Source organism: Photobacterium sp. 270122K (assembly GCF_059941365.1).
This window is the reverse complement of the sequence record NZ_JBPOEN010000003.1, coordinates 461372-519042: the sequence shown is the minus strand read 5'-3', so window position 1 is coordinate 519042 and position 57671 is coordinate 461372. Positions and strand designations below refer to the sequence as shown.

The 57671-nt window shown below is 48.9% G+C and carries 55 protein-coding genes (2 of these 55 running past the window's edge); 27 read left to right on the top strand and 28 right to left on the bottom strand.

All coding sequences use genetic code 11. The features are described 5' to 3' along the window. Positions 1-548: the 5' portion of a sulfurtransferase gene (locus tag ACSF8W_RS08470; protein WP_500846662.1), read on the bottom strand. Its footprint begins 301 nt before the window's first position; only the first 548 of its 849 coding nucleotides appear in the window; the start codon lies at positions 546-548; its stop codon lies off the left edge, out of view. A gap of 266 nt (positions 549-814) precedes the next feature. On the opposite strand from ACSF8W_RS08470, the gene ACSF8W_RS08465 reads away from it, so the two are divergent. Beyond that, complete coding sequence (locus tag ACSF8W_RS08465) at positions 815-1807, top strand: lipid A deacylase LpxR family protein (protein ID WP_500846660.1); 993 nt, start codon at positions 815-817, stop codon at positions 1805-1807. A 99-nt stretch (positions 1808-1906) separates the two neighbouring features. Here the strand turns inward: ACSF8W_RS08465 and ACSF8W_RS08460 are convergent, their stop codons facing one another. Continuing rightward, positions 1907-2731 carry a DUF5718 family protein gene (locus ACSF8W_RS08460; protein ID WP_500846658.1) on the bottom strand — a complete coding sequence of 275 codons (825 nt, stop codon included), beginning with the start codon at positions 2729-2731 and terminating at the stop codon, positions 1907-1909. Positions 2732-2968: 237 nt separating this feature from the next. On the opposite strand from ACSF8W_RS08460, the gene ACSF8W_RS08455 reads away from it, so the two are divergent. Then, complete coding sequence (locus ACSF8W_RS08455) at positions 2969-4216, top strand: serine protease (protein ID WP_500846727.1); 1248 nt, start codon at positions 2969-2971, stop codon at positions 4214-4216. Positions 4217-4376: 160 nt separating this feature from the next. On the opposite strand, the gene ACSF8W_RS08450 is transcribed toward ACSF8W_RS08455, so the two are convergent. Both ACSF8W_RS08450 and ACSF8W_RS08445 read right to left on the bottom strand, forming a co-directional pair. Next, entirely contained in the window at positions 4377-7529 is a 3153-nt protein-coding gene (locus ACSF8W_RS08450; RefSeq protein WP_500846656.1) for an efflux RND transporter permease subunit, read from the bottom strand. A 2-nt stretch (positions 7530-7531) separates the two neighbouring features. Continuing rightward, the gene (locus ACSF8W_RS08445) at positions 7532-8653 is read right to left on the bottom strand and encodes an efflux RND transporter periplasmic adaptor subunit (protein ID WP_500846654.1); all 1122 of its coding nucleotides are present in this window, start codon (positions 8651-8653) and stop codon (positions 7532-7534) included. Positions 8654-8961: 308 nt separating this feature from the next. Here ACSF8W_RS08445 and ACSF8W_RS08440 point away from each other — a divergent pair, with 308 nt between their 5' ends. Both ACSF8W_RS08440 and ACSF8W_RS08435 read left to right on the top strand, forming a co-directional pair. Continuing rightward, entirely contained in the window at positions 8962-9900 is a 939-nt protein-coding gene (locus tag ACSF8W_RS08440) for a precorrin-2 dehydrogenase/sirohydrochlorin ferrochelatase family protein (protein ID WP_500846653.1), read from the top strand. A 220-nt stretch (positions 9901-10120) separates the two neighbouring features. Then, a complete protein-coding gene (locus ACSF8W_RS08435) occupies positions 10121-10810 on the top strand; it encodes a MarC family protein (RefSeq protein WP_500846651.1) in 690 nt (229 codons plus the stop codon). A 125-nt stretch (positions 10811-10935) separates the two neighbouring features. Here ACSF8W_RS08435 and ACSF8W_RS08430 read toward each other — a convergent pair whose 3' ends face one another. Further along, a complete protein-coding gene (locus tag ACSF8W_RS08430) occupies positions 10936-12162 on the bottom strand; it encodes a TerD family protein (RefSeq protein ID WP_500846649.1) in 1227 nt (408 codons plus the stop codon). A 413-nt stretch (positions 12163-12575) separates the two neighbouring features. Between ACSF8W_RS08430 and ACSF8W_RS08425 the strand changes: the two genes are divergently transcribed. Continuing rightward, a complete protein-coding gene (locus ACSF8W_RS08425) occupies positions 12576-13331 on the top strand; it encodes a PEP-CTERM sorting domain-containing protein (RefSeq protein ID WP_500846648.1) in 756 nt (251 codons plus the stop codon). A gap of 91 nt (positions 13332-13422) precedes the next feature. Here ACSF8W_RS08425 and cobA read toward each other — a convergent pair whose 3' ends face one another. From cobA to nirB, 4 genes are all read right to left on the bottom strand, one after another. After that, a complete protein-coding gene (gene cobA / locus ACSF8W_RS08420) occupies positions 13423-14187 on the bottom strand; it encodes a uroporphyrinogen-III C-methyltransferase (protein ID WP_500846646.1) in 765 nt (254 codons plus the stop codon). Between the two features lie 154 nt (positions 14188-14341). Further along, positions 14342-15190, bottom strand: coding sequence for a formate/nitrite transporter family protein (locus tag ACSF8W_RS08415; RefSeq protein WP_500846725.1), 849 nt, complete (start codon positions 15188-15190; stop codon positions 14342-14344). 138 nt (positions 15191-15328) lie between these two features. Continuing rightward, a complete protein-coding gene (nirD, locus tag ACSF8W_RS08410) occupies positions 15329-15652 on the bottom strand; it encodes a nitrite reductase small subunit NirD (RefSeq protein ID WP_500846644.1) in 324 nt (107 codons plus the stop codon). A gap of 13 nt (positions 15653-15665) precedes the next feature. After that, positions 15666-18245: a nitrite reductase large subunit NirB gene (gene nirB, locus ACSF8W_RS08405; protein ID WP_500846642.1), complete on the bottom strand. Its 2580-nt coding sequence runs from the start codon at positions 18243-18245 to the stop codon at positions 15666-15668. Positions 18246-18644: 399 nt separating this feature from the next. Between nirB and ACSF8W_RS08400 the strand changes: the two genes are divergently transcribed. Both ACSF8W_RS08400 and ACSF8W_RS08395 read left to right on the top strand, forming a co-directional pair. Further along, a complete protein-coding gene (locus ACSF8W_RS08400) occupies positions 18645-19265 on the top strand; it encodes a 3'-5' exonuclease (protein ID WP_500846641.1) in 621 nt (206 codons plus the stop codon). A 96-nt stretch (positions 19266-19361) separates the two neighbouring features. Further along, the gene (locus ACSF8W_RS08395) at positions 19362-19739 is read left to right on the top strand and encodes a PH domain-containing protein (RefSeq protein WP_500846639.1); all 378 of its coding nucleotides are present in this window, start codon (positions 19362-19364) and stop codon (positions 19737-19739) included. Positions 19740-19828: 89 nt separating this feature from the next. Here ACSF8W_RS08395 and ACSF8W_RS08390 read toward each other — a convergent pair whose 3' ends face one another. Both ACSF8W_RS08390 and ACSF8W_RS08385 read right to left on the bottom strand, forming a co-directional pair. Continuing rightward, positions 19829-20491: an alpha/beta hydrolase gene (locus ACSF8W_RS08390; RefSeq protein WP_500846638.1), complete on the bottom strand. Its 663-nt coding sequence runs from the start codon at positions 20489-20491 to the stop codon at positions 19829-19831. 109 nt (positions 20492-20600) lie between these two features. Further along, positions 20601-21071 carry a glycine zipper 2TM domain-containing protein gene (locus tag ACSF8W_RS08385; RefSeq protein WP_428477451.1) on the bottom strand — a complete coding sequence of 157 codons (471 nt, stop codon included), beginning with the start codon at positions 21069-21071 and terminating at the stop codon, positions 20601-20603. 304 nt (positions 21072-21375) lie between these two features. Between ACSF8W_RS08385 and ACSF8W_RS08380 the strand changes: the two genes are divergently transcribed. From ACSF8W_RS08380 to ACSF8W_RS08360, 5 genes are all read left to right on the top strand, one after another. Then, positions 21376-21864 (top strand): hypothetical protein, encoded by a 489-nt coding sequence (locus ACSF8W_RS08380; protein ID WP_500846637.1) that lies wholly within the window; start codon positions 21376-21378, stop codon positions 21862-21864. 109 nt (positions 21865-21973) lie between these two features. Beyond that, entirely contained in the window at positions 21974-23056 is a 1083-nt protein-coding gene (gene rodA, locus ACSF8W_RS08375; protein ID WP_428477426.1) for a rod shape-determining protein RodA, read from the top strand. A 231-nt stretch (positions 23057-23287) separates the two neighbouring features. Beyond that, positions 23288-24556, top strand: coding sequence for an O-acetylhomoserine aminocarboxypropyltransferase/cysteine synthase family protein (locus tag ACSF8W_RS08370; protein WP_428477427.1), 1269 nt, complete (start codon positions 23288-23290; stop codon positions 24554-24556). A gap of 170 nt (positions 24557-24726) precedes the next feature. Further along, positions 24727-25314: a hypothetical protein gene (locus tag ACSF8W_RS08365; RefSeq protein ID WP_500846635.1), complete on the top strand. Its 588-nt coding sequence runs from the start codon at positions 24727-24729 to the stop codon at positions 25312-25314. Positions 25315-25460: 146 nt separating this feature from the next. Next, positions 25461-26132, top strand: coding sequence for a DJ-1/PfpI family protein (locus ACSF8W_RS08360; protein ID WP_500846633.1), 672 nt, complete (start codon positions 25461-25463; stop codon positions 26130-26132). A gap of 12 nt (positions 26133-26144) precedes the next feature. Here the strand turns inward: ACSF8W_RS08360 and ACSF8W_RS08355 are convergent, their stop codons facing one another. The 3 genes from ACSF8W_RS08355 to ACSF8W_RS08345 all read right to left on the bottom strand — a co-directional run bounded on the left by ACSF8W_RS08355 (position 26145) and on the right by ACSF8W_RS08345 (position 27751). Further along, positions 26145-26492 carry a DUF1840 domain-containing protein gene (locus ACSF8W_RS08355; RefSeq protein ID WP_500846631.1) on the bottom strand — a complete coding sequence of 116 codons (348 nt, stop codon included), beginning with the start codon at positions 26490-26492 and terminating at the stop codon, positions 26145-26147. A 20-nt stretch (positions 26493-26512) separates the two neighbouring features. Beyond that, positions 26513-27085 carry a rhomboid family intramembrane serine protease gene (locus tag ACSF8W_RS08350; protein WP_500846630.1) on the bottom strand — a complete coding sequence of 191 codons (573 nt, stop codon included), beginning with the start codon at positions 27083-27085 and terminating at the stop codon, positions 26513-26515. Positions 27086-27211: 126 nt separating this feature from the next. Beyond that, on the bottom strand, positions 27212-27751 hold the full coding sequence (locus tag ACSF8W_RS08345) for a hypothetical protein (RefSeq protein WP_500846628.1): 540 nt from the start codon (positions 27749-27751) through the stop codon (positions 27212-27214). A gap of 155 nt (positions 27752-27906) precedes the next feature. Between ACSF8W_RS08345 and ACSF8W_RS08340 the strand changes: the two genes are divergently transcribed. Both ACSF8W_RS08340 and ACSF8W_RS08335 read left to right on the top strand, forming a co-directional pair. Then, a complete protein-coding gene (locus ACSF8W_RS08340; RefSeq protein WP_500846626.1) occupies positions 27907-28110 on the top strand; it encodes a hypothetical protein in 204 nt (67 codons plus the stop codon). Between the two features lie 29 nt (positions 28111-28139). Next, on the top strand, positions 28140-28694 hold the full coding sequence (locus ACSF8W_RS08335) for a DUF4136 domain-containing protein (RefSeq protein WP_500846624.1): 555 nt from the start codon (positions 28140-28142) through the stop codon (positions 28692-28694). An 85-nt stretch (positions 28695-28779) separates the two neighbouring features. On the opposite strand, the gene aroG is transcribed toward ACSF8W_RS08335, so the two are convergent. Then, entirely contained in the window at positions 28780-29835 is a 1056-nt protein-coding gene (gene aroG, locus ACSF8W_RS08330) for a 3-deoxy-7-phosphoheptulonate synthase AroG (RefSeq protein WP_500846622.1), read from the bottom strand. 287 nt (positions 29836-30122) lie between these two features. Here aroG and ACSF8W_RS08325 point away from each other — a divergent pair, with 287 nt between their 5' ends. The 4 genes from ACSF8W_RS08325 to ACSF8W_RS08310 all read left to right on the top strand — a co-directional run bounded on the left by ACSF8W_RS08325 (position 30123) and on the right by ACSF8W_RS08310 (position 33548). Further along, on the top strand, positions 30123-30860 hold the full coding sequence (locus tag ACSF8W_RS08325; protein ID WP_500846621.1) for an amino acid ABC transporter ATP-binding protein: 738 nt from the start codon (positions 30123-30125) through the stop codon (positions 30858-30860). An 11-nt stretch (positions 30861-30871) separates the two neighbouring features. Beyond that, a complete protein-coding gene (locus tag ACSF8W_RS08320; RefSeq protein WP_500846619.1) occupies positions 30872-31699 on the top strand; it encodes an amino acid ABC transporter permease in 828 nt (275 codons plus the stop codon). Positions 31700-31832: 133 nt separating this feature from the next. Then, positions 31833-32612, top strand: coding sequence for a transporter substrate-binding domain-containing protein (locus tag ACSF8W_RS08315; protein ID WP_500846723.1), 780 nt, complete (start codon positions 31833-31835; stop codon positions 32610-32612). A gap of 45 nt (positions 32613-32657) precedes the next feature. Then, entirely contained in the window at positions 32658-33548 is an 891-nt protein-coding gene (locus ACSF8W_RS08310; protein ID WP_500846721.1) for an amino acid ABC transporter permease, read from the top strand. 55 nt (positions 33549-33603) lie between these two features. Here the strand turns inward: ACSF8W_RS08310 and ACSF8W_RS08305 are convergent, their stop codons facing one another. From ACSF8W_RS08305 to cobU, 4 genes are all read right to left on the bottom strand, one after another. Further along, positions 33604-34140 carry a GNAT family N-acetyltransferase gene (locus tag ACSF8W_RS08305; RefSeq protein WP_500846617.1) on the bottom strand — a complete coding sequence of 179 codons (537 nt, stop codon included), beginning with the start codon at positions 34138-34140 and terminating at the stop codon, positions 33604-33606. Positions 34141-34272: 132 nt separating this feature from the next. Next, a complete protein-coding gene (locus ACSF8W_RS08300) occupies positions 34273-35751 on the bottom strand; it encodes a cobyric acid synthase (RefSeq protein WP_500846615.1) in 1479 nt (492 codons plus the stop codon). 11 nt (positions 35752-35762) lie between these two features. Then, a complete protein-coding gene (locus tag ACSF8W_RS08295; protein ID WP_500846613.1) occupies positions 35763-36386 on the bottom strand; it encodes a histidine phosphatase family protein in 624 nt (207 codons plus the stop codon). 9 nt (positions 36387-36395) lie between these two features. Beyond that, complete coding sequence (gene cobU, locus ACSF8W_RS08290) at positions 36396-36923, bottom strand: bifunctional adenosylcobinamide kinase/adenosylcobinamide-phosphate guanylyltransferase (protein WP_500846612.1); 528 nt, start codon at positions 36921-36923, stop codon at positions 36396-36398. A 226-nt stretch (positions 36924-37149) separates the two neighbouring features. On the opposite strand from cobU, the gene ACSF8W_RS08285 reads away from it, so the two are divergent. Together ACSF8W_RS08285 and ACSF8W_RS08280 are read left to right on the top strand one after the other, a co-directional pair. Next, positions 37150-37572 carry a YgiW/YdeI family stress tolerance OB fold protein gene (locus tag ACSF8W_RS08285; protein ID WP_428477453.1) on the top strand — a complete coding sequence of 141 codons (423 nt, stop codon included), beginning with the start codon at positions 37150-37152 and terminating at the stop codon, positions 37570-37572. A 299-nt stretch (positions 37573-37871) separates the two neighbouring features. Then, a complete protein-coding gene (locus ACSF8W_RS08280; RefSeq protein WP_428477443.1) occupies positions 37872-38678 on the top strand; it encodes an alpha/beta fold hydrolase in 807 nt (268 codons plus the stop codon). A 102-nt stretch (positions 38679-38780) separates the two neighbouring features. Here the strand turns inward: ACSF8W_RS08280 and ACSF8W_RS08275 are convergent, their stop codons facing one another. The 4 genes from ACSF8W_RS08275 to ACSF8W_RS08260 form a co-directional block, all read right to left on the bottom strand. Further along, positions 38781-39563: an alpha/beta fold hydrolase gene (locus ACSF8W_RS08275; RefSeq protein ID WP_428477454.1), complete on the bottom strand. Its 783-nt coding sequence runs from the start codon at positions 39561-39563 to the stop codon at positions 38781-38783. 104 nt (positions 39564-39667) lie between these two features. Further along, a complete protein-coding gene (locus ACSF8W_RS08270; protein WP_500846610.1) occupies positions 39668-40987 on the bottom strand; it encodes an MATE family efflux transporter in 1320 nt (439 codons plus the stop codon). A 94-nt stretch (positions 40988-41081) separates the two neighbouring features. Beyond that, positions 41082-41660 carry a nucleoside triphosphate pyrophosphohydrolase family protein gene (locus ACSF8W_RS08265; RefSeq protein WP_428477445.1) on the bottom strand — a complete coding sequence of 193 codons (579 nt, stop codon included), beginning with the start codon at positions 41658-41660 and terminating at the stop codon, positions 41082-41084. A 173-nt stretch (positions 41661-41833) separates the two neighbouring features. Continuing rightward, positions 41834-42190: a YibL family ribosome-associated protein gene (locus tag ACSF8W_RS08260; RefSeq protein ID WP_500846607.1), complete on the bottom strand. Its 357-nt coding sequence runs from the start codon at positions 42188-42190 to the stop codon at positions 41834-41836. Between the two features lie 512 nt (positions 42191-42702). On the opposite strand from ACSF8W_RS08260, the gene ACSF8W_RS08255 reads away from it, so the two are divergent. Together ACSF8W_RS08255 and ACSF8W_RS08250 are read left to right on the top strand one after the other, a co-directional pair. Next, a complete protein-coding gene (locus ACSF8W_RS08255) occupies positions 42703-43419 on the top strand; it encodes a glycerophosphodiester phosphodiesterase family protein (protein ID WP_500846718.1) in 717 nt (238 codons plus the stop codon). A 241-nt stretch (positions 43420-43660) separates the two neighbouring features. Further along, positions 43661-44956 carry a DEAD/DEAH box helicase gene (locus ACSF8W_RS08250; RefSeq protein ID WP_500846605.1) on the top strand — a complete coding sequence of 432 codons (1296 nt, stop codon included), beginning with the start codon at positions 43661-43663 and terminating at the stop codon, positions 44954-44956. A gap of 151 nt (positions 44957-45107) precedes the next feature. Here the strand turns inward: ACSF8W_RS08250 and ACSF8W_RS08245 are convergent, their stop codons facing one another. Together ACSF8W_RS08245 and ACSF8W_RS08240 are read right to left on the bottom strand one after the other, a co-directional pair. Continuing rightward, entirely contained in the window at positions 45108-46043 is a 936-nt protein-coding gene (locus ACSF8W_RS08245; protein ID WP_500846603.1) for a PfkB family carbohydrate kinase, read from the bottom strand. 121 nt (positions 46044-46164) lie between these two features. Next, the gene (locus ACSF8W_RS08240) at positions 46165-48012 is read right to left on the bottom strand and encodes a beta-ketoacyl synthase (RefSeq protein ID WP_500846602.1); all 1848 of its coding nucleotides are present in this window, start codon (positions 48010-48012) and stop codon (positions 46165-46167) included. A 115-nt stretch (positions 48013-48127) separates the two neighbouring features. On the opposite strand from ACSF8W_RS08240, the gene ACSF8W_RS08235 reads away from it, so the two are divergent. The 3 genes from ACSF8W_RS08235 to ACSF8W_RS08225 all read left to right on the top strand — a co-directional run bounded on the left by ACSF8W_RS08235 (position 48128) and on the right by ACSF8W_RS08225 (position 51879). After that, the gene (locus tag ACSF8W_RS08235; protein ID WP_500846600.1) at positions 48128-49105 is read left to right on the top strand and encodes a GlxA family transcriptional regulator; all 978 of its coding nucleotides are present in this window, start codon (positions 48128-48130) and stop codon (positions 49103-49105) included. A 133-nt stretch (positions 49106-49238) separates the two neighbouring features. Beyond that, a complete protein-coding gene (locus ACSF8W_RS08230) occupies positions 49239-49793 on the top strand; it encodes a hypothetical protein (RefSeq protein ID WP_500846598.1) in 555 nt (184 codons plus the stop codon). A 220-nt stretch (positions 49794-50013) separates the two neighbouring features. Further along, positions 50014-51879, top strand: a complete 1866-nt coding sequence (locus tag ACSF8W_RS08225; protein WP_500846596.1) for a methyl-accepting chemotaxis protein — start codon at positions 50014-50016, stop codon at positions 51877-51879. A gap of 83 nt (positions 51880-51962) precedes the next feature. Here ACSF8W_RS08225 and ACSF8W_RS08220 read toward each other — a convergent pair whose 3' ends face one another. Beyond that, on the bottom strand, positions 51963-52244 hold the full coding sequence (locus tag ACSF8W_RS08220) for a hypothetical protein (RefSeq protein ID WP_500846594.1): 282 nt from the start codon (positions 52242-52244) through the stop codon (positions 51963-51965). Between the two features lie 117 nt (positions 52245-52361). Next, complete coding sequence (locus tag ACSF8W_RS08215) at positions 52362-53576, bottom strand: autotransporter domain-containing protein (protein WP_500846592.1); 1215 nt, start codon at positions 53574-53576, stop codon at positions 52362-52364. 386 nt (positions 53577-53962) lie between these two features. On the opposite strand from ACSF8W_RS08215, the gene ACSF8W_RS08210 reads away from it, so the two are divergent. Continuing rightward, positions 53963-54355: a hypothetical protein gene (locus tag ACSF8W_RS08210; protein ID WP_500846590.1), complete on the top strand. Its 393-nt coding sequence runs from the start codon at positions 53963-53965 to the stop codon at positions 54353-54355. Between the two features lie 598 nt (positions 54356-54953). On the opposite strand, the gene ACSF8W_RS08205 is transcribed toward ACSF8W_RS08210, so the two are convergent. Further along, positions 54954-55448 (bottom strand): peptidylprolyl isomerase, encoded by a 495-nt coding sequence (locus ACSF8W_RS08205; protein WP_500846588.1) that lies wholly within the window; start codon positions 55446-55448, stop codon positions 54954-54956. A gap of 411 nt (positions 55449-55859) precedes the next feature. Here ACSF8W_RS08205 and ACSF8W_RS08200 point away from each other — a divergent pair, with 411 nt between their 5' ends. After that, a protein-coding gene (locus ACSF8W_RS08200; protein WP_500846586.1) for a glycosyl hydrolase family 18 protein crosses the window boundary here: on the top strand, positions 55860-57671 show its 5' portion. The gene runs 708 nt beyond the window's last position; 1812 of the gene's 2520 nt are visible here — the first part of the coding sequence; the start codon lies at positions 55860-55862; the stop codon falls past the right edge of the window.

Genomic DNA, 57671 nt, shown 5'->3' with positions numbered 1-57671 from the left:
TCAGCCGGTCTGGCGTCAAAAATCTGGTTTTGCGGATCGCTCAATTTTTGGTGTAGCGTATCACCGTCAATCACCCATGTTGGATCATAGTGCGGGACAAAATCGGCTTTTGGCACCGGCTCCGGTGTCTGTGTTTCCAGCGCATATCCGGCTTGTCGCCATGCAGGCAAACCACCGTCAAGCACCGCAACCTGTGTATGTCCCATCACCCTAAACATCCACCAAACACGCGGCGCGGAAAAGATCCCTTGGCTATCGTACACCACCACTACACTGTCGTTACTGACACCCAATACACCCACTTCTTGCGCAAACACATCGGGGGTTGGCAGCATATGCGGCAATACCGCATTCACATCTGCAATTTTCTTATCAAAATCGAAATATTGCGCACGAGGAATACGTTGTTGTTGCCATTCGGCGTAGCCATCACGTGCCACAGCAGGCATAAACCAACTGGCATCCAGCACAACTAACTGCGGATGATCGATATTTTCAGCTAGCCACTTGGCGGATACCCGCGATGAGGGAAGAATTAACGCTGACATTGCTTATTCCTTAGCATAAAGAGAACCATCATCACAAAGCTTGCCCTACAAAAGGCGAATATGTAGCGATGAAACAGTACAATTAGATATGATAAACCCAATAAAGGTGGTGTTAGTAATATACCGTATGAAAATACCCGTTTCGATGCACAAAGCTTCGAGGAATGAAGCTTCGAGGCGCGAGGCGTCGATGTATTCAACGTTACGGCATTCACGTTAACCACCCCACCGTGAAGACACCTTCATGTTGTATCAAAGGATTGTCAATGACACAATTTTCTCGCGCAATGTTTGCTTGCTGTGTACTCATGGCTCCCCCGGTCTCTGCGTTTAGTGCTAGCAGCGTCTCATTTTCGATGGATAACGACGGAATCGTCGGTACAGACCAAAACTATACCAACGGCGTTTTTTTTGAATTCAATGCCGCGCCTACACCTTCGTTAACCACGCACGCGCCGACACCAATTCGCCAAGTGGCCGGCCTGTTACCCCTCAGTGATACTGCACAACAAGGCTGGAGTGTGCGTCTAGGGCAACAAATGTGGACGCCGGAAGACATTGAAGCCACAGAGCCCGTCGCCAATGATCGTCCTTACGCCGGTGTCCTGTTTCTGGAAAGCGGTATTTATCAGTACACCTCCACCTATGCGGATAAGTTTGATGTCATGCTGGGGATCATTGGTCCCAATGCGTACGCAGAGCAAAGTCAGAAGTTTATTCATGAAATTATCGGCTCTGATGACCCTATGGGATGGGATCACCAAATTGAACAGGAGATCCTACTTAATCTCGGTTATCAAGGTCACCGCCTGCTCACCCGTCAACCCGCACATGGGTTGGAAAGCTATGAACTCAGCGCAGTGGGTCGCGTGAATGCCGGTAATTATCAAAGTGAAGCAGCGATTGGCGGTGTACTTCGTTGGGGGAATCATTTAGCCGATAACTTTGCTACGACAGGGTTCAGCCCGGGTAAATGGGTTGATGTCGGTATGTTATCGTCCAGCGCATCGGGGTATTTCTTCTTTGCAGGTATCGAGGGCCGATACCGTTTCAATGACATCACCATTGAAGGCGACAGGCCGGACAATGTGCCTGATACCCATATCGAGCACTGGCAAGCGACAGCGGTATTGGGTGGCGTGTATTACCAGCCAAGATGGGGCGCGAGTTTGAGCTTTGCGACAAATTCGTCTGAGTTCAAAGAAGATGAAAGAAACTCTACGTCGATGGGATCGCTGGAAGTTTTTTGGCGATTTTAAGCCGCCGTTTTGCTGTCATCCATAAAAGAGAATTGTCGCTTTTATTCCATTTAAATCAAATTATACCCTGTGCCGCACAGGGTGTAATTCAAGCCTTCTTTACGCCACTGACTGCACCAGTGCAGAGATCCCCGCGGCATCCAGTGTTCCGGTTGCAGCACGCTCAGCAATCTCTTCAGGGGTAAACAGCGTGCCGTCATACACCACGACAATACTGGTATCCCCCGACTTCAAAAACGTGGTTTCACCGTACTCTGTATAGCGGGTCGCGCCAATACTGATGATCGCTTGCGTCGGGTAACCCGCATTGGCCAAATGCATCGCAATGTGTTCGGTTGGCCCCACATCCTGTTGGTTGTTCATTCTGTCGATGATCCAATCCAGCAACTTTTCATGGAAGTAGCTGTAGCCCAATACTGGACTGTCTTCGCCATAACGATGCAATTCGCCATCACGCAGGTGGAAACTGGCGATACGGTAGGCATCCAATTCGCCCCCTTCAGACAAGGATGACACTGGGATCAACTTCTCAGATAACCCTTTGGTATTCGCACCCCAGTTTTTCTTTTCGCTGATTTTTTTCGCATCCGGCTTTCGAATGGAGCAATCGTTATACGCCGCGAAATGCGTAGGCGTCAGGCCGACAACACGCTCACCGTCGTAAAGAATGTCACACAATAGCGCCACTTCTGGCTCAATTTGCAGATTGTCCGCATCGTTCGGCGGCACAATGGTGTTATGTGACAACGGGTACGTTGATAAGAAACCGGCTTTTTCCGATGGCACATAAAACGGAAAGATGGCTTTCGGCTGAATCGCTTCTTTCACTTCGACCGCAAGGAAGTCTTTGGCTTCACCCGCTTGCTCTAGATGGCCCGCAAAGTTGCCCGCCACCCCAAAACCAATCACATGTTGATATGACATCCATTTATTCTCATGTTCTGCAAAATAGACGCTATTTTAGCGACCAACTGCGTAGTAGCACGAGAAATAGCTCACAACCCTGACGATTACTTACCCTGCATTGTCATGCGAACACAAAGTTGTAAGCAATAATTAACCGTCATTTAACATGCGTTTATTTTTCTGTATGCTTTTCATACAACGAAACAGGATGTTTCGGCAAAAAAAAGACAAGACAAGACAAGGAGTCACAACGTGATGCAAAACCGCAATACTTCGTTCCGCCCTCATTTACTGGCACTGTCAATCGCACTACCCACTGTTGCCCTGTCGACATTTGCAACCGCGGACACCCTAAGTACAAATGCAACAGTTAGCCCTGAGCCGTTCAGCTCTGCTTTGCTCAACTCGCCATTACAAACCAAAGTTATGAACGGGGAAGTGGCGAAAGATATCGCCAACGATTTACTGCCTTGGCAAGCCGCTATTCAAACCAATGTATGGCATGGCAGCTATTATTCAGGCTGTGGTGCTGTCATCATCAGTGATTACTGGGCAGTCACCGCTGCGCATTGTCTTGAGGCAGCTGCTGAATTAAGCGACACCCTTATTGCTGGCACCACCTACATTCCCAATTCACGTGGCGAAGCAGATACCGTTGAGGCCCAATACCAATTCAACATCGTAGAAAAAATCCTGCACCCGGGTTACAACGGTGTCTATGACCTCGACTTCGACCTCGACCACGACATCGGTTTAATCAAAGTTGACCGTCCACTCACCAGCGTGGCAAAACCCATCAAGGTCGCCTCACCTCAAGAACAGCTTGAAGCCAATCAAGCTTTCAGTAATAGCTGGAATCCCACGGCCTATTCAACCGGTAATTTGATCGCCTCTGGCTGGGGTAACACTGAACCTGCATTCCTGCAGCCCGATGAGCTGATGGTGGTCACGCTGGCGGGTATCCCGATGGAACAATGTGATGCGGGACTCCCCCTAACGGCATCCTCTCACTTTGTTTGTGCTGACAGTAATACCCCTGAGATCAAAAAAGACGTCTGTGCGGGTGATTCCGGTGGCCCGTTAGTTTGGCAGAACCCAAACCATGCCAGTGATGCCGATTTCGGCTTGCGCGTGGTCGGCGTGACTAGCTTTGGCCCTTACTGTGAAGAAAAATACAATGGCAACCCGTTTGCCCAAACAAACGGGTTGTACACGGAATTAGCGGCTTACTATGACTGGATCATGAGTGAAACAGGGCTTGATTTGAATGGTCAGTCCCCATCCACATTCAGCCTTAACCCGTTTGAACATGTCCGTAATGACGTCCCAACCACTGATGGCGGCGATACTGGTAGCGGAGAAACGGGTGGAGAAACCGGTGGTGGCACGGATGAAGGTAAAGAAACAGAAACCAGTACCTCAACATCATCCGGTGGTGGCAGCATGCCAGCCACTTTCCTCGCTACGCTGTTAGCGCTGGCATACTGGCGTCGTAAAAACTGATTGAGTACCCATGTTGTGGCACCTCCCCCTTGCCGTAATATGGGTATCTCAAGCTAACAAAAAAGCGCCCGAAGGCGCTTTTTTTATGTCTATCAAAAACGTATAGCTCTAGATGTATGGATTTGCATAGACATCTGTCTACATACGCTTCTGATAGGTATTACTCATCATCCAATTCAACCAGTTTGGTTGAACCACCGTGGAACTTCTCACGCTGACGCTGTACCAAGGCAAAGAAGCCCGGGATCAGGAAGGTACCGGCCAGCAATACGCACAGCAAGCCCCCTGTCAGAGAAATACCCAAGGAGTTCTGGCTGATGTGGCCCGCGCCAGAGGCGAAAACCAAAGGCAGAATACCCAAGATGAACGACCAAGACGTCATGTTCACCGCACGGAAACGCAAGCGACCACCACGTACAGCGGCTTGCTCGATTTCCAACTCTTTCTCTTCACGTTCAATTTTGGCAAATTCAACAATCAAGATGGCATTTTTCGCCGCCATGGCAATCAGCAGGACTAAACCAATCTGTGCGTACAGGTTCAATGGTGTGCCAGTAAGGTTCAAGGCAAGGAAAGAACCTAATGTCGCGACAGGGACCACCAAAATGATTGCCAGCGGAATACTCCAGCTTTCATACTGCGCCACCATGAACAAGTAGATAAAGATCAGTGCCAACGCAAAGGCATAAATCGCTTGGTTACCCGCTTGGACTTCTTGGTAAGCCATGCCTGTCCACTCGTACTGGTAACCCTGCGGCAGCACTTCCGCCGCCACGCGTTCCATCGCAGCAATGGCATCACCACTGGAGTAACCCGGCGCTGGCGAACCTTGGATCACCACAGAACGGTACATGTTGTAACGCCATGCCACATCCGGCTCAAACACTTGCTCCACGGTCGTCAGCGTGCTCAATGGGATCATGGTGCCATTGGCAGAACGCACATGGAAACGCTCAAGGGCATCCAGATTGTCACGGAAATCACTGTCCGCTTGCAGCGTCACACGGTAGTTTTTACCGTACATGGTGAAATCATTGACGTACATGGAACCCAAGTTACCCTGTAGCGTCTGGAAGATATCAGTCAGTGGAATGCCCAACTGCTTGGCTTTTACACGGTCAATGTCCACGTAGTAATGCGGCACATTGGCACGGAAGGTACTAAAGGTATATTGGATTTCAGGTTGCGCGTTCGCCTTCTTGATCACCTCACCCATCACATTCGCCAAGTCAGTACGACTACGGCCTAATGTATCTTCCAGTACAAATTCAAAGCCAGATGCCGGCCCCATTCCCGGCACCGCAGGGGCACCCATGGCGAATACCACCGCTTCCGGTAAATTCATCGCAGCACGGGCGTTAATTCGACCCGCGATAGCAAACGAAGAATGATCCCCTTCCATCGCATTTCGCTCATCCCACTCTTTGAGTTTGATGAACAACGACGCACCATTAGATGCCGCCGCACCGGTTAAGAACGCAAAACCGTTCGCGACCGTGATCCCTTCAATGCCCGGCTCTGTCGCCAGCATATCTTGCAACTTCAACGTGGTCGCTTCAGTACGCGACAGTGAGGCGGAATCAGGCAACTGGACATTGACCAGCAAGATCCCTTTATCTTCCGTCGGTACAAACGCCGTCGAGGTCGTTTTCGACAAGTACGTTACCGCCCCCACCGCAAGGGCAAAGAACGTCATCAATAACGCTACTTTGCGCACCAAGAAGCCGGCGACAGAACCGTATTTCACGGTCACTTTATCTAAACCACGGTTGAAGATTTCAAACCAACGAGACGTATTGCCGCCACCTTGCTTCAGTACCAACGCACACAAAGCCGGTGACAAGGTCAATGCATTGATCGACGAAATCAATACCGAGATACAAATCGTCAATGCGAACTGGCGGTACATGATACCGGTGATCCCTGGCAACATGGCCACAGGCAGGAACACCGCCAACAATACCAAGGTAGAGGTGATGATTGGCCCCGTTACCTCTTTCATTGCCAGCAAGGTCGCTTTACGCGGCGTCAGGCTTGGGTCACGTGCCATGTTGGTATCAACGTTTTCGATAACCAAAATGGCATCATCCACCACGATACCGATCGCCAAGATCAATCCGAACAAGGTCACGGTATTAATGGTAAAGCCCGCAGCCAGCATGACGGCAAATGTACCGATCAACGATACAGGAATGGCCACGACCGGGATCAAGGTTGAACGCATGCTGCCCAAGAACAGATACGTCACGGCAATCACCAACAAAATCGCTTCAATCAGGGTTTTGACCACCCCTTTGATCGACTCAGACACGAACAACGTGGTGTCATAACTGGTTTCATACGCCAAGCCATCCGGGAAGTTTTTGCTCAAACGATCCAGCATCGTCATCACAGCTTCACCACTTTCCAACGCATTCGCGTCAGATTGCAGGTTCAACGTCACAATCGATGCAGGCTTATTACGGAACTTACCGTTACCATCGTAAAACTTCTTACCCAGTTCAACGCGTGCGACATCTTTCAGGTACACCATCGAACCATCGTTATTGGCTCGCAGTACCACATTCTCAAATTCGTCAACGGTCTCAAGTCGACCTTTGGTCACGAGGTTAAACTGCACTTCCTGCGCCGCACTGTAAGGGGCTGCACCCACTTTACCGGCCGCAACCTGTACGTTCTGCTCAGACAGTGATTTATGTACATCCGACGTGGTGAGTCCCAAGTTCGCCATTTTCTCAGGATCTAACCAGACACGCATGGCGTACTCGCCACCACCGATCACGTTCACTTCACTGATCCCTTTCACGCGCGCCAACTGGTCTTTCACGTTCAGGTTAATGTAGTTGACCAGAAATTTATCGTCGTACAGATCATCCGGAGAGTAAAAGTTCAGCACCATCAGCAAGTCAGGGGAACGCTTTTTCACCGTCACGCCGACCATACGCACTTCTGCCGGTAGCTTAGATTCAATCTGCGCCACACGGTTTTGCACGTTCACCTGCGCCATGTCAGGATCGGTACCGATATCAAATGTCACGTTCAGGCTATAAGAACCGTCATTGGCGCTTTTTGAAGACATGTAGATCATGTTTTCAACACCATTGATCGATGCCTCGATCGGATCGGCGATGGCCTCTTCTACTACCTCTGCACTCGCACCTGAATAGAATGCCTTCACACCAACAGAAGGCGGGCTAATTTTCGGGTATTCCGCCACAGGCAGGTTCATTGCCGCAATGGCACCCGCCAAGGTCAGAATGATAGAGATCACCAGCGCAAACTTTGGGCGCTGGATAAAAAAGCGACTTAACATGATTACCCTTTCGCCTCTTCATTTTCGAGTCGCACTGTCACACCGTTACGCACACGCTGCAGCCCTTTGGTCAGCACCTTGTCGTCGGCGTTCATGCCCGATGCAATGATGATCCCGTGTTCTGTCTGTGGTCCTAACGTCACATTGCGGCGTTCTGCCACATTACCGTCAACCAATACCATAACAAAATCCCCTTCAAGATCGCTTTGCACCGCACGACGCGGGATCACAATGCGCTCAACCGGTGTTTTCTCTCGCAGGAAAATCTGAACATGCTGACCTGGCAACAATGCCTGAGCGGTGTTATCAAAACTGGCGCGCATCGCAATCGTACCGGTATTCAAATCAATACGGTTGCCGATGTAGTCCACCGTGCCGACTTGGTCATATTGTTCGCCGTTTGAAAGTGTCAATACGACTTCCACATCGTTTGAGCCTTTGCCGGCACCGTCTAACGAGTCAATACCTAAATCAAGGCGCTGACGCTCACTGACTTTGAAGGATGCCTGGATCGGATCAAGGCTCACTAACGTGGTTAACACGCCTGCGCTCGGCGACACTAAATCACCAATACTCACTTTACTGTCGCTGATGCGACCCGTGAACGGCGCCACTATGCGGGTATAAGAAAGATCCACCTCTGCTGATTTCACTTGGGCTTTGGCGGCTTTTAACTGCGCTTCGGCATTCAGTTTTTCGGCAGTAAGGCGGTCATACTCAGATTGGCTGATGCTGCCTTTCGGTAGGAGATTTTCACCACGCTGCCAGTCAAGGTTGGCACGTTTGAGCATAGCTTCTGCCTGAGACACAGACGCTTGCGCGCTGGCAAGACGCGCTTCATACGCGGCAGGTTCAATCACATACAGCAACTGACCTTTTTCGACCTGCTCACCTTCTTTAAACAAACGCGACTTCAGGTAACCCGATACCTGAGCGGTAATGGCGACATCTTCCATCGCTTCCGTACGCCCTACAAACTGTTTGCCTTGTTGGTAGTCAATCACGGTGACAGGTTGTGCCGCCACCAGCGGCATCATCGCGGCAGGTTGTCCTGTCGCCTTCTCTCCACATCCCACAAGCAGACTGGTACTTATGAGTGTTGCGAGCATCAGTTTTTTATTCATATTGCCGACCATCTTAAAATTTGTAATAAAAGCGCAAGAGGTTTGTTAACCTGTCATCATTAGCATTATGGAGAAACATGCCTCGCCACGCGTAAATGTGTAATATGTTGATGTATTTTGCTGAAAAATAGCATTAAGGCTTTAATAGAAGCTGAACAAACGCGGGGATAAGAGAAGTTTTTTGCTTCAAATGTATCAAAGTGTTTCATGTTGTATATTTTTATGCATTAGAGCTGAACACCCTGCATTTACTGCTTATAACTCATTGCGTTATCATCGCACCAATATATACCTAGGATGCATATTAAATGGATTACCTACCGATATTTTTGTCATTAAAGGATCGAAAAGTCATCGTTATTGGCGGTGGGGAAGTCGCATGCCGAAAAATCGACTTATTAAGGAAAGCAGAGGCGAAGATCACGGTTGTTTCCCCTGCTCTGCACCCCTATCTGTCAGGACTGGCAGAGAAAGATGAAATAACATGGATTAACAAATTCTATACATCAGATGATTTGGAGGGGGCCTATCAAGTCTGGGCGACCACCAACCAGCGAGCACTGAATCATCAGGTTTACAATGATGCGCAAGCACATGGATTATGGACCAATGTGGTCGACGATAAGGACTTTTGTGATTTCATTACCCCCTCATTGATCGATCGCACGCCAATCCAAGTCGCGATTTCCAGTGGCGGCGCTTCTCCGGTTTTGGTTCGCTTCTTGCGTGAAAAACTCGAAACGCAATTGCCGCAAAATCTGAGCCTGCTAGCAGCGTACGCCGGCCAGCAACGTGACCGTATAAAGCAATACTTCAATACCGTGGATGAACGCCGCAAGTTTTGGGAGCTCTTTTTTCGTCATCCCGGTGTAGAACACGCTGACAACATGGACACCTTAGAGGCGCATTTTCAGCAACTACTCAGCGACAATGCAGAGTCACTGGCAGGGCTCTATTTGATAGAAACCGGTAACGATCCTGAAATGCTGAGCTTGAAGGCCTTACGCCTGATGCAGCAGTCAGAGTTTGTGCTGTTCCCTAAAGGGGACGAAGATGGGATCTTTGTTGATTTGTGCCGTCGCGATGCCGATCGTGCGCCTTACACGGCAGACACGTTGGCCGATCAGGTACAACAAGCCCTCAACGAAGGGTTACGGGTTTGCGTGTTAGCAGACAAGGCACAGGCGGCAATATTGTTTGCACCGTTATTACATCATCGCTACGCGCAATACATTCCCACCGTGTAGCCCTGCCTCCGACTTAAATAGGTATGTGTCACGGCACATACCTATTCATCATTGCTTATCTACACAGCTCTCTTTATACGTGATACAAAAAATACACGGCATCACCCAGTGTTCATAAATATTAACACAGAAAAATTCAAGTGAGCACACAAAAAAAGTCATAAAATGCTAAAATTGCCTAAAAGGTATTTCTTCTTTTATCAAAACAGGCAACATCGAAATGCATGATATCACTACTCTTATCGTCACCGTATTCATGGGCTTTTTTGCCATGATGAACCCCATTGCCAATACCGCCGTTTTTGTCGGGATGACAGGCAACCAAACACCACAACAGCGCAGAAATACCGCAATAAAAGCCTTAACGACCGCCTTTTTTATCATTGCGGCATTTTGCTTGCTCGGAAAAGGGATCTTTGATGTGTTTGGCATCACCCTACCCGCACTGCGACTGGCCGGGGGGATTTTAGTGTTTCTGGTGGGTTACCATATGTTACAAGGTAACGCATCGAAGATGCATTCGACAGCCGCATCAGCACCGTCCGCCGGTAATGGCACAGCCAGTGAAGAGAGCAATAATAAACAAGATGATGAAGACGATGGCAAAGATATCGCCATCTCCCCGCTTGCTCTCCCTATTCTGGCGGGCCCTGGAACCATTGCAACGGCGATGAACTACTCGGCATCCGGTGATATGCTGCACATTGTCATCACCATCGCGGCATTTGCCACATTGTGCTTAATCACCTTTGTCTGTTTCTTGTTTGGCCCTAAGCTGGTGGATAAGATCGGCGAAAGCGGAATCAGCATTACGACCCGCTTGATGGGACTGATTTTAACCGTGATTGGCATGCAAATGCTTATTCAAGGCGTGCACGATGCCTATGCGTTATTCCAAACCACAGGCTAAAACGCAACGTCCTTAGCCTCACCTTTTGGGTATTAGCCAAGAGAAATCAAAACACAGAAGAGGCAAAGGATATAAGGGAAAGCCTGCATTGACAGGCTTCCTTCTCACGCTACCTTCCACACTGCTTATTTGTAATCGTTCATTGGCCCCGCATCCATCAGTACATCCACCTCCCCGCGTGCATTACGGACAAGTTTCGGCCGATTTTCTGAACCAGAACGGCTGTAATATTCGAGCGCTTTAATGATCACCCCCTCAGGCGTATTAATGATCATACCCGGCACACACGTAAAAATAGAATCATCCCGATTGGCATTGTCGGCTGGAATAACGATCTCTGTGCCCTGATGATTATCTATCATCATAGACACTTTGTAGCGATGAAATGAACCTGACCCGTTCGACTGGGCGGAATAAGCCACTGGCACGACGGCCTGAATGTTGTCATTAAGGCGAATGCGTATTTCTTCTTTGCTGGTACTGGGTTTCGACTGGAAAAAGCCGCCTTTTGCCTGCTTTACGTCCCCACTGTGGCGAACGGCCCCATTGCCAAAATCTTTTAATGGCATGACACCCTGTGCACCAAACATCGCCACATCAACTTGTGTACCATCGGTTAAAAACACCAATGCATACACGTCATAGTCGGTACCGCTATTCCATGAAATGGAGGCGGTAATTTCAGGGGTTTTCTCTATCAACACAGCCTTTCGCCCTTTCGATAGATCGACCCTTCCGCTCACTTTTTCCAAATTGATCGATGACACCGGTTTGCCCGCTGAGACAGGAGGGGCAACCGGAGGAGAGACAGGTGCTAACGTCACTTCAGGCTCTGGTGCAGCATCCACCTCAACACCATACAACGCGCATAGCCCTGCTAGGCCACTGGAAAAGCCCTGCCACACGGAACGCAATTTACATTGGCCATTACGCAGGTAAACCTCTGCCACGGTAATGCCTTTCTCGCTACTAAACGCTTCTGGTTTTAGGGTGATAACCGTACCATTGCAATGCACTTCTGCAATCAGGTCTAACCCCGCAAAACCGATACCGTTATCTTCCGTTAGTGTAATTGCCACTTTGGCAATATGGCTGGCAGCATCATGCAAAGCAAAATCGATTTGATGGACTGTCATCGTTGACTGCACAACGGGCGGTACAAAAGTCGCCAATTTATCAGGATCTGACGGTTGATTAAAAAACACCATACCTTCGTCACCGCGTACTTTTCCTGTTGTATCCAACAAGAACGCCGTTAAGTTCACATCAACCTGTGACGACGTTACGTGCTTAATATAGAGCGTCCCGTGCGAAGCGGATAACGCACAATTACCGCCTTTTTGTAATTCCATGTTTGTCCCTTTTCTACTGCCGTGAGTGACTCATTCCCTTTACCTCAGTGCCAACAAACGCAGATTGCTATGCACCTGACAGTACTGTGCGGCACAATGTAATGCATGGCATTATTCACTTGAAGACTCAGCATTCACAACAGACATAACAGGGCCATCCTGAAAATCATGACCGACCAAGCAGTTTACGGTTTCTACCTGTGAATACCGACCAATTAAAACGCTCTTCCCTCACATTATTCACCCGAACAACACCCCGTATTCGTTCAAAAAAGTGTCAGTTATTTTTACACCCCTAGCACGCACGCAAAATAAACCATTGATTATAAAGAATGTAAATATTGGCACTAAAACTGCTTTTATATAAACACAGTGCACACGCACTCAGTTTTAATATCAAAGGGAGAATGGTAATGAAAAAATTAACCTTAGTTGCGTTGTGCATGAGTGCTCTTTCCTTTTCTGGCTATTCAAATGCTGCCGTCATGTATGACGTTGTCAGTGCGACCTCAAAAAATTGTTCGGGTGGTCCTCATGGTGTCTGGACCAATAAAAACACGTTTTCAGGCGGTAAATGCGGACAATATTTTGATATTCAAGAAGGTAAATTCACGTTTTACAACGACCACAGCGATGAAAATATGTGGACAGCATCCTTAACGATGACCGCCAAAAACCCATTCAATGACATTGCGGAAGTTAACATGGACTTCCACACCTTCAGTCATAAAGAAGCCTATAAAGGGGGTGGCGGCGGTAAAGACAATACCGGTACGGATCTAAATACGACCCCAACACCGGGTAATGGTGATATTGATTTCTTTACAGGGATTGGGGCTGACAGTTACATCAAGATCACGAAAAATGATTCTACCGAACACATGTATGACTACCTGCGCCTGTTTGGCTCAAAAAAAGGGATGCCGCTTGTTTTTCAATTCGGTGATGGAGCCAGTGATAAGCGGGATGACAAAAGCTTACCGCTTATTTTCGGGGGAGCGGCGTGGCTACTACCGTATGCCGGTGCAAAAGGCAGTCACCATTGGGATCTGAATTTACACTTTGTCGACCCAACCGTTTTTTCTGTCCCTGCGCCATCATCACTCGGTGTCTTTGGGGCCGGTGCACTCGCCCTCGCCTTCTGGCGTCGTCGTCAAACGCGATCATAGCCAAGATCAATAATACGCGTGCATTCTCCTTAAACAAAAACGGCGGTATTGGTTACGCACCAATACCGCCGCTTCTCTGTTTTCTACAACATTATGACTCGCGATTAAACCAATCCAATTTCTCATGCAACGCCGTGACACTTCCCACCACAATCAAGGCTGGACTTTTCGCCTGCTTTGCTACGTGAGGCAGTGCCTTCAAATCGCAACGAAACACGCGTTGTTCGCGGCGTGTGCCGTTTTCAATAATGGCGCATGGCATGTCGTTGGCTAAGCCATGAGTTAACAGTTTATCCGCAATGTACCCGCTTTGCTTCAGACCCATATAAAACACGAGGGTCGCATTTGACTGTGCCACGGCCTGCCAGTCGATCTCTTTTCCGTCTTTTTGCACATGGCCGGTAATAAACTGCACTGCTTGTGCGTGATCACGGTGCGTGAGCGGAATCCCCGCATACGCGGTCGCTCCCGCCGCGGCCGTGATACCCGGCACGACTTCAAATCGAATATTATTTTCGGCCAAGGTTTCAAGCTCTTCACCGCCGCGCCCAAAAATGAAGGAATCGCCGCCTTTCAGACGCACCACACGCTTTCCTTCTGAGGCTTTATCCACCAGCAGTTGGTTGATCTGATCTTGCGGCACACAGTGATAGTCCAATTGCTTGCCCACATAAATCATTTCCGCCTGGTCATTGGCCAAGGCCAGAATATCTGCCGACACCAAACGGTCATACACCACCACATCCGCCTGTTGAATCACGCGGTACCCCTTTACGGTTAACAGATCCGGATCGCCCGGCCCCGCGCCAACTAAAGACACCAAACCACTGTGTAAAGACGTCATACGTGTAGTCATCACAACACCTATCTATGCAAATTTGAGAATAAAAAGAGGCACTGTGGTGCCAATGCCGCTTGTTATTATCACTTTCTATCAATCTGTTATCGCGTATCGCCTCATACCTACGCAGCATAAGGCGATACACATTTTATCTCACAGTATCTCGTGATTATTTGGTGGCCAACACGCCTGCAGCCTGTGTTTCTGTTTCCGTGCTGATTGCTGGCGCCGTTTTAGCGTGCGTCAGGTAAAGCGGAAGACACGTGAACAGCAACCCACCCACAATGTTGCCCAGAATGGTCGGGATCAAGTTGAAGTTCAACCATGTTGCAACACCGAAGTCAGCACCCAGCATCATCCCCAGTGGGAACAAGAACATGTTCACAACGGCGTGCTCAAACACAAGGGCAAAGAAGATGAAAATCGGTAGCCACATCGCGGCAATTTTGCCAGCTACCGTGCGTGCCGTCATGTTACCAATCACGCCTAAACACACCATCAAGTTACACAGAATGCCGCGTACAAAACAGGTGATCCAACCGTCCATGCCAAGATTCTCAAAACCAACGGTACGGGCAGTGGCAATAGCAATGAACTTCTGGCCGACGGCGTTCGGTTCCATACTGAAGTTCATTGTCAGAGACAGCGCAATCAACCCCGCGACGAGCAATGATCCCATCAGGTTACCTAAGCCTACCCAGCCCCAGCAACGCAGTACTCGCCCCCATGTGATACCCGGACGGTTTTCAAATTTAGCCAACGGCGCTAAACCAAATACCCCCGTGACCAAGTCATACCCCATTAAACTCAAGATACAAAAACCAACCGGGAACACGAGTGCCCCGACAATCCCGATTCCAGTCTGTGTGATGGTGGTAATCGCGACGACCACCGCCAGTGACAAGATGATCCCCGCCATCATGCCACGCAAAATCAGGTCCCGCGTGCCTGTGCGTACTTTTGCTTCGCCCGTGTCAATCATTGTCTGGACGAACTCTACCGGTTTTAAGTAAGACATCATGTCTCTCCAATAAGTTGAAATTAAAATAAAATTGAATAGTGAAAGGCTGTCTGTTTCTGTTTTATCCCTGTTGAATAAACAGGAACAAGCAGCCTTTGAGCTATTGAATCTTCACCGCACTGTCGTGTTTACACGCTATGCGGCAATTTCAACGCTCCCTTTGGTCACACGGGCTTTATACGCTTTCACGCTAAAGCGCGCGTCTTCCATACACACCCCGGTTGAGAGGTTAAAACGCTGTTTTTTCAGTGGGCTCGCCACCCATAATTCACCTTGGTGTTCACAGATCAAACCGCGAGACAACACGTTAGATTGAAAGAACGGGTCGGTATTACTGATGGCCAATACCGCTTCCGCGTCCGTCGGACGGAACACCGCGACTTGCTGGCCATTCACTAATGCACAGACTCCCGTCCCCGGAACGATATCGCTGATAGCGCAGATTTTTTCAAATGACATAATCAACCTCGCCTTATGCTTCAGTCAGAGACGGTTCAGTCAGCGCCACATGTAAAATGTCGCCTTTCGCGTCAGGGTGTTTTTCAGTAAATGTCGCAGGACGGTGCTGTTCACGCTCAGGGGTAAATACCACATTGTCATCACGCTTATCGGCATTAATGAAATGCGCAAAACGGGTCAGTTGTGATGGGTCATTGATAGTCGCCGTCCACTCACACTCGTACGCATCCACCAGCTTGGCGACATCTGCCTCAAGCTGCGCATTGATCCCCAGCTTGTCGTTAACGATCACTTCACGTAGGTAATCCACACCGCCTTCCATGTTTTCCATCCACACCGAGGTACGCTGCAGTGGCGCGGCGGTGCGAATGTAAAACATCATGAAGCGGTCGATGTATTGAATTAGGGTCGCTTGGTCGAGATCACTGGCCAGTAAGTCCGCATGACGCGGTTTCATGCCACCGTTGCCGCACACGTACATATTCCAGCCCGCATCCGTCGCGATAATGCCCAAATCTTTCCCCTGTGCTTCCGCACATTCACGGGTACAGCCTGACACCCCAAACTTCATCTTGTGTGGCGTACGAATGCCTTTGTAGCGGTTCTCAATAAACGACCCAAGACCAACAGAATCTTGCACGCCGTAACGGCACCATGTTGAACCAACACAGGTTTTCGCCATACGCAAGGCTTTGGCATACGCTTGACCGGTTTCAAAACCCGCATCAATCAACTTGCCCCAAATCGCAGGAAGATCATCTTTTTGTGCACCAAATAAACCAATACGCTGCGCACCGGTCACTTTGGTATAAAGCTGGTATTCTTCAGCCACTTTCGCCAATGCCCCCAAGGCTTGTGGCGTCACTTCGCCCCCCGCCATACGTGGGATCACCGAATACGTGCCGTCTTTTTGAATATTGCCGAGGAAGTTGTCGTTGGTGTCATGCAGCTTCACCAACTGCGGCTTGAGAATATGTTCACCCCAGCATGACGCCAGAATAGAGCCTGCCAGCGGTTTACACACTTCACAGCCATAGCCTTGGCCGTATTTCGCCAGCAATTCCTCGAAGGTTTTGATTTCGTCAATACGGATCAGATGGAACAGTTCTTGGCGAGAATACGCAAAGTGCTCACACACATCGTTCTTCACTTCGATGCCTGATTTCGCCAATTCCGCATTCAATACTGACGTTACCAGAGGAATACAGCCCCCACAGCCCGTGCCCGCCCCAGTTACCGCTTTAATGTCGCCAATCGTGTGATGGCCTTGTGCCACCGCTTGGGCAATTTTGCCTTTAGTGACATCAAAGCAAGAACAGATCACGGCCGATTCAGGCAGTGAATCCGCCCCTAATGTCGGCTTCTCTGCACCCGCGTGAGCCGGTAAAATCAGGGCATCCGGATGTTCTGGCAGATCAATCTCATTGAGCATCAATTGCAGGAGATCGCCATAATCAGCGGTATCCCCGACCATCACCGCACCAAGCAGCTTTTTATTGTCTTCCGACACAATCAAGCGCTTGTACACTTCTTGTTCTTCGTTTTGGTAAACGTAGCTCTTACAACCTGGCGTGCGACCATTGGCATCCCCAATGGAGCCCACTTTCACACCCAATAGTTTCAATTTGGCCGACATGTCAGCGCCTTCAAAGGTGCTGTCAGTGTTACCCAATAAATGGTCAACCGCCACCGTTGCCATTTTGTAACCCGGAGCGACTAAGCCGTAAAACGTGCCATTCCATGAAGCACATTCACCAATGGCGTAGATATTCTCGTCAGAAGTTTGGCAATGGTCGTTAATAGCAATGCCACCACGCGGGGCGATATCCAGTTCCATTTGACGCGCCAGTTTGTCTTGCGGACGAATACCGGCCGAGAACACAATGAAGTCGGTTTCGAGTTCAGTGCCGTCCACAAAACGCATCACGTTACGTGCAGTCTTACCTTCGGGGGCGATTTCCGCGGTATTTTTGCTGGTATGGACGTTAACGCCCATGCGCTCGATTTTTTGACGAAGCTGATTACCGCCAGCCAAATCCAACTGCTCTGCCATGAGCTTAGGGGCAAACTCGACCACGTGGGTGTCCATGCCCAGCGCCTTTAAGGCACCTGCCGCTTCAAGTCCAAGCAAGCCGCCACCAATCACCACGCCGCTTTTGCTGTTTTTGGCACAGGCTTCGATTTGCTTGAGATCTTCAATGGTGCGGTAAACGAAGCAATCTTTGCTTTCATTGCCTTTAATCGGCGGAACAAACGGGAAAGAGCCCGTAGCAAGAATGAGTTTGTCGTACTGAATTTCACGACCGGTTGATGAGTAAACAATGCGGTTTTGGCGATGAATGTTGATCGCGCGTTCGCCGATCAATACTTGAATGCCGTGTTTTTCGTAGAAACCCTCTTTTACTAAAGACAGCTCTTGTGCAGTGTGATGGGAAAAATAAGAAGAAAGGTGAACACGGTCGTAAGCGACACGGGGTTCTTCACAGAAAACAGTGATCTCAAGGTTTGAGACATCCGTTTTCTCAACCAGATCTTCGAGATAGCGATGGCCCACCATGCCATTGCCGACGACCACCAGTTTGAGCTTGCTCATAATCAGTTCCAGCCATTATCTGTAATACTGACCCGATTGTGAGTTATGAATAAAAATGAACATATGATGTAAATCAATTACCATTTCAAACTACCCTAAAGGGGTAGGCGCAACAAACGCGGTGAAACTATCAACAAGATACCGCCAATTAATGTAGTAAATTTTCATTATCTGTCATTTAAAAGCCACTAAAATAGGCAGCTTCAGTCACACACTGCGGGGTATATCTCACAGAAAAAAAACGCACTGCCCAGATTATTAGACAGCACGGTGGCGCACTTCATTATAGAGATGACTTGCTATCGCTCAGAGATCTGCAATTTCATCGCGCACAACCTCATGTATACTGGCAAGCAGTACGCTTAATGCCACAAACCGCAAAAACATAAAGGTATAGATGTGAAAAAACAGTCGGCAAACACCGTCATCGTATTGGACTTTGAAACCACCGGCCTCTCACCGAATATGGGTGATCGCGCCATTGAAATTGGTGCGGTAAAAATCCAAGACGGCCAAGTCATCGATCAATTTCAACAACTGATGAACCCCGGTTTTCGTGTCAGCCGCTTTATTGAAAATTATACCGGTATCAGCAACCCCATGCTGACCGATGCCATGCCGTGTGAGACGGTAATGGATGACTTTGCTGATTTCATTCAGGGCTACAATTTGATTGCCCATAACGCGTCTTTCGACCAACGCTTTTTAGATGCCGAATTACAGCGCATTGGCCGTACCTATCCCGGTGACTTCGCTTGTTCCATGTTGATTGCACGCCGACTGTACCCACATTCATCCGACCATAAACTGGGCACGTTGGTGCACACATTAGATATCGACAACGATGGTACGTTTCACCGTGCGTTAGCCGATGCCGAAATGACGGCCAGACTGTGGCTACGTATGCTGGATGATATTCAGCACCAATACCGCATTCCCACACTGACGTTTGAAGCGATGCACAAGCTCAGTAAAACCAGTAAAACAGCCGTACCGACGTATTTACGCAAGCTGGCTTAAATTAGCCGCATTCAACAGAGACAGCCAGTATTTACACAATGACCGCCACGCGATCGTGTTCGCTTGGCGGATAATCAATGATGAGGAGCAACATGCATGGGATTATTCAGTGCTTTGATCGGCAACGCCGGTGAGATGGAACACGATGAGGCGTATGAAGAACTATCGACGATTTTAGGTGACGGCGAAACCATTGAACTGGCGTACAAACTGGTTCGCGACATGATTGTGCTCACCAATCGCCGCTTGATTTTGATCGACAAGCAAGGGCTAACAGGGAAGAAGATTGAATACCGTTCAGTGCCCTACAAGTCGGTGACAATGTTTACGGTAGAAACCACCGGACATTTCGATTTAGATGCTGAATTGAAAATTTGGGTGTCGAGCCAATCTGAGCCCCTCAATTTTGAGTTCAGTGGCAAAACCAACATTTACACCCTGCAAGCCCTGCTCGCAGAAAAAGTGGCGGGATAACACCGCCACTCTCGTTCCTGCGCGCAATGACTAACGTCAGTGGCTCACGCACCGCTACGGATGCAAAGCCACTACGCACAGCCGCGTTGCTACACAGATAAGGTATGTCGGATCCACGCCGACATATCTCTAATTTGCGGGTAACACACTTGGTGCTCCATGTCGTATTCACGCCAGTTGGGTGACAACCCTAACTGTTGCAATGCCGTGTAGGCCGATTTAGCTAACGGTAAATACACCACAGGATCAAAACGCCCATGCATGATCTCGATAGGCAACGCCTGGTTTGCAGCGTTAACCGTCAGGCTATCCGCTGTCGGGAAATAAGTCGATAATGCCAGCAAGCCCGCTAAGGGATGCGGATAGGTTAAAGCAGTGTGATAAGCCACAGCGCCCCCCTGCGAAAAGCCCACTAGCAAGATGCGTTCGCTGGCGATCCCTTTCTCTCTTTCTTGATCAATCAACGCTGCAACGTGATCCGCCGAGGCCAGCAATTGTGCTTCATTAATCGTGCGCCCCGCCCCCATGGATAAAATATCGTACCACGCAGGCATGACCATACCGCCATTGATGGTCACCGGAATGGACGGGGAATGCGGGAAGATAAAACGGATCGGCGCGTCTTCCGGTAATCCAAGTTCTGGCAACAACGCTTCAAAGTCATGTCCGTTCGACCCTAATCCGTGCAACCAAATCACAGAGGCTGTCGGCGTCACGTTAGGCTCAACCACCACTGCTGATAATTGCTTCATCGTGTTTCTCTTTATCAAAATTGAATAAGACCATCTTTATCACGTTGGCGAGAGACAAACAATAATGCCGCTACACATGCAGCGGCATTATAGGTTAACAGCATAACGTTTACTCGGGCATCACGCGTGCTGTTCGGCCATCTACATTCACCCGGACTCGCTGACCCACTGTAAACATCATATTCGGGTTGGCTTCTTGCACAATCGCAATGGTTTCACCGGTATCATCCATTTTAATGGTCAGGTTAACCCCGTTACGGCGCGTCACCCCTTCCGCCGCTTTAGTACCCGCATAACCGCCAAGTAAACCGCCCCCAATGGCAGCAATGTCAGACCCTGAGCCGCCACCGACTTTCGACCCTAAAATCCCCCCTACGGCAGCCCCTGCCAGTGCGCCTATCGCTTGCCCTTCCCCCTCAATATTGACGGGTTCGGTTTTCACAATGGTGCCATACCGCACTTGCTGTATGCTCCGCGTATCGGCCACACCATAAGAATCCCCATAAGGATTACTTGAGCACCCTACCAGTCCTAAACCGGACCCCAACAATAAGCAGCACGCCATTAACATGGCATACATTCGCTTCAGAAAAAGCGGTTTCTTCATTCTGGATGGCATTGCATTCGTCATTAAATAAGAGCGCTTCACATCACACCTGCCTGCATACGGTTATTTATCTTCATCAAGTATAGCAAGGGCTGTTTTATCGCCATCAGTTAATAACTTGAACAATAAGCGAGCAAGCGCACAAAAAATGCGCGCTGAAGCGAACGAAAATATTGCATTTTTTCACTCAACAGTTACTTTACTTTGCCCCCGCTCAATAATGATAAGCAGGTGGCCTTGAGCGGTCGTAACCATCCCCTTTGATGCAGAACAGGCAATGAAAAAACACCTCACATTACAGCCTATGCTTTTCATGCTGTTTGGCTTATCGCTTGTTGCGCTGATCGCCAGTTGTCGTCATTTTTTATTGCCCGGCACCGCCTCTGGTCAACCGCTCACTTGGATCAACGAGCTGATTGAAACCCGTCGTCAAGACGATGATCTCGATGATCGCGCCACGGCGCTCGCCCAATCAACACAAACTGCACGTCCAGAGCATACGCACAGCGCTTCGGTATACGGTACCCATTTCACCCACACCTCACACCACTCTTTGGCAGTGCATCGCACCTTGCCAGCGGAAAGCCGCCGCCTAAAAATTCAGCGCTGGGTTCGCACGGCCATGGTTGTCGCCATTGTGCCCACGCCTTCTTACCATTTAACCCATGATCTTCACCGCCTCGGCGGCTGGAAAGACGCCAATCGGCAATACCGTGCCATGGCTGAACGCCCCTTTCTCTCTGCTTTCTCGCTATTGCCCGCTTAATACGGCCACCTGAATGAGGGTGCTTAAAGCGCAGCGTATTAGGATCTCCTCTGTTCATGCTTACTCGCAATATGAACATGTATTTTCGTTATTTTGTTGAAACACTGTGATGTTGAATTTCAGACCCAGAATTGATTACCCGTTATTATTTGCCATTATCTTGCTGATCTTACTTGGATCGTTAACTGTGTGGAGTGCCAGTGGCTTCAGTGAGCCGATGCTAGAACGCCACCTTGTTCGTGCCTTGATCGCCATTAGCTGTATCTTGTTCATGTCGGCGATTTCGCCACTGAAATACCAACTGGCGGCACCCTACCTCTACGGGTTAGCGGTCGTGCTGCTATTGGGCGTTATTGTGATGGGTGACAGTACCAACGGCTCTCAACGTTGGTTAGCTTTGGGACCTATCCGCTTTCAGCCTTCTGAGTTGGTAAAAGTCGCCGTCCCCTTAATGGTCGCTTGGCTACTGGTGGTAGACGCCGGACGGCCTGATCTGAAAAAGATCGCCGTATGCTTATTGGTCACAGGCGTGCCAGCAGGGTTGATTTTCATTCAGCCTGATTTGGATGGTGCCATCTTTACGGTGATCTATGCGTTATTCGTGCTGTTCTTTGCCGGCATGAGCTGGAAGATCATCGGCTCCTTCTTAGGCGGGATCGCAACGGCGGTGCCGCTGCTGTGGTTCTTTGTCATGGAAGCCTACCAGAAAAAACGTGTCACCCAGTTTCTGGATCCGGAATCTGACCCACTCGGTGCGGGCTATCAAATCATTCAATCATTGATTGCGATTGGTTCCGGCGGTTTGCGCGGTAAAGGCTGGATGAACGCGACCCAAGGCCATCTGGGTTTCATTCCAGAAAGCCACACCGACTTCATCTTCTCTACCTACGCTGAAGAATGGGGCTTTTTCGGCAGCGCGCTGCTATTAGGTTTATACCTGTTCATTGCTGCTCGCGTGATCTGGCTGGCTTGTCAGTGTGAAAATCCATTCAACCGGTTGGTAAGCGGTACGTTCGCCCTGAGTTTCTTCCTGTATGCCTTTATCAACATGGGCATGGTCAGCGGCGTACTGCCAGTAATGGGTAGCCCACTGCCGTTCTTCAGTTACGGCGGTACGGCGATGATTACCCAAGGTGTGTGTTTCGGTATTGTGATGTCGCTGTGTTTATACAAGCCTTATAAGCCCAAGTAATCACACCACTTTCATTCCATTTCTCAGTTATCAAGCGCGGCACTTATGTCGCGCTTTTTCATTGTTGGCATTTTGATGCTGCTTTTCATCGAATGCGACTTTCCGTTAGTGCTTGAAATCGAATAGTGCGCAAGATCAAATTCTTTTGCTGATTTATCAGTAAAGTGATGGTTGCTTTGCTATACACCCAAGTAACCCTTTTCTGTCTATGTCTCGATTCAAGGATGACGAATGAAAGACGAAACGCTCTCGATCCACTTTGGTTATGAAACCGACCCGACGACCAAATCAGTTGCTACCCCTATTTATCAAACGGTTGCGTATGAATTTGATAATGCGCAACACGGGGCGGATTTATTCAATCTAGAAGTCCCAGGTAATATTTACACCCGCATCATGAACCCGACTAACGATGTACTGGAAAAGCGGATGGCCGCGTTGGAAGGCGGTATTGCAGGGCTTGTTGTCAGTGCAGGCAGCGCCGCTATTAACTATGCCATTTTGACCCTCGCCCAAGCGGGTGACAACATTGTGTCTACCCCACAACTGTATGGCGGCACGTATACCCTGTTTGCCCACATGCTACCAAGACAAGGCATTGAAGTGCGCTTTGCCGCCGATGACAAACCGGAAAGCCTTGCCGCTTTGATCGATGAAAACACCAAAGCGGTGTACTGTGAAAGTATCGGTAATCCCGCCGGTAACATCGTGGACATCGAGCGCATTGCCACCCTCGCCCACGCACAAGGTGTGCCCGTGGTGGTCGATAACACGGTAGCGACACCGGTGTTGTGCAAGCCTATCGAATTTGGCGCCGACATTGTGGTGCATTCTTTAACCAAGTATGTCGGTGGCCACGGCACTACCTTGGGGGGCGTCATCGTCGATGGCGGCAAATTCCCATGGGCGGATCACAAAGATCGCTTCCCGAACATGAATGAACCCGAGCCGTCTTACCACGGCGTGGTGTATACCGAAGCCTTTGGCGATGCTGCCTTCATTGGTCGTGCCCGTACCGTACCGTTACGAAATACCGGCGCTGCACTCTCACCGATGAATGCCTTTATGCTGCTGCAAGGGCTAGAAACCTTGTCACTGCGCATGGAAAGACACACTGAAAATGCATTGAAAGTCGCGGAATACCTGCAAGCACATGACAAAGTCAGCTGGGTCAGTTATGCCGGATTACCGACATCGCCGTTCTTCCCGTTGGCCGAAAAATACATGGGTGGCAAACCGTCTGCCATTTTGTCGTTTGGCTTGAAAGACGGCTATGACGCCGGTGTGCGTTTCTATGACGCGCTGAAAATCTTCAAACGTTTGGTGAACATTGGGGATGCGAAATCCTTAGCCTGTCATCCGGCGTCTACCACGCATCGCCAATTAAATGAACAAGAGCAAAAGCAAGCCGGTGTCAGCCCCGAGATGATCCGCTTGTCGGTAGGGATAGAACACATTGATGATATTTTGGCGGACTTGGAACAAGCGCTAAACGCGTAATGCCAGCCCCACCTAAGACACAGGCCTGATAATGATTCAGGCCTTTTTTTTTGTTACACTTAAACCATCGATACATTACTGATAAATCAATTAGTAATGAGATAATTCGCCGACTTTTTGGCATAATCACCCACACTCTTTATTAGCCACCGATACCTCACCCATACATCATGACAAAACTCAGCCCACCGTCTGTACTGCGCACCCAAAAACTCACGCATGCATTGCAAAATACGCTTATCGCTACATCTTTGTTAGCCTCCTCTTTTTTGGCGAGCAGCACGGTCAATGCCAGCAACTTTAGCTACAACTACGTCGAAGCGCGCGTGCCGATGAATCCCGGTGGTATTGGTGCGGCGGCCAGCCTTCAGCTCCACCCCAATGCCTACGCCATTGTTGAAGTCGAAAGTAACTTTGATGATGTTTGGCAACTCAAAGGCGGCTTAGGGTTCAATGCGCCGATCAGTCCTTATGCAGACATTACCGGTCAAATTAAACTGCTGTCAGTCAAAAATGAGGACTACGACAAGTCACTCGGTCGCAGTGGCTCGGAACTCAATATTGGTTTGTCAGGCTGGGTACTGCCACAAATACAAGCGGGCGGCACCGTCGGGGTCATTGATTTAAACAAAAACGTCACCCTTGTGAGTTTGTTTACACGTTTTCACGCCAGCAATGCGTTCTCGTTTGGTGCCGAATGGCGAATTAAAGACATTGATGACCACGGTGTGATGTTGTCAGCACGCTACCCTTTTTAATTCCCCTTTTAACGTGACAACCCACCTCCGTATCAGGGTTAGCCAATACGCCGATTGACTAACCCGTTAGTGACTCCCGCCGATAGCGGGCTCATCTTAACGCCATGGAATAATTCACACCTTGGCAGGAATACGACTATTCTTGAATGACGTTTCACCATCATGCTTTAGGTGCCATGTCTGAAATCCCCCAACCCGCCGAAAAACCTCAGTATGTTATTGCCCTTTTATTGTATGAAGGGGTCGATCTGCTCACCACCAGCACGGTGATCACCGCCTTTAAACAATATCCTGATGTGTTTGACGTGCAGTTATTATCCGAACAAGGTCTCGCGGTATGCAGTCAACAAGGGGTATCTATCGCAACAGACAAAGACTGCTTGAACGCAACCTCGTATGACATATTGATTGTACCGGGCGGGCAAGGCGTACAAGCGGCACTCGACAGCGCTGTTTTGATGGCGTGGTTACGTCAGCAAACCTATCCCTTACGCTATGTCTGCGGATTGGGGACTGGTGCGGCATTATTGGCACAAGCAGGGCTATTAACCGACTATGCGGCGACGACCGATAAACGGCATTTTCATTGGGTGACGGGGTTTGGAGAAGGCGTAAACTGGTGCCCAGTGGCACGTTGGGTTGAAGATGACCGCCGTTTTACCGCATCGGGGGGCATGGCAACACTAGACATGTGCTTGGCGTTAATTGCCCTTTTCATCAATGAAGATACAGCGCGCAAAACCGCCATTGCATTGGAGTATATCTGGATCAATGACCCCGATGATGACCCGTTTGCGCCACTGCATATTGTCAGTTAGACAACATCCTCGTTATTCCCAGAGGATGAAACACTCGGCCTCGTGTGCGGACTTCAACATCGCAATTAACGGAATCGCACGGGTATGCAAGCTCACAACGGGCTCCACATCCATCGCGTTCACCTGTTCATCATCCAACACATTGCCGTCTAGCCCTTGTTGAGCGAGTTCGGCATGTTGTTCATCGTAATGCAATTTTTCTGTCGCCAAAGCGAGCTTGGCTAACGCCATTGGGATATCTTCTGGTTCCATAGCGCCGGGTACATGGTCAGAATGGCCCATCATGCGCAACATTTGCTGCGCTACATCACCGAACATCACAATATCGGCACACGTTTTACATTTAAAGGTAACGAGCATATTCTCACCTGTTGATTTGTTTACTGTTTAAGCGCCTGTTGACGCTTATCATGTCGAGCGTAAATGTAACCAAAAAGCCCACCCGACAGCGCCCCAAACAAATGACTCTCAAAACTGATCCACTCATTCAGCGGCAATACGCCCCACACCATGGAGCCGTAAAAGAACATCACGACCACGGCAATCACAATGGATTTAACACTGCGATACATGAATGCGTAGACCAATAAGTAAGCCCATAAGCCGTATATCACACCACTTAAACCAATGTGATAATTCATACGACCAAAGAGCCAAACACCGATGCCGCTGCCTAGCCAGCAAATCAGAAAGACCGCGATCAAACGCGCGGCACCTGAACGTGAAACTAAAAACGCCAGCACAGAAAACGACAGCATATTGCTGATCAAGTGACCCCACGATCCGTGTAAAAACGGGTAAGACACTATACTGGGCAAATTTGCAATGTGGCGGGGTAAAATCCCATACCCCGATAACCCACCGCCAGTGACAACATTAACGACATGCACCACCACACAAATGCCCACGACAACGGCAATCATACTGATAGCATCGCTCGTTTTCTTTTCCACACCTCACCTCCTTGTGATGTTATTGTCTGTCATCTCACGCTCTTTGCCCTGTCACGTTACGCCCAATACAGAGAAGGATCAATGCCTTCGCCAAATACACGGCGAAACCAGACCGAGCCCGCTACGTTACTCCAGTATATTTTTCGCTCCGTTCTTTATCGGTTTTTCACTTTTCTTGTCCGCATTTTTGTCAAAACCCAGCGCTTCCGCGCTTAACATCCATTCACTGGTACTGGGTGACGAGATAGGTTCCAGCGTATAAATAACGGTCGTCGGATCCCCCCCTGTACACGTTGTACCGGTTTGCTCAATCGCTGCGCTGAACAATGGCCGTTGATGATTGATCGACATGCACCATTCCCCCCGCATTTCACCACTGCGTAAGCGGCAAACCCGCTCAATTAACGCCTGAAACTCTTCGACCGAGCCTTTCTCTGTGTCTAAACACCACAGGCGTTCATAGTGAATGTACCCATCATTGGGGTGATACACTTTGGCGGGGATCACCGCGGTGAAATCCAACAAACCACCACGGGTGGCTTTGACGTACTCTTCCGAGATCGTTGAAATATCTTTCCCCAACGCGGGATCCGGTTTGGAATAAAAGCTGCTGATACAGGCCACCAGCAATGTGCATATCATCACTATCACCCAATGTCGGCTCATGACTACCTACCGTGCCGTTGCTATCTTAATCTCTGATCTTAAGCATAGTGGGTTCACTTATTGCAGATGTCTTAATCCGTATATTTCACATAGGCAAATCCCTGCGCGATCAACTACCTTTTAGTAAGCAGCGTCTTTTACTCATACGGTAGATTATGTCTTTCCCCCCAAACGAACGTGTACTTATTGCCGATACTGCCCCCATTCTCGTGGCTTTTCTCGATAACGGGTTGCACCTCGATTTTGCAATTTACTGCCAGTTCCCAGGGTGTGAAGCGCTACTGCAAAAGGCCGAACAAGCCCACCCCCTGTCGATAGAGTTTAACGATGGCGCCATTGTTGCCTATCCGCAAACTTAACGGCACGTGGTGTGACAAGGACACTTCCCATGCGCATACCTGTTTCTCTGATCGCCGTAAGTAGCGTATTGATGGCATGCACCTCCGATGTCGCTACCGATTACAACCAAGCTGCCAATTACAGTTTGTTCAAAACTTATCAATTCGCACCGCTTAAAAGTGACAATGTCACTACATTGGATGGGGGTCGCGTACAAGATGCGATTGCCAGCGAGTTGTATCAAAAAGGGCTAACCAAAGTGCCGTCCGGTGCTGATTTAACGGTACGTCACGCCATTATTGAGCAAAGCGATTATAAATCGTATGGCACGTCGTATGGTTTTGGTTATGGTTTCAGCAACTGGGGATTGGCGTACAGTGCTCCGACCGATTTTAAGGAATACCGCTACGGAAAACTGGTGGTTGAACTGATCGATAATGCCAATAAGCAGATTGTATGGCGGGCAATATCCAATAAAAAACTCACTGAATCCATGACGCCCAATGCACGTCGACAGTTCATTGATGGACAGGTGCATGAAATGTTTAAAGACTACCCGCCCGGTCAAGTCAGCACGAAGACCAGCAACAACAGCGGTTATTAAGGATCAAAAAGCCTGACAGTGTCAGGCTTTTGTTTTTACATCATGCTTCACGCATAAACGCGAGGAACAAATCTCACCAAGGCAACTACGCGTTTTCGCGGCGCTTTTTCACATCATTCGCTAACTGACGCAGCACGGTTTCGGTATCCGACCAACCAATACACGCATCGGTAATGCTCTGGCCATAGGTCGGCGTTTGCCCTTCCACAATGTCCTGACGTCCTTCCACTAAATGACTTTCAATCATCACGCCGAAAATGGCTTTATTGCCTGACGCAATCTGCTGACCCACATCTTCCGATACCAACAACTGACGTTGATACTGTTTCAGGCTATTCGCATGACTGAAGTCGACCATCACTTTCTGGCGTAAGCCTGCGCTTGCGAGTTGATCGGTAATCGCCGTCACATGCGCTTGGCTGTAGTTCGGTTCTTTCCCGCCACGCAGAATGATATGGCAATCTTCATTGCCTGCTGTAGAGACAATCGCTGAGTGGCCATATTTGGTCACAGAAAGGAAATGGTGAGGCGCACTGGCCGAGCCAATCGCATCGGTGGCAATTTTGATGTTGCCATCGGTGCCGTTCTTGAAGCCCACCGGACACGACAGGCCAGAGGCCAATTCGCGGTGTACTTGTGATTCCGTGGTACGCGCACCAATCGCGCCCCAACTGATCAAATCACCCATGTACTGTGGCGTGATCATATCAAGGAATTCACCGGCTGTAGGTACGCCTGCATCCGTAATATCGAGCAATAGCTTACGACCAATACGCAGGCCATCGTTCAGTTGAAAGCTGTTGTCCATGTACGGGTCGTTAATTAACCCTTTCCAGCCAACGGTCGTACGTGGTTTTTCAAAGTAAACACGCATCACCACTTCCAACTCGCCGCTCAGTTCATCACGCAACGTTTTCAGCTTTTTGCCGTATTCCAACGCCGCTTGAGGATCGTGAATCGAACACGGACCGACAATCACAAGCAGACGATCATCTTCGTCATTCAAGATCCGGTGAATAGCTTGACGGGATTGATATACCGTTTCAGAGGCAACTTCTGTTGCAGGGAAACGCTCGAGCACTGCTACGGGTGGGAGGAGTTCTTTAATTTCGCGAATACGAACATCATCGGTCTTATACATGTTTACTTCCTGAATCAACGCTGCCAAGTGTAACGCAATATTTACGCCGTTGGTTGACAATAAATTTCACATCTCATTGACTTTAACTTATCTTCATTCTACTGGCAGTGCAAACATTAATTCGTCGAATGTCACAAATTTTCATTTCGCATACAAAATAGCCGATTTAATCATTAACTGTCGACTCAATCATGCCATACACTGATATTTGGAACATTACTTTGAAATCTTTCTTTCAAAGCAATAACATAAGTTCAATAATTTCTAGTGATACCAAGGTTAATCACATGGCTGAAGATGCGGTTATTGCATTTCGCAATATTGATAAATGGTATGGAAATTTCCATGCGTTAAAAAATATTAACCTCACAATCACACGTGGTGAAAAGTTGGTGGTTTGCGGGCCTTCGGGTTCCGGTAAGTCTACCTTGATTCGCTGTATCAACGGATTAGAACAATTCGACCAAGGCACACTCACGGTGGCTGGTCACCCTTTAGATCAGCGTCATTTACACCGCATTCGCGGTAACGTTGGCATGGTATTTCAACACTTTCATCTTTTCCCGCATATGACGGTATTGGAAAACCTTACCCTCGCCCCACGCCGTACACTCAAACTCAGCAAAAAAAACGCCGATGCGCTGGCGATGGAATACCTTGAGCGCGTGCACATTGCGCATCAGGCCGATAAATACCCCGCACAACTGTCGGGCGGTCAGCAGCAACGGGTCGCAATTGCACGCTCGCTGTGCATGAAACCCGATATTTTGCTGTTTGATGAACCCACGTCGGCGCTGGATCCAGAAATGATCCGTGAAGTGTTAGATGTCATGAAAAACTTGGCCCACGAGGGCATGACCATGGTCTGTGTCACGCACGAAATGGGGTTTGCACGCCAAGTGGCTGATCGGGTTGTGTTTATGGATGAAGGGGAAATCATTGAAGTCGCACCGCCTGCGACGTTGTTTGATGCGCCGTCACACCCGCGCACACAACAATTTTTGCAACAAATCCTCAGCTACTAGTGGGAAAAACGATGCCGAATCCCCACACGCCCAAATCATCCTATTTCCACACCGCATGGCGTATTGTGCAACCGGTACTGTCTGGCTTATTGCAAATCGGTTTCGTGCTTGGTGCACTGTATTGGCTGCTGCAAAGCGGCGCAGAAGCCATGAACTACCGCTGGCAATGGTATCGCATGCCGCAATACCTCTGGTTTGTGGAAGACGGCGAATGGTTCCCAGCCGAACTCTTGGAAGGCTTGCGCGTCACCCTTGAAATTTCAGCCGTCAGCCTTGTTTTTACGTTGCTTATTGGTCTTGTCACCGCCATGTTGCGGCTGTCTGATTCCATTGTCGGACGCACATTAGCACGCGGGTATATTGAACTGATCCGCAACACCCCACTGCTGGTGCAAATATACCTGCTGTATTTTGTCTTTGGCCCCATGCTGGGCTTGGAACGTTTTACCACTGCCGTACTGGCACTCTCCTTGTTCCAAGGTGCCTATACCGCTGAAATTTTCCGTTCTGGCTTAACCAATATCGATCGGGGGCAATTTGAAGCCTGTGACAGCCTTGGACTCAACACGTTCGACAAATACCGCTTTGTGATCTTGCCGCAGGTCATTCGACGTATTTTACCGCCATTGACCAATGAAGCGGTGTCACTGGTGAAAAACTCATCCATCGTCAGCATCATGGCAATTTTTGATCTGACAACCGAAGGCCGCAATATCGTTGCCGATACCGCAATGCCCTTTGAAGTGTGGTTTACCGTAGCGGGTATTTACCTGTGCGTCACACTGGCACTGTCAGCGTTTGCCGCGTGGTTAGCCCATCGGTTTAACGCACAGCACTGATACAAAACGACAGATACAAACTCGAACTACGCACTACCTATCTTTTTTGGCCACCACCGCGATAACCGCCAGTGGCCCCTATTCACTACAGGAGAATGGAAGCATGAAACGTCTCTTTTCTGCATTTTTAGCCATGGCTATCCTCGCCACCGCCTCAATCGCACAAGCGGCTGAAAAATCCGCCCTGACCGAGATTAAAGAACGCGGCACACTGCGTGTCGGTTTATCCACCTTTGTACCTTGGGCCATGCGTGATAAGCAAGGCGAACTCGTCGGTTTTGAAGTGGATGTTGCCCGCCGTTTAGCCAGTGATGCTGGTTTAAACGTGGAATTCATCCCTACCGCATGGGATGGCATCATTCCCGCTCTGCTCGCGGGTAAATTTGATGTGATCATCGGTGGCTTATCCATCACACCCGAGCGTAACCTGAGTGTCTTGTTTACCGCGCCTTATGCCCATTCTGGGGTACAGCTCGCGGCGAATAAGGCCATGGCCGGTGATAAAGCCACCATCGCCGATTACAACAAACGCAGTGTGACACTGGCCGTACGCCGCGGTGCATTCACGGTACAGACAGCGAAAAAATACTTTCCAAAAGCCAAGCTACGCCAGTTTGATGATGAAGCCCAAGCGTTCCAAGAAGTACTGAATGGCAATGCTCATGCCGTGTTAGCGTCGTCACCCAAACCTGAGCAAATGACCATTACCTACCAAGATAAACTGTATCTGCCTTTCTCTGAGCGTCTTAGCCGTGGTTCAGAAGCCTTTGCGATCCGCCAAGGTGAGTTTGATTTGCTGAACTTTTTCAACAACTGGATCCTACTCCGTACGGAAGACAGCTGGTTGAAAGAGCGTCATGATTATTGGTTCACGACACTCGATTGGCAAAACCAAGTGGCAGAAGGACAGTAAACCTTGTCGCAAGCACATGTAAATCGTCATGACCACGCACAGCCCATGCCGATAAAGCGCAAACCCGTTTGGTTACGCCTAAACGCACTCGATGGGGCCTTACTGGCCTTTATCGTTGCTTTTTGCGCCTGGCTGTATTACCGCTCGGCCATTGGTATTCATTACCGTTGGGATTGGGCAAAAGCCTTTGATCTGATCTTCAGCCAAGGGGCCAACGGCGAGTTGCCCTACTTCTTCCAAGGCCTGATCGCCACCGTGCGACTAAGTTTATGGGGCATGGTGTTTGCGGGATTGCTGGGCTTATGCTTGGCACTCGCACGCCGCTCGCCTTGGCAATTACTGCGACTGCCAGCACAAGCCTACATTCAGTTGGTGCGTAATATTCCGCCGCTGGTATTTGTGTTTATCTTTTACTTTTTCATCTCTAGCCAGTTGATCCCTGCGCTCGGACTAGAAAACGTACTGCGTAATCACAGCGAAAGTATCAACCCGGTTCAGGCATGGTTATTTGGCCCGGCGAAACTGTGGGAGAACCTTTTCTCAGGCGTGCTCTGTGTCGGGCTGATTGCGGCGGCTTATATTGCTGAAGTGATCCGTGCGGGGATTGACGCCATCCCCAAAGGGCAATGGGAAGCGGCAGATTCGCTGGGGTTATCACGTTGGGATCGCTTTCGCGATGTCATTTTCCCGCAAGCATTGAGCGGCATTGTGCCGCCCTTAGCGGGTCAGTTCATTTCGCTGGTGAAAGACTCATCCATTATTTCACTGATTTCCATCCAAGAATTAACCTTTGTCGGTAGCGAAATCGCAAACTCTTCCGGCTTAATCTTTGAAATATGGTTACTCGTCGGCGCCGGTTATCTGGTGCTGTGTTTGGTGCTGTCTTTGCTGTTCAATCGATTGGAAAAACGCAGCCAGCGCCATACGGCACGGTAATCGTTAATCGCCAATTAACAGAACGAAAAATTAACAGAACGAAAAACGGGAGCGACTATCGCTCCCGTTTTATTTGAAAGACACACAGCTTACGGTTGTGCTGCTCACGGTCACCAATGTGTTCCATGCCGATTTTCTTCATGACCTGCCGGGCAGACATGTTACGGTTAGCGGTGAATCCGATAATACTCAGAAACCCCCCTTCTCGAAAACCGTATTCGACAATCGCTCTGCCGATTTCCGTTGCATAACCTTGGTGCCAATGTTCCTCGCAGATTGTCCATTCAATTTCAGCCGTCGCGTCATCATCACCATAAGGGTTTAACCCGACGCGGCCAATCAGGGTGTTGCACCCAGTCAAAATCAATGGACAGTTAAAGTAGCCGGCTTTCCACTTCCAACCACTTTTGTTGGAATGAAACCAATCCAGCACTGCACGGGCTTTGTCTTCCGTCCACGGCGCTTCTTCGGTGTAAGTATGCACCGATTGATTGGACATAATCTTATGTAAGCTAGGTAAATCACCTTCATGCCATGGTCGGACATAAAGACGAGGCGTACGAATACTTGGCGAAATATCTAGATCCATCATCATCCCTCTTTCAGCGAAACCTTGCGTGATGGCGTGATGTCTTATCGCGCAAGGTTCAGTGTATTCACGACCGTGTGATACGATGCCAAGATGAGCGTATCAATTTACCCAATGCTTAGCGTTACCCAATGCTTAGCGGGTGAATTTATCCGCCCATTCTGGCCACAGTTTGGCTAAGTCCATGTGTGCTTCCAGCACATCCGCGACTTGATCAATGCCTCGCTCTCTTATCGCATCAAAGTCTGGCGTTTGTGTTGCAGCCAATCCCGCCCATTGCAAGATGGCATCACACGCCGCTTGCTGTTCAAAAATACCGTGCAGGTACGTACCAAAAACTTGACCGTCTACCCCCAGTTGACCGTCTGGGCCATCTGGCAGTGACACGGGGGCATCGGCCAACACCCCGTCTGTTACACCGGCATGAATTTCATACCCACGTACGGCCACGGTTGGCTGCGCTGGCAATGTCAGTGACCCGTTCACCCGTTTAAGCTGCTTATGCGGCGCCAATACGGTCGACGTCTGCAAGTAGCCCAACCCCGCACTGGTGCCTGGCTCACCTTCAATCCCATCCGGATCGGCAATCGACTCACCCAGCATTTGATAACCACCACAAATGCCCATCACCTTGCCACCTAAGCGCAAATGACGAGCGATTTGTTGATCCCAACCTTGCTCTTTCAAGTAGGCGAGATCACTGCGAACACTCTTAGTGCCTGGAATAATAATAAGATCAGATGGCGGAATTTGCTTACCTTTCCCGACAAATTCTAGGTTAACTTGCGGGTGCATACGCAACGGATCGAAGTCCGTGTGGTTGCTGACACGGGTAAGCACCGGCACGGATACACGTAACTGTTCACCTTCCGCATCCACTTGTTGCGCGTCGATCGCATCTTCAGCTTCCAGCATTAAACCGTGAATATACGGCAGCACGCCGAGTACCGGTTTGCCGGTTTTTTCTTCCAGCCAGTCTAGGCCAGACTCCAGTAACTTAATGTCGCCACGAAAACGGTTGATCACAAACCCTTTTACGCGATCCTGTTCAGATTCAGACAACAAAGCCAAGGTGCCATACAAATGAGCGAAAACCCCACCGCGATCGATATCCGCCACGATAATCACCGGCACATCGGCGTTTTCTGCAAAGCCCATGTTGGCCACATCATTTTCACGCAGGTTAATTTCGGCGGGACTGCCTGCGCCTTCGATAAGCACGGTCTCAAATTCTTGCTGAAGCAGGCCGAATGATTCCATAATCGGCGTCATTACCACTTTTTTGTAGTTGTGATAACCCACCGCATCCATATCTGCCAATGCTTTACCTTGCACAATCACTTGTGCACCGACATCCGTATTGGGCTTGAGCAGTACTGGATTCATATGCACGGTAGGTTCAACACGACAGGCTTGCGCTTGCACCGCTTGCGCACGGCCAATTTCGCCGCCGTCTTGCGTCACAGCACTGTTTAACGCCATATTTTGCGATTTAAACGGGGCGACCTTGATGCCACGTCGGGCTAATACTCGGCACAGTCCCGCCGTTAGCACACTTTTCCCTGCGTCCGATGTGGTGCCCTGTACCATCAGAGCCTTAATTGTAGGTTGCATTTATCACTCGCTTAAAATTGTTGTTCTACGGGCCACTGAATTTGCGGCCAGTGGGTACCATCTTGATCGGTAAATACGGTGACGCGGTAACGGGCAGCGTACGGCAAATCAATACGCTGCAAATACGCCGCATTTTCTGGCATGTCTAACACAATCCGCATCAGTTGTTTCATGACACCGGCATGGGTCACCAGCAGTACCTTCTTTCCGTGATAGGCGCGCAGCAAATCTTGCCATGCCTGTTGAATACGTGCATCAAACGCAGGCAAAGTTTCCCCCTTGTGTGGCGTATTAACCCAAGGGTTTTGCCAATATTGCGTCAATACATCCCCTTGTGTTTGCCAGAGCACATCATGGCGCTGGCCGTCCCACTCGCCGAAATCCATTTCCATCCAGTCAGCAACCGCGTGGTATGGTAAGGCATGGCGGGCAGCGTACTGCTCAGCAAAGACACGACAGCGCTGCAAGGGCGAGCTGACCACACGTTCGATATCGTCAATATCCGCAACAGCCCGGGCCATTTGGGTTAATCCCTGTGGGGTAATGGCAAAATCGGTGTGTCCACGTAAACAACCATGCCCTTCCGGTAAGCCATGACGAAGAATATCGATGCGCGTTACCACTCCGTTATCCATAATGCCTCTTTATTGTTGATTGTCTTTCAATACTTGAGGAAGACCGGCAGTGACAAACGTCACGCGATCAACCTGTCGAGCAATATCTTGATGCAACCATCCACTTTCATCGACAAACAGGCGTGACATTTCGCCCATTGGTACAATGCCTTGGCCCACTTCATTACTGACAAGCACCACGCGACCTTGTACGTGCTGAAGAGCGGCTAGCAGTGCGGATTTTTCCGCGGGCCAATCCGCATTCACATCACGATCAAACAAACAGTTGGTAAGCCACAAGGTTAAACAATCCACCAATAGGCAATGGTCCGGATGATCATGCGCACAAATGGCTTCCGCCAAGGCTATCGGTGTTTCCACCAACTGCCAATCAGCAGGACGATCTTGCTGATGACGCAAAATACGCGATGCCATTTCGTCATCACCCGCCGTGGCCGTGGCAATATAAATGACGCGTTTGCCCGATTGGATCGCTTGTTGCTCGGCAAAACGGCTTTTTCCCGAACGGGCACCGCCCAGAATGAGTTCTGTATTCACTATCAATCCTGCACTTGAAAGGGCTTAGGGTTATTCCCTTTCATTCTAAAAAACTTTTCACTAACAACAACTGATTTATAACGATATTGATTGATTACGCAATGAATCACCCACACCGACCCCGCATTCACGGTGTAAACATGAACGCCAGCTGAATAACGCACTCAGAATAAATTCAGGTGAGACAGTGTTTAATAGCAACATCAAAACAAGGAGAGACACCATGATTAAGAAACTCGTTATCGCTATTGCCACTGCTGCTGTCCTGATCCCAACCGCGAGCTTTGCGGGTGAACGCCACAATGACAACGACAATGGCCGTACGGGCATTCAATACACAGGACCGGTTGAAACCGTGACTGTCGCACAACTGTTAGAAGACACGAGCATGTTTACCGAGAAGCAAGCCATTGTGGAAGGCCATCTGGTCAAACAACTCAATCACGATACCTTCATTTTCAGCGACGGCACTAAAGAGATTCAAGTTGAACTCGACGATGACATTCAGTGGCCAACGGCATCTGTGACACCGGCTGCAACAGGCACGGCAGCAGCCAACATCGATGCCACCACCAAGGTGCGCTTATTCGGTGAATATGAAGGCGGCAACACACCAGAGATCGAAGTCGACCGTATTCAAGTGCTATAAGATGGCGTGACATCATCACCATAATCACGGCATACCTATATCATCAATAGCCAGTCTGGCGAAAAGTTGTACACCAACAACGCAGACAGACTGGCTAGCTCCCTGTCTTTCTTTCTCATTTCAACATCAATGTTAGATTTTCATCACACTCTGACAATCAATCCGACAAGTAATACCATCTTTCCTCACGGTTATCTGATATCAATAGCATTCGCCATTAACACGCACTCATACACCTGCACTGAGTATGTGTTTTCGTCATGCTACACTTCGTCTAGCGATTCCTATTGAGTACCTTCATGTCTGATGCATTGCTGTACCACAAAACGTTTCCACACCCAACCAGTCAAGAATGGGTGGTTTTCGTCCACGGTGCGGGTGGAAGTTCGTCCATTTGGTTTAAACAAATCAAAGCCTATAAGCAGCACTTCAATTTATTACTGTTAGATCTGCGGGGCCATGGCCGTTCCAATAACATGTTTCAGGACATGATCAAAAATCCCTACACGTTTAAAACAGTCACCACCGATATTGTGCAGGTGTTGAACCACTTGAAAATCCAGTCAGCCCACTTTGTCGGCATTTCTCTGGGAACCATCATTATTCGTAGTCTTGCCGAGTTGGCACCAGAGCGCGTCAAAACCATGGTGCTGGGCGGAGCGGTGACACGCTTGGATGCGCGCTCTCAACTCTTGGTGAAAGCGGGTAACTTGTGTAAGCACTTCTTGCCGTATATGTGGTTATATGGCCTGTTTGCCTACATTGTGATGCCACAAAAAACACAAAAAGAATCACGGTTGATGTTCATCAATGACGCCAAAAAGCTCTGCCAGAAAGAGTTTAAGCGGTGGTTTAAATTGGCCGCAGACGTGAACCCGATCATGAAGTACTTCAAGGAAAAAGAACTGCCGATCCCTACTCTCTATTTAATGGGGGGCAATGATTATATGTTCATCAAACCCGTCAAAGAGATGGTCAAAAAACATAAGAATAGCTTTTTGACCGAGTTTGAAAACTGTGGGCATGTGTGCAATGTTGAAAGACCGGATGAATTCAATCAGCACTCCATCGCGTTTATTCAACGCCATCAAACCTTAGCGGCGTAAAAGTCACCGCTTAGCGACACCCGATTAGCAATACCCTCTAGACAAACAAAAGGCAGCCCAATGGCTGCCTTTCTTCATTCCTATTCAACACAGAGTAACGCATTAAGCCAGCAAGTGCTTATTCAAAAACGCCGACAAATGGGCGTTGACGATCTCTGGTTGCTCAAGGTTGATCATGTGACCCGCACCCGGCAATACCAATAATTCACTGCCCGTAATACCGTCATGCATGAGATAAGATTCCAATACCGGACGCATTTTGTCTTCCGCGCCCACCATAATCAACGTTGGCAAGGCAAAGGCTTCTGCGTCTTCAAACATATCACGACGGCCGTACACCATGCGTCCCATGCCTGCAACAGCACACGCCTGCGCGGGATCCAATCCCAACAAACGGGCTTTAAAATCCGCTAACCACTCGCTGTCCGCTGACTGCGTAGACGCATGCAGCGGTGCGATGAAATCAACCACTTCTGGCGTAAAGGCTTTCTCTCGCTCAACGGTTTCAATCATGTTGAAGTACTTTGCGTGCGCAACTTGCGGCTCGTAGGCCACAAAGGTGTCCATTAACACGAGTGCCTTCACGCGTGATGGCGCTTGGATCGTGATTTCGGTTGCCCACATGCCCCCTGATGACAAGCCCACCAGTGAGAATGTCTCAATGGATAGCGAGTCAAGCAGCGCCAGCACATCGTTCGCGTAATCTGCGAGGTTACGCGTAGCTGACGGCGCAATCGCCGACTGACCGTGTCCCCAGCAATCAGGCACGATACAACGGTATGACTGACTTAACATGGCAACTTGTGCCGCCCACATCGTGTGATCCCACAAATAGCTGTGACCAAACACCAGAACGGGGCCTTCCCCGATATCTTGATAATGCATTGTGTGTGATGCCACACTGAATGTATTCACGCGCAACGTTTCCTTTTTTTACCAACACTCACCCTTGTTGGGTGCGTTGAGTGTATCAATAAATCAAGCCATTATCATGACTTAGCATACCGTTGCTCGACAGTTCGCACGCCCTGCTGATACAACACCCATGCCACAATACCGGCAAACGTATTACCCACAAGCATTCCCATGAACAAGCCTTGAATGCCCGCCCACTGCGCGCCCAACCAAATGGCCGGTAAAAAGCAAACAAACAGGCGCAGCGCAGAAATCAACAACGCACGCATAGGCAAGGTAATGGCATTACAAATCGACACCATGAGCATGCACACGCCCAAGGGGCCTAAGCTGATCGGCACCCACAATAAATGGATGGATAATATATCTGCCACTTTCGCTTCACTGGTCAACAGTTGGGTTAAGACTGGCGAGAGCAAGAACAACAGCACGGCTATCGCACATTGCCATACCAACACAAATTTCACCGCAATGCGGATCAACGCTTTGACCGTATCAATCTCTCCCCGCCCTAGCAGACGCCCAACCATCGGTGGCATCGACATCGTCAACGCCAGCACCACTACAATAGAGAAAAATTCTAATCGCGAACCCAGCGCCCAGGCCGCCACCGTTGCCGCACCAAAACTAGCAAGTAATTTAGTGGCTAGCATGGAAGATAATGGCGGCAACAACTGACTTAACATGGCAGGTGCCATGATATTCGCCAGCTCTTTCATTGACGCGACGATGTCTAAATCATGCCAATCAAAACTCATCCAGTGACGTTGTAACACCTTCGGGTAAACCACCAGCATCCCTATACCAAAGGCAATAATCGTTGCCCATGCCGCCCCGTTCAGGCCCATATCGAACGTGAAGATCAACAACGGATCCAGGATCATATTCAGCACACTGGTCACCACCATCATGATCCCGGGTAACATGGTGTTACCGTTCGCCCGGCATAAACTGTACGCAAAATACAGCATCGCCCCCGCCCATGAACTGGCTAACCACACCGGCCAGTAACTGTCGATCACTGGGTAGACCGTGTCTGGCGCACTGAGCAGCAGCAAAATACCGTCTCGACACAGCCAAATGACACCAGCGAGCAACAGCACACTGATCGCCCCCGTGAGGACCACGAGCCCACCCAATTGTTTGGCACGGCGTTCATCCCCCGCACCGAGCACACGGGAGATCAGCGAGGTGGTGGCAATACCCAGACCCACCTGTAAACCAATCACCACCATCTGCATGGGCAGTGTGAAACCTTGCGCGGCCAACGGCAGAATACCCAGTTGACCAATGAACGCACTGTCCACTAACTGGAAGCTCATTAACGATAAGACGCCGAATAACATCGGCCAGGTCATATCAAACAGCTGACGGGCTAAAGATTGAGAAACCATAATTGATCACATCTTGATAGATTTGTGGATTAATGGATTAAGGCTATAAAAAAGCCCGATTTATCATCGGGCTCTTCATTGACGCGAGGTGGTTTTATGCCGTCACGATTTTGACTAAATCGGCTGGGCGGTAATAGATAGACTTCAACACCTTACCCTGACGTACCAATTTTCCGCCAAGATCGACATCTTTGCCACACTTAGCAATGATATACTGGCCTTTCTGACTACCGACAATCTCAACACCTTGCGTGGCATAATGCGCTTGCGTTTCCGCAAATTCTTGCTCATTACGGCACACTTTACTCATGTTGCTTGAATGCACTTCGTCCCAACAGGTCACGAAGTCAAAACCCAGACGCTTGGCAATTTGCAGTAACAGATCAATGAGGTAGCTGATCCCAATATTGGCTTCAACGGTTGCATCGCCAAGGTGTACAAGACGCCCCATCAATACATACACGGAATCGACAATCGCATCGGCTTGTTCAACCAACGAATCAGCTTCGGCCAATTCAGTTAATTCTTCCACCGCCAATGAGGTGTGCAGAGCGTCCGCCTGATCATTCAACGTTGCAGGTGATTCACTATCCAAATCGAAGGTATCGCGAAATTCACGAATATCACGGTAAAGGTGATCGAATAACGCTTGATCCAATACAGCCAGCTTCATGCAAATGTCCTTTGTCATCATCATGTCTGAGACGGGTGAAATGATACCCATCAGATTTTATAAAATACCACTTCATGCGCAGATGAAATATCGTGCGCTGTTCGCTTATTTAAACGTCAGCCTACCCCACCCCGCAATCAAACGGGTACTTGAGTAGGCTGAAAAAAGCGAAATTAGAACGCTTGAGGTGCGAAGCCAGTCACTTCTTTGATACCCATTTCACGGCCAAGCGCAGTCATTGGGTGTACAACGACCAAGCCTTTCACAGACTTTTTCAGCTTACCCATGTCAGCTTGTTCTGCTTTCGTCAGAACACGCTTAAACGCCATTGACTTCACATCACCGCTTTCTTTGTAGACGATGCGCTGCTGCTTACTCTTCACGCTATTGATTTTTTTTGTAATCGCTTCAATCTCTTGCGTTGCTTGGCCGGCGATCGCTTTATCACCACGCTCTTTTGCTCCAGCGAGCTTACGACGAAGCTTGTCCAAACGGTTATTCAGTTGCTGAAGCTCTTGCTTTAAATTCATGTAGTTACCTTAATTTTCTACGACAACGTCTTAAGATACCGATCTTAAGAAATATTGCGAACAGGAGATTATATATCAACTCCTAAGCTTTGGGTCAGATTTTATTATTTTCAATTTTATCACTAACAAATAATGCGAGAGAAACGACGATATGAAATCGAGAGCACTTATGCCGATTTGATAATGTGAGTTTCATCAACAAACACGTCAAAAAGTCATTTATACTCCGTCAAATAAATGACGAACAAAGGACTAACTCGTTATGTGTCAACAATGTGGAAAATCTGCCTTCTCTCGTGTTAAACGCCGTTTTATCGAAAAACACATTACTTACAAGCAGAGTCAAAAATTCCGTTGTCATACTTGTCGGACGATTTATTTCATCGCGGTTGGCGATCCCGTTGCGCCCTTCCTGAATCCGTAGAGAGAAGACTCGGTACACATAGCATGCAATACCAAGATCCATTATGATGATCACCGTTTGATTTCTTCAAGGCGTTAACATCATTATGATTATTGCAGGACACCGTGGTGCGGCAGCGCTAGCTCCAGAGAATACCCTCGCAGGGTTTAGTGTTGCCGCTCAAACTGACGCAACAGGCATTGAAATTGACACCCAGCTCAGCGCTGATGGTATTCCTGTTGTTTTTCACGATAAAACCGTCAGACGCTGCACAAACGGCACAGGCAAGGTCGCTTCCCTGACACTTGCTCAATTGCAACGCTTAGATGCAGGTTCATGGTTTTCCCCCCAATTCGCAGCACAAACCATTCCGAGCTTAGAGCAGGCGATGCACAAGTGTCTCGTGCTCGATTTGACACTGAACGTGGAGCTTAAAATCCACCATGTGGATGAAGCGGTTCCATTGGTTGATGCTGTCGCAGCCCTCATTCATCGCATTGACTTTCCCGCCGATAAACTCATTCTCTCCAGCTTTGAAATGGCCGCTATTCAGCACTGCCAACGTGTGTTACCGCATATTCGACGGGGCTATATTTGCGAATCATGGCCTTCGGATCAATTAAACCATCTTGCTCCCTTATCACTCTTCAGTGTGCACATGGATCATCACATCCTCACGCCAGCGATTGCAGCAAGCATTAAGCAAGCAGGGCTTCAGCTGCAAATCTGGACCATGAACGATCCTACTCAGGCCCAACGCTTTTCTGATATGGGGGTGGATGTAATTATCACAGACTGCCCGGATCAGTTTTCAACGCGCACCTAATCACCGACTCAATGCGATGATCACAAAGGCAGAATGTGCCGACCGCTGGCTCAATTCTGCTTTTTTATTCATGTTAATCATGACCTCACCGAGAATCTTGCCCTTTTTTACTTGCAATTTGACGCTGACTGAGCAAATTCCCCGCATTTCACTGAAAATAGTCCCCACAGCCATCTATTATTCATCTATAATCACCGACCATAATTTTGTCAGGCTCAGCCGTCTGCTTTAGGAAATAAGAATGTCATTTGCATCACAAAACTTTTCTCAGGACATTGTCCGCGCCCTTACTGAGTGCGGCTACGAGAAATTAACGCCAATCCAACAGCAAGCGATCCCGCACGCTCGTCGAGGAAACGATATTCTTGCCAACGCACAAACAGGCACTGGCAAAACTGCAGCGTTTTCTCTTCCCATTATTCAGAAAATTCTGGATAAGCCTAAGCCACGTAGTCGCTTTAATGTGCGCGCATTGATCCTTGCACCGACACGTGAACTGGCCGCACAAATTGCGAAAAACATCGAAGACTACACCAAGTACACCGACATCAAAGTGGCTGCGATTTACGGCGGTACCAAAATGTCATCGCAAGAACGTGTACTGGAGCAAGGTCTTGATATTCTTGTTGCCACTCCTGGCCGCTTGATGGAGCACATGGATCTGAAAAAGGTCTTATTGGCGAACCTTGAATTCCTTGTTTTCGATGAAGCTGACCGTATGTTGGATATGGGCTTTGTGTCTTCTATCCGCACCATCATGTCTGAAATCCGTAATCACCCTCAGACCATGATGTTCTCTGCAACATCGTCAAGCCAAATGAACGTATTGGCGGGTGACCTGCTGCGTAAACCTCAGCGTATTTCTGTCAGCCAAGAAAATGCCACGGCCGATACCATCGCCCACGTGGTATACCCTGTTGAAGAAGACCGTAAGCGTGAGCTGTTGTCTGAACTGATCGGCAAGAAAAACTGGCAACAAGTGTTGGTTTTCGTTAACTACAAAGAAACCGCGAATGAGCTTGTGAAAGAGCTTAAAATGGACGGTATCAAAGCGGTACTTTGCCACGGTGATAAAGCACAAAGTGCGCGCCGCCGTGCATTGGATGAATTTAAAGAAGGTAAAGCACGCGTCATGGTAGCAACAGAAGTTGCTGCACGTGGCTTGGACATTCAAGGTCTGCCGCATGTTGTGAACTACGACATGCCATTCTTGGCGGAAGACTATGTACACCGTATTGGCCGTACAGGTCGTGCTGGTCAGAAGGGTCACGCCGTTTCTTTCGTAAGCCGCGAAGAAGAATTGACCCTTGTGCAGGTAGAAGCGTTGATCAAACAACGTATTCGCCGTGTTGAGCTAGAAGGTTACGAGCCAAAGAGCCGTGAAGCGCTACTCGATAAAATGCACACTAAACCGGCTTTCCGTGACCGTCGTGGCCGTACTAACAACCCGACTGAACAGCAGTCAGATGCAGAGCGTCGTGCGCGTTTGCGTCGTGCTGTACTGAACAAATCAAAAGTTAGCAAGCTGGGTAAATAATCCCCCGCGATGTAAACGCTGAAAGGCACAGAAATAAAAAAGAAATGAAAAGGGTTAGCCACTGGCTAACCCTTTTTTCATTCTGTTGCTTACGCATGACTGCCTATAAACACTTAACGCTATGGCGTAATACTCTCGATGAATAGATAGATTAGCGCTGTTCGATATATTGCTTAAACGCCTCGCCCGGAATGGAACTGGATGTTTCGACAGCAAACGCCGCCCATTTCGCCCCGGCTTCCATCGCTACGCGGATAGACTGTCCCGCGAGTAACGCGTGGATCACGCCAGCAGCAAATGCATCCCCAGCCCCCGTCGTATCGACGACTTCTGCCGGTACCGCTGGTACCGTTTCTGCCCCGTGTGAAGAATAGGCCGTTGCCCCTTTTTCACCGTCTGTCACGATAAAATAGCGCAAACGTTCACCACTGACCGATTGGCCATAGGCCCAGATCGCCTCACTATCGGCATCAGCATCGGCCACCGTACTGATATCGACCGCCGAGCGAGGCTCGTACTGGTGACAACGGTGTTGGTGACACTGACGATGCGCCGCCAAATCAGACGCGGAGGTGATCAGCACATGGCAAGGACGCTGTTCGTCGCCTTTGGGTAACTGAGCGACCACCAAAACATCATTAGCAATGCACGTCACGGCGGCCTCTGCCCACGCTTCAACGCCTTCTGCTGAGGTATTGATATACATGGCATCCCAACGCGATAAATCCGGCGCCGCATTTAACTCAAAGCGGGGACGAGCAGGACGAATAATCGTGCGTTCGCCATCGGGTGTCATCAGCAGCATGAGCTCAGGGGTGGCAATATCATTACGGTGTAACAACGCACAATTCAGCCCTTGCAAGCTTGCTTCCGCCAATAACCAATCCGCGGTGTCATCGCGGCCGATTTGACTGACCAAAGCGACATGATGACCCGCCCACACTAAACCCAGCCCCGTGTTCGCGCCGCCACCACCGAGCCGACGACCAAGATCTTGGTAATGATGCCGTCCACCCGCTTCTAACGGTTCCTCTAACGCTAACACGCGATCACAATTGAGGTTCGCCAACAACATGATGTTTGCCATTCCAGTGCCTCCCCCTGAACTCAGATTCCATCCTGTGTTATTACTTTGAATATAGGACAAAAAAACGGCAACGTTTTCACGTTGCCGTTCATTTTGCCATTATGCTGCGATACGCAAGTTTTTAGCAATAATCACTGTATGGATTGTCAAAATTCAATGGGATAGCGTGACTGAACTGGGATAACTGAACACTATCTTGTGACAGGGTCACTGAACTATCATCCATCACACTCTCACCAAAGTGATAACGGATCACTTCTTCGCCACGGCACGCGGCCAGATCACTCGCTTCAGTCTGTTCCGCGACCACACGGTGTTTCTGCTGATAGTCAGCCATCGTTTTCTCACCGTGTTTTTTCGCCAGCATGGCCAAGGTTTGCTGTGGTGATAACACCAAACCAGAGGCGTTATTGCCACCAAAGCCCTTTGCATTCAGGATAACCGCTTTCATCCCTTCCCCTTTCTCACCGACATGTAAGTGTTCCGTCAGAATATTCAGGTGAGATTGATGAACGTCATCAGCAATGGCATCGATTGTTGAGATCCCCGGAATCCAACCGTATTGCCACACCCCGAGTGAGGCAATTAGCTGATCCCCCGGTGCACAACTCATGGAATGGCCCACATACGATTTGATCGCGGCAACGGGCCACTGATCAATCTCGAACGTTTTAGCCACTTCATTCAAAATATGACTTTCTGTCACGCGGTTTTGAGGGGTCCCCGTACCGTGTGCTTGTACATAGGTTTGTTTTACGCCTTCCGGGCCAAGAATCGCTTTCGCCAATGCCGTGGCTTTCGCCACCGTCACATAATTACCAACTCCTGGCGCTGAAATGGATTTCTTGTTTGCGTCTGCATTAATAAAAACATCCGCCACAGAGCCATAAATATTAGCGCCCAGCGTTAACGCCAATTCATCATCCATCAACACAACAAACTGTGCCGCTTCTGCCATGGTAAAACCCGCATTTTCGGCGAACGGACGACAAGCTCGGCGGTTATTAACCTTCTCACTGCCATCAAGGGCTTTGAGCTGTGCATCTTCTGCCAGCGCCCCCATCACACGGAAGCCTTCCATGATGTCTGCCACAACAGGGGCTTCTGCATTACCAACAATCGCAACCCGCGAATGGCCTTGCTGAATATCATTCATCCCTTGGCGCAAGTTATACAAGAAGGTCGCACAAGCGCCCATGTTGGTACCTGTTGTGCCAATACTGTTGATAACGTAGCCATTGATGAAATCGGCCGGCATTTCGGCCAATGACAACGCCATCATTTTAGAGCTAACACGTCCGCCCGTCAGTGGCGCGGCCAACATGCCTGACAGTGAATATTCATCAACCTGTGCCAACGCACTGCCCGCATAGACAGAGACTTGGTCAGGCTCAATATGCTCAAGAATGGCCTCCCAATCCATGCCCAAGGAATTCAAGGCATCAGACGCTCCGTACACGGTTAAGGTTAAGCCGCGCGGATGGAAACGGGATTGATATAACTTACTCGGATCAAAACCACGTGGAATATTGCCGCCACTCGTCACGGGGAACGCCACGCGATCTTCAAGCAATGCGCCCAGTTCACCGGTGACGGTGATGGTCACTTGGCTACCGTGTTCTTCGACCTGCCAGTTCTCAGGGATCTTGCTCGGCAATTTAGATTTGCGTAACGTAAACGTAATGTCTTCATTGCTTTGCAGTGTGGCTTTATATTGATAAAGCAGATTGTCCGGATCAAACGATTCGATTCGACGGACTAATGTACCGGCTTTGATCGCCGCAATGATATCTTCGTTGACGGCATCGGAATCTGATAACCCCATACGTCGACTCAAATCTTGCCACGTTGACGCCATCTCCGCGTCCGACAACACATCCGCTACCATACGCTTATAGCTGTGAAAACCGGAGCTTCGCCCCGCTGCATTCATACCGCCAAATCCGACAATCAAAGGTAACTTCATCATTATAAAACCCACTTAAATTCCTTAACCCCTATAGATTACCGATTTACACTGTTCATTCATCTGGCATTTATGCCATTATGACTGCCATTCACGCCAACACAGCGAACTAATAACGATGAATGTGGGATTCCTCCTCTATGAACGCGCACTGATCACCGGTATTTCATTGGCCGCAGAGATGCTGTCGAGTGCTGCCAGCCTGCGTTCTCGTACCGAACAGCGCCAAACGCCATTCAGCATCAAACTTGTCGCGCCCAAATTGGCACCGACCAAAGTCACCGCGGGACTTCGCTTACAACCCGACATTACCTACGATGACGATCAATCTTTTGATGTCGTGATCTTGCCACCGATGTGGGGCAACCCACTGCAATCCATCCGCCGCTCCGCCAACATTATCCCTTGGCTCATAAAGCAGCATCAAAAAGGCGCCAAATTAGTAGCGACCGGCACGGGCGTGCTGTGGTTAGCAGAAACCGGCTTACTGGATCATCAGGTTGCCACCACCCATTGGTACTATTACGATAATTTTGCCGCCCGTTACCCGCACATCACCCTCAATCGCCAGGCGTCGATTACAGCGGCAGATAACCTGTTTTGTACCACCAGTATCAACTCACAGTCTGAAATGATCCTGTACCTGATTGCGCAGCATTTCGGGCAGAATATCGCCAACACCATCGAAACCCACTTCGGCCACGAAATATCAAAAACCAGCCAACAGCCGTTTTATCAAATCGGCGGACAGTTGCAGTTTGATGAGTCGATAGCGCTGGCACAGGAATGGATGAAGCGTAACTTGTCCCATTCAATCACGGCACAAAGTGTGGCGGATCACTGTGGCCTGCCCTTACGCAGTTTCAATCGAAAATTCAGCGATCAGGTTGGCCAAACCCCGCATCAATATTTGCTCCGTTTACGGCTGGAAGCCGCGCAACAACTGCTCAGGGATGTCGGCATGTCCGTGCAAGACGTCGCAGAACAAGTGGGCTATAAAGATGCCTATCACTTTTCCACTCGCTTTCAAAAACAGTTTGCCATCACACCGACGCAATACCGCCGCATGGTGAAAGCAAAAACCTATAAACCGTAAGAACCTATAAACCGTAAGTTGTCGTTGTAATAGGCAGTCTGTGGACACCTTGTTGTTGATTTGAGACAGTCGGTTAGCCCCATCACCGCCTATGATTTAGTTGGTTTTGTCTGATCGAGAAGTGAGTTGCACCATGCCAGTTCATTCCCAACTCCCACGTTTAGTCACCTGCCTGTTAAGTTTCATCTTTCACGCTGCACAGGCCAGCCAACCACCGTCGACTGATTCTGCCGCCAATGATCTTCACCCAACCAGTTTGGTGGTAAGCAGTGAGAAGCAATGTCGACTGGATCTGTTTCATCTAGTCAAAAATGCGAACGATATATTCACCCCCAACCTGCAAGTCGCCTTTATTACGGATAACCTGTATCGCCAACGGTATGTCGCCATGAAAACCGCCATTTCTCATCCGACAGGCTTTGAAAATATTGCCTACTACCGCGCAGGACAGCCCATTGAAGTGTTCACGGCCAATTGGCGCAATAACGGGACGAAACACACCGTTTCCCGTTTGGTGATGTTAGGGGGAACGAGCGACAAACAAGCCTTTGATGTGCTGTCTGGTTTAATGGGGACCGACCAAGGGCATTTTGAATTGCGAGACAACGCCAATCGATATCGACTTAATGCCAAGTCCGACGATATAAACGCATTTTTCTCTTGCCTTAATACCTATTACCACCAATAACCACACGCTCAACCGCATAAAATAATAATTTGAGACAATACGACACCCAACCGGCTTCATATGCGCAGTTATATGTGAATTAGATCACGCATATTTATTCTTTATCAACATTTCACAGTAGAAAACAGCATGCATGCCGATAAAAGCACATTCCACGACAGGACCTGAAAGTGTCTTCTCCCTGCCATTGCTAAATAAAGGAAATGCAGTGAATTTTTCTATGAAACATAAACTCTGTCTGACATTTGCCTGTATCATCCTCGCAATTTCAGCTATACAAACGTGGCTTGCCAGTGATCGATTAACCGCTGATGCCGAGCAATCGACCCAGCGCTTGGTGTCTTCATTAAACAAAGCCGCGTTAGCCAATATCAGCCATTGGTTAGAAAACAAAGCGATGATCACCCAATCGGTGATCCCTGCGTTTGATCATCAAGCCGGCCCTACTGATGCATTAGCACAGACCATGCACGCCGGTGAATTCGATTTGGTCTACGTTGGCCTGCATTCTGGCGATGTGATTCTCAGTAAGCAAATCTCTTTCCCTGACGATTATGATGCGCGTGAACGTCCGTGGTACCAGAAGGCCAAGGCAGAGAACCGTACCATTATTACCTCACCGTATATTGATGCATCGTCTAACCAATTAGTGGTCACGCTGGCGCGTCCTTTTAGCGCCACACACAATCAAGGGGTGATAGCTGCGGATGTCTCTATTAATACCTTGGTGACGGACGTGTTGGCATTAAACCAAGACGGTATGTTTGCGATACTGATCGATGCTGAAGGTGAAATCATTGCTCACCCTAATGCCTCGCTGACATTAAAGCCTGCTACCAATATCAACGACACCCTAACCACCAGCGCCATTCAGGCGATGAGCCGTAACGACCACCTTGCCACCATGACCATCAGTGGTGTGGAAAGTTTGGTGCAAATCGACCAAGTGACTGGCACTCAGTGGTACTTTGCCTTGGTTCTCGACAAAGCGAAGGCCTTTGAACAAGTGGATGCCGCATTGTTTGATGCACTGATCAGCACCCTTTTCCAAGTCGCGGTTGTGATTGGCGCGGCGCTTTTCTTTGTCGGACGCGCCCTGAAACCACTCGAGCAATTATCGGATGCAATGCAGGATCTGTCCCAAGGCAATGGCGACCTCACTCGCCGTCTTGATTTCCCGCAAGACGATGAAATTGGCCGTTTAGGTGGGCATGTGAATGCCTTTATTGAAAAACTGCATCAATCCGTTTCAGGCATTGCTGGGTCTACCGTCAAATTGGCAGAACAAGCCCGTAGCAGCCACGCGATGGCGGAACAAAACAGCCAAGCTTTGCAGCTTCAACTCGGGGAAATTTCACAAATCGCAACCGCGGTGCATGAGATGTCAGCCACGGCACAAGATGTAGCCAGCCACGCGGAAGGTACCGCCAGTGCGGCGATTGCGTCTCACACCAACTGCAATGAAGGTAAAGCAGTGATCAGTCGCAACCAAGCATCGATCACCCAACTGGCTCTCCATGTGGAAGAGGCTGCCAGTATCATTCAAGAGTTGGAAAGCAATGCGCAAGAAATCAATGCCATCTTGTCCACTATTCAAGGGATTGCTGAGCAGACCAATCTGTTGGCGCTGAATGCCGCCATCGAAGCAGCACGCGCCGGCGAACAGGGCCGAGGCTTTGCTGTGGTGGCCGATGAAGTGCGTGTCTTATCACAACGAACACACAGCTCAACCGTTGAAATTCGTTCAATGATCGAAACCTTGCAACGCAATACACACACCGCTGTGACCACCATGCAGCAAAGCCAAGAAATGGCAACAGGCAGCGTCGAAGAAGCCAACAATGCCACTCTGGCACTTGAGCAAATCACGGCATCAATTCAGCACATTTCGGATATGGCGACACACATCTCCAGCGCGGCCGAAGAACAACGGGCAGTGTCGGAAGAGATCAGTCGAAATACACAGGCGGTTAACGATGTGTCGGAGCGGCTGTCCGTCGATGCGAGAGAAACACAGATACTCGCGGAAGAACTGAATGGCATCACGCAGCATCTGAACATTGAAGTGAATAAGTTTAAGATTTAAGCATTCATACAAACGCAAAACGCCAGCAATCATGCTGGCGTTTTTTGTTCATTTTTCGGGTGTTACTTTCTAGACATTAACGGTTATGCCAAACGGTGGCTACCGGTTTTGTCCGTGTTACGATGGCTGATATCTTCGTATTCACCATCAATGGTTGACCCTTGCTGTGAACCCGCGCCTTCATAGGCATGGGTATTGAATCCTTGTTGCTGCATCGCTTGCTCATACGCGGCATTTAGCTTTCTTTTGATGAACGGCTTGGCAATCAATGCGCCCAGTCCGATAAATAAGCCCATCACGGCAGCGAATGTAACGGTAAAGAAACCCAATACAAGTGCAATTACACTAGCAATCATGTTTTTCATAGCTGACCTTTCATTCATCTTTGTTTTCATTGTTTGCAGTGTATGCCAACGAAAATGAACCAAAGATGAACAATGCGTTTATTTTTACCTTTCGCATTTTTTGCGTGTTCACCGGCGTTAATCCAACGCGATGCTGACCCCGACAGACAAGGTGTACGCAGACAAATCATCATGCCCAATCAAGCTGCTCGCTTCTGCATAGCCATACCAATCCTGATTAAACGCGCCGGAAATCCCAAGGTGCATACGGCCATAGAAGTTGTCATCCGAATCCACCACAATGGGTAAAATACTGCCAGAGTGATTAGATTTAAGCTGAGAGATCACCCGCTCATTCCCACTGGCAATATCATAATGCACATACCCCTTGGCATACGGCTGAAACATACCAAACGGTGTCCGCAACGGATGCGACACACTGACCCCTGAAATCAACATGGTTGATTCCAACGCATCCACGTTATCAATTTTAGAAATCAGGTAATTAGAATTGGTCATCGATAACCGCTCTGAATAACGGTCTGTATCAGACAGAGTATGTTGAACGCTGCTTTCCAGTGCCACATTCAGGTAGTCGTATGTAAACACATACCCGGTTCCGACGGAAAATACCCATATATCCGAGTCGGCTTCATTGGCGTTATTAATCACAGAGTCGGTATAGAGTGTCACTTGCCGTTCAATGTCTGTGTCCATCACGGCGTAGCTGGCCGTAAAATCAATATACCAAGCATCACGGAAATAACTGAAATAACCCGATGCGACTAATCCATCAATTTCAGTATCGTTCGTCGCATTAAATGATTGATAGAAAGGCAGGCCTAAAGTAAGCCCAAACAGATAATGCTCACGGAATAAGTAATCCCCGCCCAGCGTCAGTGAATAGCCACTGTATTCTTGCTCATTACCGGCTTGATTCGCATTGTCATTCAATGTGGTCGAATCAACCCGCATGTAGCCGCCAAGGGCATGGCTGTGCGTGACGCCCGCGCCACCAGCCTGTGTCGAAACCGCATTTTGCACAGGCAGTGCACCGGATAAATAGCCCGGCTGTCGAACAGTTCGCTTAATGGATGTGCGTTCTTTGATCGCTTTCCCCCGCAATCCGGCGGTGGAATAACGCCCCATTTTCGCGCGAACTTTGCGGTCAATCTTATCGCCCCGCACATGGCTGGCGATACCTTTTAACTCTGATACCGCAGCATCCATTTCAGCGGAGAGTCTGTCACTCAATGTGCTATCAGCATCATTACCTGCATGCGCAACAGGTAATGATGCCATCAGGCACACAACCGATGTCACGGCTGTCACCTGTTTTAAAGACAATGACATAATGCCCCCAAAAATTTGTTACCACTTTCTCTTTTTCTTATCTACATCGTGAAAGTGTCTTGCTGGTTATTTTTAACTTAATCAGTATAGGCAGCGCAGAAATGATACTTGTCCCAAAAAATATACAGTGTCGATTATTCACCCAACCCTGCCATCAATAAGCAGAAATAACGGCCCCCTATTCTTGCCTGCGACTAGAAGTGCGAATAACGGTGACGGTAGATGCATGATTTATTGATAGAAAAATGAGGATCTTGGTCTAACACACATGCGTATAAAACCATTAATTATATTAACGCCGTTGTTTATACCTTTGTTTGATATGACGTGACTCACGACAAGGTGGCTATACTCATAGCTGTCGATGTCAGAAAAAGATAAAAATTATGGCTTATCGTTTGGCTATTTTATTGATGTTATTCATTCATAACGACGCGGTGGCAGCCCCTACATTGACAGAGCAAGCTGCCAAAGACATTTGCCAATGCCTGAAAGAGCCTTATCAGCAAGTAGAAACCATTCAGGCAACGCTGAAAGATGCGAAAGACAGTGGTAGCTTGTCCCGTATCACCGACTCACAAGATGACTTGATGAGCGTCATTAGCGCAGCGAAGTTGTGTATGGAAAAAGTGCGCACTCGGTATCCGGACATTCATCAATCCCCTGAGCAGCAAGACGCTGTTTTAGCACTGACAGACTCACTGTGCCCAAACCCACTCAGCCACACGACCAGCACGCCGGCAACACCAACACCAACACCAACACCAACACCAAAATAGTGATAGATATATCGATTAAATAAACAAGCGAGCCACAACGATAAAAGTGTGATCAGGCTATGTAGTCACAACACAAGCAGAGTGTTAATTTGATGTTATCAAGGTGATGAGAGGGTTTTCTGATGAACAGTTTATGGCTAACTCCCGTTAAGCAACTTACTTTCCAGATTTTTTTTCATTATCGGCATTTTTTCCAGCTCAGCTACTACCCCATTTTAGCGGTCTGTTTGGGGGCTAGTCTGCTCAATATCGTGCTTATGTTACCTTCTAGTAACATGAATCCGTCTCCGATCGCACTGGCTGTTTTTCTGTCTGCGAGCTTGTATTGGGTCGTGATTAAACATTATTACGCCACGATATTGGCATGGTCAGATACGCGCAGCAGACACCACACGGTGCATGTGTTGCGTAAAAAGCGAGTAAGCGAGTAAGCGAGTAAGCGAGTAAGCGAGTAAGCGAGTAAGCGAGTAAGCGAGTAAGCGAGTAAGCCTATAACAGAAGGAAAAGAAGACAATAAAGATGAAACATACCCACCTAAATTAAGCGTGTCACGCTATCCCAAGCCGTGACACGCATTTCTCTACCCAATCAAGTGCGATTACTTGATGGTTACCTTTTCAATAGTGATCGGTTTTTTAGGCACATCTTCATGGCCACCGCGTTTCTTACCGGTTCTCACCTTAGCGATCGCTTTTACCACATCCATACCAGCCGTCACCTGACCAAATACGGTGTAACCCCAACCTTGGTTCGTTGTTTCCGTGTGATCAAGAAAACTGTTATTCGCAAGGTTAATGAAAAACTGTGCCGTTGCAGAATGTGGCGCATCGGTACGGGCCATCGCAATGGTACCTGTCATGTTCTTCAAACCGCGGTTTGCTTCATTCACAATCGGATCACGGGTTGGCTTTTCTGTCATATCAGCAGTGTGGCCGCCACCTTGAATCATGAAACCCTGAATTACACGGTGAAAAACCGTGCCTTCATAAAACCCATCCTGACAGTACTGCAAAAAGTTTTTACACGTCACTGGCGCCAAGTCCATGTTCAGTTCAATTTCGATGTCGCCAAGATTGGTTGTTAAGATAATCATTTGCTGTATCGCCGCTCAATAATTGAGGAAAGAATAAATGAGCGCGGAGTTTATCACTGAACACCACCGCTTCCCAAGCATCAATATGCCGCATTTTATCATCAGTGGTAGCACTACATTCCCCACTCTTATTTTACGTAATCCACGCAATAATCATTCATCCTACAATCCATCACATCAAAAAAAAATGACGAAAGTCTCCGTATTTTGTGGTTTTTCGTGATAGGTGGGTTCAAAAAACGCCCGCAATGTAACGCGAATGTTATTATTTCTCTTTCGCACCTCTAATTCTTTCCCTTTCGCTTTGCCTTGATTGCCGTAATTACCAAGTATTGAACATAGTTGATAACGAACGACTCGTATCGACGTAACAAAACCATCAAACTCGCAATCAATTTCGAGGGAATTTAGATGAACAAACGGACTTTTCTTGGTGGGCTCATTGCGGCCACACTAGCAGGCGCAACATCAGCACCTGTTATGGCGGCACCGGGCGCCCCTATCATTTCATGGATGGAGACAAACTTTTCCATTATCGAAGTGAACGACGCAGCAACCGCTTATAAAGATTTGGTTGTCGTTAAGCCGTACGCTGAAGTACCGGTGACTTGGGATCGTTGGTCTGGTGAGCCCGCTGATACGTGGCGTGTACTACTGAACGGCGAAGTGGCGCATGAAGCCGCCGTTTCACCAGCAGCAACCCAAAAACAATCCACCGTGTTGCAAGTTGCCAAAGGCGGCAAATATGACATGGTTGTAGAATTGTGTAGCGGCACAGGTGCAGCGCAAGCTTGTACGCAAAGTGCACCTAAGCCAATCGTTGTAGCAGACACAGACGGTAGCCACCTTGACCCGCTACCAATGAACGTCGATCCAAACAACAAAGACTACGTGACACCTGCCAACACTGTTGTCGGTGCCTACTTTGTTGAATGGGGTGTTTACGGCCGTAAATTCCCAGTAGATAAAATCCCAGCGCAAAACCTGACGCACATCATTTATGGTTTCGTGCCAATTTGTGGCAACAACCCTTCTCTTGCGGATGGTCCTTTAGCAGCGCTTAACCGTGCTTGTGTGGGTATGGATGACTTTGAAGTGGTTATTCACGACCCATGGGCGGCAGTACAAATGCCACACGCGCAATCAGGTCAAAGCCACTCTTCGTCTTACAAAGGGACTTACGGCCAGATCATGGCGCTTAAACAGCGTTACCCTGATCTGAAAATCCTGCCTTCAATCGGTGGCTGGACACTGTCTGACCCATTCTACGAGTTCGGCGACAAAGCCAAGCGTGACAAGTTTGTCGCATCGGTTAAGCGTTTCCTTCAAACGTGGAAATTCTACGACGGTGTTGATATTGACTGGGAATACCCAGGCGGTTCAGGCGCAAACCCTAACCTAGGCGACCCATCAAAAGATGGCGATACCTATGCGGTTCTTATGCAAGAACTTCGCGCGATGCTAGATACGCTTTCTGCTGAAACTGGCCGTACCTATGAACTGACTTCTGCTGTGGGTGTAGGCTACGACAAGATCGAAGACGTAAACTACATCGATGCTGTTCCGTACATGGATTACATCTTCGCGATGACGTACGACTACTACGGTGGTTGGAACAACGTTGTTGGTCACCAAGCGGCGCTTGATTGTGGCAGCCACATGACCGCTGACGAGTGTGCGGGTAAAGGTGTGGATGCCGAAGGTAAACCACGTAAAGGCCCTGCTTACACCACGAAAAACGGTGTCGAGCTATTGCTTGCTAAAGGCGTTCCACCAGAGAAGATGGTTATCGGTGCAGCGATGTACGGCCGTGGTTGGACTGGCGTAACAGAAGCAAGCATGTCTGATCCAACAAACCCAATGACGGGCGTAGGTAACGGCAAGGTTGCAGGTTCGTGGGAAGCGGGCGTTATCGATTATAAAGATATCGTGACTGACTACATCAACAAATCTGGCGTTGTGAAAGGTTACGATGCTCAAGCAGAAGCACCATGGGTGTGGAATCCTGCAAACGGTGATCTTATCACTTATGATGACAAACGCTCTGTGATGGCGAAAGGTGCTTACGTTCGTCAAAACAACTTTGCAGGTCTGTTTGCTTGGGAAATCGATGCCGATAACGGTGATATCCTGAATGCAATGCAAGAGTCGCTAGCTGGTGATGCGCCACCGCCACCAGCAAACAAAGCCCCTGTTGCGAATGCAGGCGCAGATGTTGCTGTA

Bases quoted from the DNA above. Each gene is read 5' to 3' on its own strand.
- ACSF8W_RS08465 (WP_500846660.1), top strand. From the start codon at position 815: ATGACACAATTTTCTCGCGCAATGTTTGCTTGCTGTGTACTCATGGCT.
- ACSF8W_RS08460 (WP_500846658.1), bottom strand. From the start codon at position 2,731: ATGTCATATCAACATGTGATTGGTTTTGGGGTGGCGGGCAACTTTGCG.
- ACSF8W_RS08455 (WP_500846727.1), top strand. From the start codon at position 2,969: ATGCAAAACCGCAATACTTCGTTCCGCCCTCATTTACTGGCACTGTCA.
- ACSF8W_RS08450 (WP_500846656.1), bottom strand. From the start codon at position 7,529: ATGTTAAGTCGCTTTTTTATCCAGCGCCCAAAGTTTGCGCTGGTGATC.
- ACSF8W_RS08445 (WP_500846654.1), bottom strand. From the start codon at position 8,653: ATGAATAAAAAACTGATGCTCGCAACACTCATAAGTACCAGTCTGCTT.
- ACSF8W_RS08440 (WP_500846653.1), top strand. From the start codon at position 8,962: ATGGATTACCTACCGATATTTTTGTCATTAAAGGATCGAAAAGTCATC.
- ACSF8W_RS08435 (WP_500846651.1), top strand. From the start codon at position 10,121: ATGCATGATATCACTACTCTTATCGTCACCGTATTCATGGGCTTTTTT.
- ACSF8W_RS08430 (WP_500846649.1), bottom strand. From the start codon at position 12,162: ATGGAATTACAAAAAGGCGGTAATTGTGCGTTATCCGCTTCGCACGGG.
- ACSF8W_RS08425 (WP_500846648.1), top strand. From the start codon at position 12,576: ATGAAAAAATTAACCTTAGTTGCGTTGTGCATGAGTGCTCTTTCCTTT.
- cobA (WP_500846646.1), bottom strand. From the start codon at position 14,187: ATGACTACACGTATGACGTCTTTACACAGTGGTTTGGTGTCTTTAGTT.
- ACSF8W_RS08415 (WP_500846725.1), bottom strand. From the start codon at position 15,190: ATGTCTTACTTAAAACCGGTAGAGTTCGTCCAGACAATGATTGACACG.
- nirD (WP_500846644.1), bottom strand. From the start codon at position 15,652: ATGTCATTTGAAAAAATCTGCGCTATCAGCGATATCGTTCCGGGGACG.
- nirB (WP_500846642.1), bottom strand. From the start codon at position 18,245: ATGAGCAAGCTCAAACTGGTGGTCGTCGGCAATGGCATGGTGGGCCAT.
- ACSF8W_RS08395 (WP_500846639.1), top strand. From the start codon at position 19,362: ATGGGATTATTCAGTGCTTTGATCGGCAACGCCGGTGAGATGGAACAC.
- ACSF8W_RS08390 (WP_500846638.1), bottom strand. From the start codon at position 20,491: ATGAAGCAATTATCAGCAGTGGTGGTTGAGCCTAACGTGACGCCGACA.
- ACSF8W_RS08385 (WP_428477451.1), bottom strand. From the start codon at position 21,071: ATGTATGCCATGTTAATGGCGTGCTGCTTATTGTTGGGGTCCGGTTTA.
- ACSF8W_RS08380 (WP_500846637.1), top strand. From the start codon at position 21,376: ATGAAAAAACACCTCACATTACAGCCTATGCTTTTCATGCTGTTTGGC.
- rodA (WP_428477426.1), top strand. From the start codon at position 21,974: ATGTTGAATTTCAGACCCAGAATTGATTACCCGTTATTATTTGCCATT.
- ACSF8W_RS08370 (WP_428477427.1), top strand. From the start codon at position 23,288: ATGAAAGACGAAACGCTCTCGATCCACTTTGGTTATGAAACCGACCCG.
- ACSF8W_RS08365 (WP_500846635.1), top strand. From the start codon at position 24,727: ATGACAAAACTCAGCCCACCGTCTGTACTGCGCACCCAAAAACTCACG.
- ACSF8W_RS08360 (WP_500846633.1), top strand. From the start codon at position 25,461: ATGACGTTTCACCATCATGCTTTAGGTGCCATGTCTGAAATCCCCCAA.
- ACSF8W_RS08355 (WP_500846631.1), bottom strand. From the start codon at position 26,492: ATGCTCGTTACCTTTAAATGTAAAACGTGTGCCGATATTGTGATGTTC.
- ACSF8W_RS08345 (WP_500846628.1), bottom strand. From the start codon at position 27,751: ATGAGCCGACATTGGGTGATAGTGATGATATGCACATTGCTGGTGGCC.
- ACSF8W_RS08340 (WP_500846626.1), top strand. From the start codon at position 27,907: ATGTCTTTCCCCCCAAACGAACGTGTACTTATTGCCGATACTGCCCCC.
- ACSF8W_RS08335 (WP_500846624.1), top strand. From the start codon at position 28,140: ATGCGCATACCTGTTTCTCTGATCGCCGTAAGTAGCGTATTGATGGCA.
- aroG (WP_500846622.1), bottom strand. From the start codon at position 29,835: ATGTATAAGACCGATGATGTTCGTATTCGCGAAATTAAAGAACTCCTC.
- ACSF8W_RS08325 (WP_500846621.1), top strand. From the start codon at position 30,123: ATGGCTGAAGATGCGGTTATTGCATTTCGCAATATTGATAAATGGTAT.
- ACSF8W_RS08320 (WP_500846619.1), top strand. From the start codon at position 30,872: ATGCCGAATCCCCACACGCCCAAATCATCCTATTTCCACACCGCATGG.
- ACSF8W_RS08315 (WP_500846723.1), top strand. From the start codon at position 31,833: ATGGCTATCCTCGCCACCGCCTCAATCGCACAAGCGGCTGAAAAATCC.
- ACSF8W_RS08310 (WP_500846721.1), top strand. From the start codon at position 32,658: ATGCCGATAAAGCGCAAACCCGTTTGGTTACGCCTAAACGCACTCGAT.
- ACSF8W_RS08305 (WP_500846617.1), bottom strand. From the start codon at position 34,140: ATGATGGATCTAGATATTTCGCCAAGTATTCGTACGCCTCGTCTTTAT.
- ACSF8W_RS08300 (WP_500846615.1), bottom strand. From the start codon at position 35,751: ATGCAACCTACAATTAAGGCTCTGATGGTACAGGGCACCACATCGGAC.
- ACSF8W_RS08295 (WP_500846613.1), bottom strand. From the start codon at position 36,386: ATGGATAACGGAGTGGTAACGCGCATCGATATTCTTCGTCATGGCTTA.
- ACSF8W_RS08280 (WP_428477443.1), top strand. From the start codon at position 37,872: ATGTCTGATGCATTGCTGTACCACAAAACGTTTCCACACCCAACCAGT.
- ACSF8W_RS08275 (WP_428477454.1), bottom strand. From the start codon at position 39,563: ATGCATTATCAAGATATCGGGGAAGGCCCCGTTCTGGTGTTTGGTCAC.
- ACSF8W_RS08270 (WP_500846610.1), bottom strand. From the start codon at position 40,987: ATGGTTTCTCAATCTTTAGCCCGTCAGCTGTTTGATATGACCTGGCCG.
- ACSF8W_RS08265 (WP_428477445.1), bottom strand. From the start codon at position 41,660: ATGAAGCTGGCTGTATTGGATCAAGCGTTATTCGATCACCTTTACCGT.
- ACSF8W_RS08260 (WP_500846607.1), bottom strand. From the start codon at position 42,190: ATGAATTTAAAGCAAGAGCTTCAGCAACTGAATAACCGTTTGGACAAG.
- ACSF8W_RS08250 (WP_500846605.1), top strand. From the start codon at position 43,661: ATGTCATTTGCATCACAAAACTTTTCTCAGGACATTGTCCGCGCCCTT.
- ACSF8W_RS08245 (WP_500846603.1), bottom strand. From the start codon at position 46,043: ATGGCAAACATCATGTTGTTGGCGAACCTCAATTGTGATCGCGTGTTA.
- ACSF8W_RS08240 (WP_500846602.1), bottom strand. From the start codon at position 48,012: ATGATGAAGTTACCTTTGATTGTCGGATTTGGCGGTATGAATGCAGCG.
- ACSF8W_RS08235 (WP_500846600.1), top strand. From the start codon at position 48,128: ATGAATGTGGGATTCCTCCTCTATGAACGCGCACTGATCACCGGTATT.
- ACSF8W_RS08230 (WP_500846598.1), top strand. From the start codon at position 49,239: ATGCCAGTTCATTCCCAACTCCCACGTTTAGTCACCTGCCTGTTAAGT.
- ACSF8W_RS08225 (WP_500846596.1), top strand. From the start codon at position 50,014: ATGAAACATAAACTCTGTCTGACATTTGCCTGTATCATCCTCGCAATT.
- ACSF8W_RS08220 (WP_500846594.1), bottom strand. From the start codon at position 52,244: ATGAAAAACATGATTGCTAGTGTAATTGCACTTGTATTGGGTTTCTTT.
- ACSF8W_RS08215 (WP_500846592.1), bottom strand. From the start codon at position 53,576: ATGTCATTGTCTTTAAAACAGGTGACAGCCGTGACATCGGTTGTGTGC.
- ACSF8W_RS08210 (WP_500846590.1), top strand. From the start codon at position 53,963: ATGGCTTATCGTTTGGCTATTTTATTGATGTTATTCATTCATAACGAC.
- ACSF8W_RS08205 (WP_500846588.1), bottom strand. From the start codon at position 55,448: ATGATTATCTTAACAACCAATCTTGGCGACATCGAAATTGAACTGAAC.